We start from the raw sequence: 43,202 nt of genomic DNA, 5'->3' as shown, positions 1-43,202 counted from the left end.
TCCATCTCTTGGTCAATGGGAAAGGCGGGGCGTTGCCCGGTGAGGATCTCTTCAATGCGATTTGCTAATCCTTTTAATTGTTTGGGCTCGAGGTCCAGCTTTCCCAAATTGAGAAGAGTCCTCTGCCTAGGCCCCTTGGGAGTCCTGTAGGACTCAACCAACTGGTGGTAGAAGTAGGTGGTTCCCGTTTGGTGATCTTTTTTTCTGACTCGTCGAATGAACATAGTAGCAGGACAGTAGCATGAGGAGGGAAGGCGAGTCAATTCTGGCCCCTTATTTTCTACCACTACACCCACTTTTCGAGGCCCCTTCAACGGCCTTTCAGATAGTTAGATGAGCAAAATCGGTACACTGTCGCACTATGCAGCATATAGATGACAAACTTGGGTTACGATGCTCCGTTGCCTTCGGATTCGGCTCATTCCCATGATTCCTCCTCCCCGGTTGGTTTTTCGATCCATTCGTTGAAGCTCTCCCAGCCACCTCCACCGCCGCCGGCCCGAAACAGCCGGATGACGCCCCTCAACGCCATTTCTCTTTCACTTATCGTCCCTTCGGAATTTCAAGAAAAACCGATCTGCCCCCCTTGGGTTCATCAAGGAACAAGAACCGCCTTGATGACGGCCCCAGTCTTCATATCCTCCAAGGCCAGAGCGATGTCATCCAAGGGATAGAGAGAGATCATCTTGTCGAACGGAAATCGTCCCGCTTCGTGCCAGGCGAGAATCCGAGGGATGAAGAGATCGGGCACCGCGTCCCCTTCCACGATCCCGCGCACGGTTCGTCCGTTAAGGAGGGTGTTCATGTCGAGCGGAGCCCGGGTGCCGGGGGAGGCCATGCCCACCAGCCCGCATATTCCCAGCGGTCGGATCGCTTCCACCGCCTGGCGGAGCACTTCCGGGTGGCCCGCGCATTCCAGGCTGTGGTCCACCCCGCCCCGGCAGATGGAACGAATGGTTCGAACGGGATCTTCTTTTCCGGCCTGTACCGTGTGGGTCGCTCCCAGTTCCCGGGCCATCTCCAGCCGTTCCGGGGCCAGATCCACGGCAATGATCGGTTCGCACCCCGAAAGGGCCGCCGCCATGACGGCGCTCAATCCCACGGCGCCCGCTCCGAAAACAGCCAGGGAATTTCCAGGTTCTGCGCGCAAGGCATTCACCACGGCGCCCGCTCCGGTCATGACGCCGCAGCCCAGAGGTCCCAGATTTTCCAAGGGAAGGTCCGGCGGCACGGGCACCACATTCCTTTCGTCGGCCACCACATGGGACGCCCAGGAGGATTGACCGAAAAAGGCCCCGGAGACATCCCCGCTTTCGCCGCGAAGCGGCGTGGTGCCGTCCGGTCGGCGCCCTGTGAAATTGTACTTAAAAAAGTGGTGGCAATAAGCGGGGCGCCCCGTTCGGCAGGGACCGCACGATCCGCAGGCCCCCCAGGTGAGGATCACGGAATCTCCGGGCCGGACCCGGGTAACCCGTGAGCCCGTGCGCTCCACCACGCCCGCCCCCTCGTGGCCCAGTACGGCGGGAAAGACCACGGGAAGCAGTCCTTTGGAAGCCGCCAGGTCCGTATGGCACACGCCCGTTCCCGCCACGCGGACCCAAACCTCCGTTTCCCGGGGTTCTTCCAATTCCAGGTCCCGCACATGGAAATCCCCGCCAGCCTTGTCGATCACAGCCGCCCGAATCTTCATGGCCATCCCTTCCCTGCTTCAGGGTCCGTCATCTTTTCCCGACTCGGGTTGAAGAGCGAAAACCGGCCCGGAGTAGCCGGTGAGTTCCACGTATCCCAGACCGGAGACCTCCTCGGCGCTCGCCCCGGCCCGGCCCCGAACGGCCACGCTCCCTTCCCAGTAATCGATTCCATCGGCACCCTCTCCGACCATCTCCTGATCCTCCAGGCGCGGGGTCACCGTCAGGTCCAGACCCAGCCTTGGCACCCGGATCCGCCACCTGGAAGGATAAACGGCCCCGCTGTGCGGGCTGGTCCAGGATCCCAGGACTTGAACGTCGAAATCACCCCGTTCCAAATCTTCCTTGCTTCCGTCGGAACGAACGAAGGTACCCTGGGATACCGGATGCACGGATCCGTCCGCTTTTCTCAGTTCGTAGAGCATGAGTTCCGTTCCATCGGAAAGCTGAAGACTGAACCAATCCCAGCCTACCACGCCCGCTTCCAGCGGGGCGGTGGAGTATTCGTGATCCATCCAGGCGGAACCCCGGACCGTCACCCACTGTTCGCCCACTCTCAGCCTTCCGCGGACGGCCATGCGCGGAAAGGAATAGTAGCAGCTGGCCCGTTCCGGCGCCTGCCCCTTCCTGCTGTAGCCTTCCCGGCCGTGAAAGACCGCTTCCTTTTCGGGAACCAGCCTGAGATCCAGGCTCAACGCGTCCCCGAACCCGACCAGCCGGTGCCGGGCATCCTGGATGATGAGCTCGCTCTTTTTGAGAAAGAGGCGCACCCGCCCGTCGTCAAAGCCGGCTCCGGCGATCCCCGGCACCGCCCGGGCGGCATCACGATGATGGACAAAGCGTTTTCGCGCGACGTCCGATACGGCCATGTGCAGGAGGATGAGCGTATCGCTTCGCCACCGGGACCAGCGCACCGGCCACCGGCCCCGGGTCGCATCGGAGATCAGCCGGTTTCGAAAGAAGGTGAACTGGAATCCGTAGGCCCGACCGCGCTCATCGGTCACGTTTCCCGTGTAGTACCACCATTCGGTCCGGTAGTCGGGATGCGGCCCGTGGTCCCGGGGAAAGCGGAAATGGCAGGGGCCCGTGACGGCTCGGTATTCGCCCGTTCCGGCGGATTCCGCCTTCGCCGGCGTGAGCCCGCAAAACACGGTCACCCATGTCAATGCGCAAACGGCGATCCACTTCATACCGTCACCACCTGGCAGCACCCTACCCTTTGCCGCATCCCCCTCAACGGTCATGGCTCCCCTTGCGCCCCTCCCTCACACCGGTCATTTCCATTTGCGTCCATACGCGTTCATTCGCGGTTCTTTTCCGCATTAAGCGTTGACGCAGAGGCTCGTCCGTCCGGTCGCCGGGCGGAGCCCCTCTGCAGGTTCTTTCATTCATGCGCAGTCTCGTAAGGACGGCCACGATGCTTCCTCCGGTTGAACTAGGAGGCTGCCCGAGAACTCCTCAAACGGTCACTCCCGCGCAAGCGGGAGTCCAGAAGTTGGCGGAAGTCCTGGATCCCCGCTTTCGCGGGGATGACGGATGGCCGTTGGAAGGGGCAAATGAGCCATTGTCAGACATGCTCCTGGCTGAGAGATTCTTTATTCGGATGTCTCTTACACCGCGTGATGAGCGGTCGGGGATAAACCCCGCCTCTACCCGAGGAGTCCGTGCCGCTTTGTAGGGGCGGGCTTTACGCCCGCCCTTCAGGACCTGCCCATGAGAAAGAATCGACCCAATTTATATAAAAACGCGACCTTGTTCTGTTCGTGCGCGCGGCCAGTAGGGGCGAATCATCATTCGCCCCTACAGGGACCTGCTTTCCAAAGGTGCGCCTCATCCTCCGTTGTCACGGGCTGCCCGTGACGGGGGTTTGGGTTGAAAATGCCGGTCTATCGCGGTCTGCCTCAGAGTTCCCTGAGGAGCGCGGCGGGGGATTGGCGGAGCGCCAGCCGCACCACGGGAAAAGACGCCGCGAGAGCGGCTCCGAAGATGAGCGGCAAGGCCCACAGGAACGTGGCGCCGTTCACTTCGTAAATGAACGTCCAGCCGAAGCTCTGCCGGTTGATCCCGTAAACGAGCAGCACCGACAAGGCCAGGCCGCACAGCAGACCTAGGACCTCGCCGGCCGCCACCAGCAGAGCCGCTTCCCACCCGATCATGGACCGGATCTGGGCGGCACTTCCCCCCAGAGCGGAAAGGGTATTGAGCTCCACGGAGCGCTCCAGGACCGACACGGCCAGGGTGGTGGCGATTCCCAGGGCGGCCACCACCAGGGCGATGAAAAGCAGCACGAAGGTGATGGCGAAGGTTTCGTCGAAGATCCGGAGGATTCTGTCCCGAAGCTCGTTCCCCTCGATAAAGGAAACCCGGTCTCCGAACTTTTCCACCAGGGTTCGCTTGATTCGGTTCAGCACCCCGGCCCGGTCCGCTCGGTCCTCCCGCACGAAGAATCGGACTCCGCTCCACTCCTCATCCTGGGTGAGAAGTCCGGCGGCAAGGCGCATCTCTCGAAACCTCGGCAGGGAAAAGAAAACCACCCCTCCCTGGGACCGATAGTCCCGGATGACGCCCACGATGGGAAGATCCAGCTCCACGCCAGCAATCCGGTCCCGAAACCGTTCCCCCACGGAGAGCCCGATCTTGTTGGCAAAGACCTCGGAGACGACGCACCCCGTGCCTTCCAGCAGACTGCGCCGGGCCGATGCCGGATCGCCCTCCACCCACAGGTAGCCGGAATGGGGAAACCACGCCGCAAAATCGGTCACTTCGAACTGATAGGGCAGATTCCGGTACTGAAGATAGAACCGGCGGAAGGGGACCAGGTCCGCTCGGGATGCCAGCGCCTTGAGCAGGGCCACCTGATCGGATGAAAAGATGTTCCGATGCCGGTTCATTTCGTTCAGGCGCGGCGACGCGAAGAGATCCCCGCTCACCGTCTGGTGCACCCAGGCATTCACGGTGTTTCGAAAGCTGTGGACCATGATGGTCAAGGCCACGAAAAGGGCCACAGCCGTAAGCAGGGATCCCACGGACACCGCCACCCGCGTGCCGCTCCTTGCCACGGAGCGCCCCGCCAAATAGGCTGCTGGCCCGAAGACGCGCTTCAGCGCGGGAGCCGAAGACCGGCCCAGCCGGCGCAGAACGTAAGGCGAAAGCAGGGAAAATCCCACGAACAGGGCGAAGGTGGCGGCGTAACCTCCGTAGGCCGTTCCTCCGGCCGGAGGCAGGCGCGAAAGCCCCCACACCGAGGCAATCAGCGCCAGGGCCGGAACCACCGGGCCCCTGCCGGCGTCCCCATGGCGCTCCCGCCCGGCCGAGAGGGCCATGGCCTCCTTGGGGGAAACCTTCATGGCTTCGGCCGCCGGCTGGACCGCCGCCAAGGCGCTCACCACCAGCGTTCCCACCAAGGAAACGGCCAACTCCCAGGGACTCAACACCAGATCCTCCGGAGCCACCCGCACGAAAAGAACCGACACCGTCCGGCCCACCCCCTCCACCATCCACCTCACCAAGGGAAGCCCCAGCGGGAGGGCCAGGAACCAGCCGAGGAGGCCGTAAAACAATCCCTCCGTCACGAAGAGGAGAAAGACGGAGCGGGAGGTGGCGCCCAAGGAGAGCAGAACGGCCGTTTCCCGGCGGCGCGAGGCGGCATTGAGGGCCACCAGGCTGTAGATGAGAAACATGCCCACAAAAAGGGACACGAAGCTGAGCACCGAAAGATTGGCCGCGTAGGCCCTGAGAAGCCCTTGACCCGCCGCCTTTCCGCTCCCGGGCCGTTCCAGGACCAGATCACGGGGCAGCAGTCGGCGAAGGGCTTCAATGTCCCTGGAGGACCCGGGATGTCTCAGTTTGAGATCGATGCGGTCCACCCACCCCGAAAGCCCGGTGAATTCCTGGAAGGTGGCGATGTCCGCGACGGCCGCCAGGCCCCCTTCCAACGCCCCCGTCCCTTCCTTGTCGAGGATTCCGGCAATACGGAACGCGGCGGTCCCTCGCGGATGGCGCAGCCGGATCTCGTCCCCGACCGAGCGGTCCAGCAACCGGGCAAGCTTTTCCGTCATCAGAAGGGTGAAGGGGCGGGTCACCAGGTCCCAGCCCGCCCGGGAATCGCCCGCCCTGGACCATGTCCGAAACGAGGCGTCCAGAAAGGGATCGATTCCGATGAGCAGGAAGGGCGAAGACCTTTGGTCCTCGTCCTGAACGTAAGCGCTCAGGAAAGGGGCTGCCGACGCCACTTCGTCCCGGGCCAGCAGCCGCGCCACCCATTCTTCCGGGACGAAATCCCCGGGGCGGATCACCACCCGATCCGCCGCGCCCGTCACGGCGTCCATGCTCCGGGAAAAGGAATCCAGGGAAGCGCGCATGGCAAGCCGCACGCTGGTGAAGACGGCCGCCCCGATGGCCACCCCCAGGACCACGGCCACGGCCCGGCCCGGGTGGCGGCGCACATGGCGCACGTGTAACCAAAAGAAAAGCTTCGGGAAGAAGGCACGCTTCATACCATTCTGCCGTCTCGGAGACGAACGATGCGGGTGGCGAAGGCGTCGGCCAGATCCCCGTGGGTGGCCATGACCACGGTGCGTCCGTGAGAACGGTTCAGGTCGGCCAAGAGGCGGACCACGATTCCGCCGTTGTCGCTGTCCAGGTTTCCCGTGGGTTCATCGGCCAGGAGGATGGGAGGGTCGTTGATGAGAGCCCGGGCGATGGCGGTTCGCTGCATCTCGCCTCCGGAAAGCTCCCCCGGGAGGTGATGCATTCTGCTTCCCAGTCCCATCCTTTCGATCCAGGCCCGAGCCCTCCGGCGCACTTCCGATTCCGAATCTCCCGCCAGCAAGCCAGGCAGACACACGTTTTCGAGAACGGTCAGGGTGGGAAGGAGGTTGAAGGATTGAAAGACCATGCCCACCTTGCGACGTCGAAAATGGGTAAGGGCCGTCGAAGAGGCCTTCAGGAGGTCCAGTCCGGCCACGTGGAGCATGCCCGACGTGGGGCGATCCAACCCGGCCAGGAGGGCAAGGAGCGTGCTCTTTCCGGACCCGCTCACCCCCTTGAGCACGACCATCTCGCCCGCACCCACCTCCAAGTCCACGTGATCCAGCCCCACCACACGGGTCTTTCCCGCGTGGTAGATGCGGCTGAGATCCCGGGCCACGATCAGGGGCTTGGAAGCCGGAGACGGGCGAGACGTCATGAGATCTTCCGCTATTCGTCGTCCACGATGCTTTCTCTCAAGGCCTTCAGGCTCGGCACCGGCACCGGCATGAGAGCATCCCGATCGGGGTTATACATCAGGCGATAGGAAAAGCCCCGGTTTCCCTGGGTCTCCATCACCTCCCAGCCTCGAACCAGGTAGGGACACGCATCGTTGAAGCAGATGTACATGAACTCGTTGTCCCATTCGGTGAAGGGCGTCTGCGGCACCTTCCACTTCTTGAGCCCCTGACCGCAGTAGGGGCACTGTAGGGTCCGACCCACCTGTTCCTTTCGACGGAGCAATTCGTCGCGGCTGAGCGGCGTGCCCGCATCCAGGCGGGGTCTCGGGCGCGGCCGACGCTCGAGTGCGCCGCCCTTCTTTTCGGCCCACACGGCATAGACGGGATCGCTGGGAAGGCCCAAATGGGCGTACTTGTCGTCCTTCGGGCGCGGTAAACCTTTCGATATGGCCACCTGAGGCGACTCGAAGAGTTCGGCGCTCCGGAAGTAGTCCTCCACGATGATCACCCGCTCCTCCTCGCCGGCTTCCCTCCACACCTTCACCGCCTTCTGGGGAAACATGCGGTTGGAAAAGATGACGAGAAAAAGACCGCCGGGTTTCAGGATCCGTCCCACTTCCCGAAAGACTTCGAAGGGGCGCGTGAGGTAATCCACCGAAACGGTGTTCAGAACTACGTCGAAGGTGGCATCCCCAAAGGGCAACCGGGGATCCGCATTGAGGTCGTGCAGCACGTACTCGGTCAAGGCTTCGTTGGCGCGAAGCTCGTTTTCGTTGAGCCCCAGGCCCACCACCCTCGCAGGTTGGATCCCGTGAGGGAGGTGTGAATCCCAGCCCGCCATGAGATCGAGAATGACCGGCGCCTCCTCCACCGCCAGGGACCCGATGATCTTTTCCACCGTGTCCAGAGCGGTGCGATCCAGGTGAGACACGAATCGGTCCGTTTCATAAAAGACGGAGTCCTCCGATTCGTCCCGCCTGGTGAAGGCATCGGGCCCGTACACCCAACTGAAAATCTTTCGTTCCACTGCTTCCATCCGCTTTCTCCTTTCGCTGACCACTGCGCACATGTCGGGGTACGAACGTAAGGAAAGCAGTGGAGCCCCTGCACACAATGCCAAAAGATCGGGAGCGGAATACCAGGTCGCACCTGGTATCAATCCAGCACCTCGTAATGGGCCGCTTCCACCCCTTCCAGCAGCAGAAAGGCAACAATGCGGATGGGCACGATGACGGACTTGGGGTGGCGCACCAGGGAGGCCAGATGAGGGTGGCGTTCCGCCAGGCGCTCCCGGATGAGCTGCTCCCTTTCCGGATCGCTCATGGGCTGATAGGCCCCGTAGACGGTGAGGGCCCGAATGCTCGCCGGGTCTTGAGTTCCGTCCTCCGCGCGCGTGTCCACCAGCAGGCTTACCTCTCGATTCTCCAGGAGGTTCAAGTACTTGGTGGTGTCCTGTCGCGTGGCCACATAGACGGTCCGGGCTTCCGAATCGGTCACGTACGCCATGAGAGAGCAGTGGGGCTTGTTGTCGTGGCACGTGGCCAGTACGCAAAGGTTCTGGCTTCGCAGGATGGCCTTCATGCGTTCCACCATGGGGGTCCTCCTTGGGGGGATTCATTCAGCTTGTTCCAGGGCGAGCAATCGGACTCTCAGGCTCTCGCGCCGGTGCCTGAGGCCCAGTTTCCTTCGCAGGTTGCCTCGATGAAAGGCCACGGCCTTTTCGGAGATGTGAAGCCGTTCGGCGATTTCCTTGCTGGAACAACCGTTTCGGACCATTTCGGCCACCTCGAGCTCCCTTGGAGTCAGCCCCAGGGCCGATTGCCCCAGCCGTCGCAGAAAGGGCGAGGCCACGTCTCGGAGGCCTCTTTCCAAGCGGTCCAGGAGATCGCGGCCGTCTTTGGTCCTGAGTCGGCCTCGGAGCAGATCCACCAGGGGAAGGAGCCGCCGGTGCACATTTTCCGCCACGGCCTCTTCCAGGGCCGCCCGATCCCTTTGGCGGCGGTCCAGAAGTTCCGTGAGCACCAGGTTCATGCGCTCCAGTCGAGCTCGCTGCGCCTCCAGTTCTTCCCGAGCCAGCATCAGCTCCGTCACGTCTTCGTGGCTCACCACGGCGCGAGCCGGCGGGTATCCTTCGAGAGGAAAGGCCCGGAGGAGAAACCAACGTTTCTTTTCCGGAGAGTGGCAATCATAGGGAAGGCGAAATTCGTCGGTACCCGAGGCAAGAAGGCCTTGGAGGGCCTCCCCGACCGCCTTGGCGGCGGGAGCTCCCCGCAGGACCGCCCGGGAACACTCTTCCAGGTAGTTGAGCCCCACGGCGCCTTCCGGACCGCGATACCCGTTGTCCCGCCCGTATTCTTTCCAAGCCCTGTTGACCCAAAGGATTGTTCCGGAACCGTCCAGAACGGCCACGTGAGCGGACAGACAGTCGAGAAACGGAGTGGGAAGCATCTCGGGCGGTCGATCCATGGGTTCCCGTCCGGAACAAGGAGGCAATGCATCGTCTCGGGAACCTATTGAATCAGCCCGCTTTCGTTTCGTCAACCTCTGAGGACAGGGTCCCGTCTCCCGAGGACTGACAACACCTCAGCCTCGAACGGACCTTGGCTGGGAGGGCCAATGGAAGGAGAGCACGAGGCGCCTGCGGGGGTGCGTGCGGGAGCCGAGGCGGAACCTCAGCCGGGTGGGTCGCGGGGCGGAGCCCCGCGACCCAATGGAAGGATGAAACGCACCTATTGCGAATTTCCGGTATAGGCGCGGATGAGACGGTAATTCACCTTATATTCCACGGGCTCCACGCCATCCGCTTTCATCTCGCGAGTCAGCTTCTCCTTGTTGGCCTTCAAAAAGGCCGCTTCTTTCCCGGCATTTTCCGCACACTCCCGCATGTGGTCTCCGGAACAGCCGGAATAGGCGGCTTTCCTTTCGCAATTTTCGATGCGCTTGTCCACGCAGTTGCGGTAATAGGCGTCCCGAGAGGGATCCCCACTGGCCGAAGCGGCGGGGATCACCGTCAGGCCCAAGGCCAATAGGATGATGAGAAAGTCTGTCCTTTTCATGGCGTCCTCCTTGGTAAGGCTTTTGGGGGGGAATGCTTGTCTGCCTCTGCCTGCCACCAAGGGGAAGATCAAGATTCGTACCACAACTTTATCCACTGGATATACCACGCCTTATCCGCCCAGGCCTGCATCCGGTGCTCCCCGCCCCATACGCCACGGGCAACCAGGTTGACGTATCGGCTCTCCCACTTGAGCTCCCGCATCCCGGATGCCTGTCCCAATGGGCGTTTCCTGTGGATTGTCTTTTGTTTCGGCGGCTTCAGGGAGGGTGCGACAACGAGGTTGTCGCACGTCAATCAGGTTGGCATGCAAGGACCGCATCGGACAGCCCGTAGCGTTTGATCTTTTTGGCCAGGCCGTAGCGGCTGAGCCCCAGAAGATCGGCGGCCTTCGTCTGGTTCCCCCCGCAGGCCTTGAGGGCATCCACAATAAGGGTTCTTTCCAGGGCCTCCACCCGGTCCTTGAGATTGCCCGGATGACTCCGGCACGAGGGGGAAGCATTTCCCACAAGCCTGGGGCTTAGGTGCTCCAAGCCGATCGGGCGGCCATCCTCGGCAACGGCCACGGCTCGTTCGATCTCGTTTCGCAACTCCCGAACGTTGCCCAGGAAGGGCCAGGATTCGAGGCATTGCAGAGCCGCAGGATCGATGGCCGGAAGGTTCTTTTGGTATTTTTCATTGAATTTCCTGAGAAAAAAAGAAGCCAAGAGAGGAATGTCTCCATGCCGCTCCCTGAGAGGCGGCAAGTGGATTCGAAAGACGCCGATCCGGTAATAGAGGTCTTCACGGAAGCGCCCCGCCTCCACCTCCCGTTGAAGATCCTTGTGAGTGGCGGTGATCAGCCGAAAATCAGAACGGCGAATCTCGTTGGACCCCACCGGCCGAAAACAGCCGTCTTCCAGCGCCCGGAGCAACCCCTTTTGGATTTCCATGGGAAGATCGCCTATCTCGTCAAGAAAAAGCGTTCCTCCGTCGGCCCTTTCGATCAGTCCCTTCCGGTCCTTGTCGGCTCCCGAAAAGGCTCCCTTCACATGGCCGAAAAGCTCCGAAGCGAACAACCCGGGGGCGATGGTGGCGCAATTTTCCGCCACGAAGGGCCCGGCTTTCCTGGATCCCCCAAAATGGAGGCAACGGGCGATCAGCTCCTTGCCCGTACCCGTCTCGCCCTGGATCAGGACCGTGATGTCGGAATCCACGGCATGTCGGGCATGGTGAAAAACCCGGAGCATGGCGTTGCTGGATCCGACGATCTGCTCAAAATGGTACCGGCCTTCCACTTCCCGGAGCAATCGTTGCTTTTCCCGCTCGATCTGCTCCAACTGCCGTGAACGCAAATCCACCAGGGCTCGCAGTTCGGCATTGGCTCTTTCCAATCGGCCGATGAGCTCGGCCTTCTCGATGGCCAGGCAGAGGATTCCCGCCAGGGCCTCGCCCAGTTCCACATCTTCCCGCTCGAACCGTCCGCGCCGTTTGTTGATGCACTCCAGAACCCCCACCGTTCGATTCCCGGACATGAGCGGAATCGCCAGGATGGAACGGCTCTCGAAGCCCGCCGCCCGGTCCACCCCCGGAAAATGGCGCGGGTCCTCACGGACATCCGAAATCACCTGGGTCTTGCGGCTCTTGAAGAGCGATCCCGCGATGCTCTGTCCCATGGGAATACGAGACCTTCGCACCGCTTCATCGGAGACGCCGCCGGTGTTTTCCGTCCACACCATCCGCAGGGCCTCCCCCTCGCTTTCCGGCAGCATAATGGAGACGGCCTCCACGTCCATGATCCGGCGCAGTTCCGGCAGGGTGTGGCGCATGAGGGAATTGAGATCAACGAACCGGTGAAGCCGGAGACTGAGACCCAGCAGGACGCCCATCCGGCCCGCCGCTCCGTTGGTACCGCTGGCGGAATGGGAAACCTCCGCAGCCATGGGAATTCCCTCTTGGGCCCTCGGCTCACTGTGAAGGTAGGAAAGAGGCTGTGCGCTCGGGCCGGCCGCCCAGCCGACTCACGGAAAATCCCCATGCATCACTGCGCGTGTCCGGGCTTGAAGCTAAGAGGAGGCACAACCCACCCCATGTTGGCTTTTCGCACATTCTATCAGGCAGTTCTCCTGCCGGCAAAGATTACCAGAATGTCTGGCAGCAGCAATTCGAATGTTTGACCTATTAACGGTCATGACGAAGTTAGCCGCCCCGCATGGATGAAAGAGCGGGCCGGAGCAAGGGCATTTGTCGGAACGCCGCAATATGCCATTCTCTATGAGTCACTGCCCGCCCATTGCATTGCCGGGCACCCTCATTGCGGCCTTCGCAGTTCCTACAACTAAAAAGATTTGCGTCTATTCGCGTTCATTCGCGGTTCTCTTTCATATTAACACAGAATCGGTCCTGTTCCCGTTGGTGGCTGACGGAGGGTGCGGTGGGACGGAGTTACCTCAGGGATTGCTCGAAATGCAGGTCTAAGGATCTTGTGGAAATTGGAGGAGCAGGTGGTTGCGCAATGATGAAGCTGCTCGCATACTGACGATGAACAGAAGGACCGCCGCTGTTCTATGACATTGGCGATTTTCCGAGCCGGCTCGCAGGTGAGGTTGAGTCCCCCACCAAGATCCGGTACTTCGACAACGCTTGTGCGGGAAGCGAGACATCACAGGGCTTATCCCACCCCTTGGTTCTCCAGGCCCGTAGGTGCATAAAGGGGAAGGATTCTATCTTGAATCCGGTGGCCGCCCCTCTTCGGCGAACCGATCGTCAATCAATGCGAATGATTTTCACCCTGTGGCCGACCCAGTCCGGAGGCAGATAGATCCTCCCGCTGTTACCACTCTGCTTCACTACCTTTTCCAACATTTCCTCACCATAGACCTCGAACTTGACCTTCGACATCCGGTGCTTGGCAGTGTTGGCCTCTTGGCGTTCAGCAGCGTGACCGACTTCTCCGAAGTTCTTCTTCTCGCCTACCACGGTTGCCAACCTTCCCTTCTGTATTTCGCACTGAACGCGCCGCCCTCTATCGGAAGCATGGCCACAACTGCCGGAACAGGCGGATGCTTCCCCTAATGTATCGAGTCTCGGGCAGATTCTTCCATGCCAGGGTTCCAGAACCACCCTGCGGTATCGTTATCGTCTAGCGCCCCCCCGAGGATCACTTTCCATAACGCAGGCAGTGGGCTTCGCTAGAGATGGAAGAAGGGACACTGGCACCACGAATGGCGGTTTCTTCCGCGCCGCGTCCCGTAAAGCACCGGTAGGTAGCACCCCGGCTCGTTCCTGAGAGACGGAGTGGAAACCTTCCTGCGGTCCGTACGGACGAGCCTCGAGGGGCTTGTCCGAGGATGTTTCTCCGCCTCAGAAGGCCGCCCCCCCTTCTCAACGTAACCGCGGGGCTTCAGCCCCGCGGAAAAGGGCTATCGTAACCCCTTGACGTGACAGGCAATACGCGATGGCCTATCCAACGGCCGGGGATTCCTCCGCAGCCCTAAAGGGCTGCGCTACGAGAAGAGAGGTCGTCCGCGGCGTTCTCGGACGAGCCTCGAGGCGTGCATCCTCCCCCTCCACCGAAGATGCCCTCAGGCCAGCTCCTTCTTGAGATTCAAATAATCGCTTTTCTCAAAGCCTAAGCCCTTTAGAAAAGAGAGAAGGTCTGTGGAATCCCATCGGACCGTTGCATAAACCGTCTTAATTCCTTCCCGTTGGAAGTACTCGAACGCCTCCCTAGCCATATGGGCGCCAATGCCTTGGCCCATGAATTTCGGATTCACCCCCATGACCGCTATCCATGCATGCTTTTCGGCTCCAAATCCCAGGGTGAGAATGTAATTGATCATAAAGGCGACCACACGCCCCCCCAAAAGGGCCACAAAATGGCAACCCTTCTTATCTTGAGCATGATCATAAACCAGCTGTTTGAAGTTCTCATCGGGAGATCTTTTCGTGATCATTCTGAATATCTCGCATACCGACTCGGCATCCTCTTCCCTCAGTCTTCGAATCACGATATCCGGCTGGCGGGGGGTCATCCCTCTTTCTCCTATCTTGATCTCATACGGGAGGGACAAAAGGTGGAAGATCTCGCGCTCGAAAAGCCTCTTAAGTCATCCTTCAAGCTATGCAGGTGGACACTCAGAAACTCGGAAATGGAACCGCGATCCTCTCGTTCCGGTTCCCGATCCCCCGGAACACGTAGATCCAGAGGGGGCGAGCGGTCAAAGCATGAAAACAAGCGCCAGTTCCTGGGCAGATTACCTAGGATCACAGCCGAGGCTAGTGGAAACCTCCAGAGCAGATTTGTAAGCGGGGCCGGGGTTTCTGTCAAGCTTGCTTTCACGAGAATCCCGGTCTATTCCCCCTTCAACTCAGCATCCTTTGCCTTGCCCTGTCCCTAGAAAAATCAATGCCTGCACTGCGGTTGCCAAGTCCGCATGAAAACAATTCCCGCTCCAGCCGGAGTTGGCAGCGCGAACCTGCAGAAGGCGTCAGGTCCCGGGTTCGGGAGAGCCACGGAACTGCGATGTAGAGCGCAGTGTTCCTCTTCTTCCACAAGCTCCCGGCACCATGGAAGCCCCTTGATGCTTGGAATGATAGCTGCGGGCGGCCCAATGCGCCACCCGCAGCAAATGGGCCCCGTTGGTCATTGGAGGGATTCAAGAGACGTACTGGTCAACTCGCTGGGATAGATGAGCACCTGCTTGCCGTCCCGCCACTGGAAGTCCGCCATGGGAAAGAAGGCTACCCCCCGTTCATCGTAATCCACGGGTCCATTGACGGTCTGGAAAGTGTTGTCCAAGACCGCTTGGCGCACTTTTGCCCCGTCAAGAGTTCCGGCCTTTTCAATGGCCTGCCAGAGTGTTTGGCATAGCGCATAGTACATTCCAACTCCCACCGAGTAGTAACCATGGTCCTCGAAGTACCTCTGGCCCAGTTCCTTCGCCCCCGGATAGGGATAGTCCATGGACCAAAATCCATCGCACAGGACACCTTCGCCCTGCTCCCCCACAGCCTTCCAGAACTCGTACGACCAGGCCCCTTTGATTCCCTGGAAATATTTGAGCCCCAAGTTCATCTCCCTGATCTGTTTTAGCAAAACGGCTGTCTCTGGCACGTTCGCGAAACAGATGGCCGCGTCCACCCCCTTGGACTTGCTGGCGTGGATCTGGGGTCGAAAGTCCTTGGCGCCCACCTTCAGCAACTGGGTATCCACAACGGTATATCCGTGTGCCGATGCCGCCGCAGTCAAGCCTTCGGCCGTCCTTCTTCCGTCCACGCTATCTTCCACGAAAAGCCCTATCCTTTGGGGACGTCGGGATTCAGGAAGGGTGTTCCAGGCCTTGAAGGGCATGGATGTGATATCGGGAATCTCCACAAAGTACATGGTGGACCACTGAAAGTTTTGAGAAAGAAACATGGGAGCCCAGATCACCGTACCGTGGTAATATTTCTGGTATTTCTCGGCGGTCACCATTCCCGGCAACACGCCCAGCGCGCCCACCTGACCGCTCAGTAGCAGATCCACCTTGTGGCCCTTGATCAGCTTCTCCACAGCCGCCGCAGCCTTGGCGGGGTTGCTTTGATCATCCTCAACGATCAGCTTGACCGGAAGCTTCGTGCCAAGCTCCTTGACGAAAATCCCGCCGGAGGCATTTACGTCCTCCACCGCCCGCTCATATGCCCATTTCTGATCCCGTCCCACACTGGCCGAGACCCCGGACAACGGAAGATGGGCCCCCACCAGGATCACGTCCTTTGCCGTTGCATGGGGTGCACCCATGCAGACAAGACAACACAACATGGCCAAACCCGTCACAAATGCGCAGACCTTTTTCATAGAGTCCTCCTTATGCAGCATGTTTTCCTTCTCCCACTCCCCTTTTCCGTGCTTATTGCCCCGAGAGGCGTCATCGATCGGTGGACCCGCCCTTATTCAGGCCCCTGTGCCTTGCCATTGCCCCCCGGAGATCCTCGACCAGATCTTTCACACCTCCTTGCCATTCCCCTTCCGGCAACCGAGCCACCCCGCGCCCTTCATCATGGCCCCGGCGCCACAGCGGCGTCGCCCCGGAGACCTTTCCCTTCTTTCCTCCGCCGACAATGCCGAGAAGAGTCGTGACCACCCGCTGGAGCTGCACCGCCCCCTCTTTCAGTTCCCGTGCAGCTGACGCCGATTCTTCAGCCGCCTCCGCATTGCTTTGGATGACGCGATCCATCTCCGTCACCGCCTTATTGATCTGAGTGATTCCCAAGGCCTGTTCTTCAGACGACGTGGCGATCTCCCTGTTCAGCTCCCTCACCTTTCGAAAAGTGCCCAGCAACGCTTCAAATACTTTCGCGGTCTCGTCCACGAGGTTGCCTCCCGCACGCACTTTTCCCAACGTGTCCTCAATGAGACGCGTGGTTTCCCGTGCCGCGTCCGCCGCGCGCATGGCCAGGTTTCGGACCTCGTCGGCCACCACGGCAAAACCTGCGCCCGCCTCTCCGGCCCGTGCCGCCTCCACCGCGGCGTTCAGCGCCAGGAGGTTGGTCTGAAACGCAATCTCGTCAATCGTCTTGACGATTTTCCACGTGTCCTCGCTGGCCTGGGATATTTGGCCCATGGACTCGGTCAATTCCTTCATATAGTGATCCGCTTCTTCCACCTGCCCGAAGGCCACTTGAGCGATCCCATCCGCCTCCTTTGCCGCCTCCGCGTTGTTTTGCGTGGTAGCCGACATCTCCTCCAGCGAGGCCGATGTCTCTTCAAGCGCAGCCGCCTGCTGCGTTGCGCCCTCCGCCAGCCTGGCGCTCGACTCCGAGACGTGGGCCGACGCTGAAGCAACTTTCTCCGCCTCCGTTTCCAGCACGTCGATAGCCTTCGAGATTGGCCTCGTCAGCGAAGAGGCGAGCACGAGCACACCCGGTACCGTGACGGCCAAGCAAACCAAGTAGACAATCCCCAGCATCCCAATCACCTGCAGGACATTTGCCCTGACCGCGCCGGTGGATTGCAGCACCGCCAGAGCCCCCACCAATCCCGCGTCGTTGTAAACGGGAAAAATCCCTTGGTAATAAACTCCCTCGCTCAGTTTCACCGTGTTGAGGGTCACCGGGGCGTCTTCAATCCCCCACCCATCACGATGGGACTCCAGGCCATCCGTCTTCAGCCTCCCATAGGCAGATAGATCCCCCGCACTCCACCTGTCTCCGGCGAACACGTTGGTGGAAAAGCCACTGAACTCCCGGATTCGCTCAGCCAGCTCGTCACCCAGCAGGTATACCCCGACGACGACCGCCACCTGCGCCCGTATCATGCCATCGGACTCGGACGAATATTCCTCCACGGTGACCGGTTGCACACCGACCAAACAAAGCTTCCCGCCCACCGTATCGAACCAGATCCCGGCCTTTTGGGGGATCGGGCCTTGATATCGGATCCTCAAAAACTCGTCCCGCAGCTCGTTCGCCTCTTCCCAGGGAGACCCTTGCCCGTGATTGCCGGCCTCCGCGGACTTTGTCATCAGCCCTCCTCCATCGGGCTCCGCCACATAACCGGAAAGATATCGACCATCCTCGCCCACGGCATAGAAGGCCAGCAGCCTCCCATCAGCGGCGTAAACGGCCCCTTTCCAGAGGCCAGCCGATCGGGCCAGTCGTTCAACGCCTTGCGCCATGGCGGACAGAGGCTCTGCGACCAGCGCGGCGCTACTCCAGAACTGGCCGATATATTTGACACTATTGCCAAGATCCCCCGCAGTGGCCATTTGACGGACCACGGCGTCCAGGTCCCTTTGCCTTTCCAGGAGTTCCACCTCTACGATATGCAAGGCTTGCCGCAGCCGCTCCTGGGTTCCGGCGTCGTACTGTTTCCAAATCACGGTCAAAACCACCGCCGCCGAGGTTGTCATAACGAGAAACACCATGGCCAAAGGCCCAAGGATCAGTTTTTTTTTCAGTGACGTGCTCCTCATACGGGCATCCTCCCCTCCTTATTGCATGCATTCAGTCCATTCAGCCATTTTCCCTCATACCAAACCGGCATTGGACGGCGCGCGATACGCGGCCCGGGGGTTAAGCTACATATTAGCTACCATGCAGCTTACACAAGGGATCGGCACGCCGGTTTCATGTCTTGAGCATTTTTTCCCGGGCCACATTCGAGGCCCGGCGCACAACGATCATCCTCAAGGTTCTCTCATGGCAGAGTGGGACTCGGGGGCTTTGTCCCGGAAGGGAAAGAGCTTGCGGCAGGTGCGGCGGATCTGGGCAGTTGTCAGAGCGGGCGCGGGGCCCGACACATTCCATGCGTTTGGGCCCCGTTCCCATTTCAAAACGGGGGAGCTTCTCCCCGGCCTGAGGCCCGCTACCGGGAGGTTCCGCGGAAGGGCCCCACGGGGAGCCCATCAACACCGCGATTCAACCGATTCGCGGAATCTACTTCGTCGGAGGGCCGATGCGGCCGGCCCGGTATGCCCCCAGAAAACCCCGGCAGTACGCATCCCGCCCCAGAAGCATCTCCGCGGCGAGAAGAACCCCCATCAGCTCCCTGTCGTTGGGATCGATGATGGCGCTATCCAACCCGCACATCATGCACATGGCCAGGAAGGTGCGGTTGATCAAAGACCTTAACGGCAAGCCGAAGGAGATGTTGCTCAGACCGCACGTGATATGTGCAGCCGGGTAGCGTTGCCGAATTCCCTTGATGGTCTCGAAAGTCACCATGCCACTGTCGACCCCCGTTGAGATGGCGGTCACCAACGGGTCAATGAACAGCTGCTCGTGCGACAGGCCCTGTTCTTCCGCAAGGCCCACCAACTTGGAGACGATCTCCAGCCGCTCCTCGCTCCTTTTGGGAATGCCCGTAAGATCGTCCAACGCCAAGACCACCAAGCCCGTCTGATACTTCCCCGCCAAAGGCAAAACGCCTTCGATACGGGCCTTCTCTCCGGAAAGGGAATTAATCAAAGCGGGTCGCTTCACAACCTGCAGCCCACTTTCGAGCGCCGCCGGGTTCGCACTATCCAGACACAGGGGCAGGTCCACCACCTCCTGAATGTTTTCGATAAGCCAGACCATGTCTTCCGGTTCCCGATCCGGGGAGGTTCCCGCATTCACATCCAGATAGTGCGCCCCACCTTCGGCTTGTTTCCTGGCGAGGTCCTTGATGAACTCATGGTCCCGTTCAACAATCGCCTGGGCCACCCTTCGACGTGTTCCGTTGATTTTTTCTCCAATAATGATCATCTTTGCTCCTAACGTACCAACTCCCTTTGCCAATTCGTTTCCTAGGATTCTGCCTCTACACCTGCTTCTCCACACGAGGATCATGCCCTCTCATTGAGCCCCAAATGCTTGGCCAAAGCAAGAACTGGGGTGCCGCGCTCGGACACAGCCGGGCGGCTGCGGTCGGTTTTCTGCTCCTCCGTCCGCAGCCGCCCAATCCTGATGGACCCAAACCTCGGGAAGGCGCCCCAACGCTGACATCCTTGGGGCCCGGGTCCTCAGAGATCTCCTAACTCCTTGGAAGTGAGGGCCGTCGCCAAATTAATGCTAGAACGGCAGGGACAACCTCAAGACAACCCGTTCCCCCTCCGCCTTGTTCTCTGCAGCGCTCTCGAAGTAGGTCTTGAGGCTGAGCACCCAGCCCTTGCCTACGTATTGGATTCCCGGACCAATACCAAAAATTTGTTCTTTGGAATCTTTCATGTCACGGCCGTCCAGCTCATCATCCGTCAATTGTTTGCCATAGTAGCCCATGGCGCCGAGACGCAGGTTGGGGCTGATGAAATCCAACGTCTTAGCGAAACAGTAGTTGAAGTGATACATGATGCCGGGCTTCAGGTCATGTGTCTGACCATCGTCGCCCAAGTACTCGTCGTTCTCTGTATTGAAGGCCAGATGGTGACGCATGCTGAAGGAAAAGCCGTGTGGCATGGTCACGGTAAACTTGACGAAGGGCTCAATGGTAAAGAAGTTGTTGCCGGGGTTGATGGTGAATTTTTTATCGTACTGCCCCGTGGGCATGTACACATCCACCTCGGCGGCCAAGTACAGGTCGAATCCGTTACCCAAGTTCGCAAAGGGCTTCCCTGCATGGCTGGCCACGAACACTCCCAGCATCAAGTCGCCGAGGTTGTCGTTGGACGCCACCATCCCGAGGTCCGAGTCCAAATTGGCATTGACGACCGGCAAGAGGCCTGTGACACCGAAGATCATTCCCCGCGGCAGCCCCAGGTCCGCGATCCAAGTCAGCTGCGGGACGTAAACCAGCAGACTGAGCTCGTTGTCCAAGGGCAGTTTGTTTCCGTCCGCGTCCTTGAACTCGTCGCTGTGGTAATAGGCCACGTAGTTGTCGAGGTAAACTCCCGGTGGCGGAAGTATGGCGTCCAAAAAGTTGGTGTTTCCATAATTCAAACCACTGTTCTGGTTCCAGGCCGCAGCGGGCATGGCCAGCCCGACAGCCACGACGATGCACAAAACCGTTCCCAGTGCTCTTCGCATGTTTGCCATCCTTTCATTTAAGGCAGCGGAATTTTCCGATGTTGGATCCTCATTTCTTGCTTGTACGGCCGCACCGCTCCTGCCCCGAGCAAGGCCGCACAACACCTGTCGGGTCGAGACTTCGGTCTTCCCTCGCACAGACCCACGGCCTCAGGCCGTTGTCCTGGAACGATGATGAGTGATCCGCAGCGTTAAGCGGAAGGATCTACCTTTGACCGGATCCACACATTGGAGCGGTGCGCGTCAGGCAGCCTCATTTCTCCTCTTCGCAGCGGGCTGAGCGCCTCGGGAGTGTGCCGGCGCGCCCGAGCCCGCCGGCCCGGCCTTCCGGCCACAGCCCCCCTCCTGCCCCTGAATCGCCCAGCCAGCGCCTTCGTCCGCAGCCTCCCATGGAGGCATGCCATTCCCCTCCCCTTGCGCCAATTATCCTTCTCCCACCTCCCTTCCCCTCAGCAGCGGCCGCGGGTATGCAGGACAGCCCTAGCTAGCCCGCGCATGCCTCGCGACGGCCTGTTTCTAGTACTTTCCGAACTTCCGTCCCGCTTCCATGAAGGCCTTCAGGTTCTCGGGCTTCGGATCATCCAATGCCGTCCCCACGCCTAGGATGTAACCTCCGTTGGGAGCCACCTGATTCAGAAGCTTCTTCACCTCCGCCTCGACCTGCTCCGGCTTGCCGGTCATGATCAACGACACGGGAAATCCGCCGGCGATACACGACTTGCCGGCCAACACCTCTTTGGCGCGAGCCATGTCGGTCCGGTCGAAATAAAAGACGCACTTGCCCGGAGGCAGTTCCGTCAGGTACTCGAGTCTCTGGTTGTATGCGCCTTCCACAAAGCAAACCGGCACGCAGCCGTTTTCTATCAATCCCAGCATGACGTTCTTCAGACTCGGCCAGTAGAACTTTTCGAAGTGCGCATTGGACATGAACCCGTCCGCGCCTTTGTGCAATGGAATGAAGACCAGCGGGTTCCTGTTCACCTTCGCCAGGCTCACACCCAGGTTGATCATGAGCGGCGTAAGCACCTCCACCGCCTTGAGGACCTTATCCGGCTGCCGGAAAAGGTCCATCATGATACCGGTGGTGCCTCGAAATGAATCGGCTAATACATCGAAAGGAGCCTTCGTGAATCCTCCTGCCGACTCGGGAAATCCCTTCGCCACCTTCTGCCCCACATAGGGCATCATCTTCTGAAACCATTCGAAGGTCAGTCGACCCGCTTCCAGCAGGGCCTTGAAGGCGTCCTGAACCTCCGGAATGCCCAACGTCATCAGCCAGGGGCTGCTCATGGGCAGCTCCATGCTCCCATAAACCGGGAACGTCCCTGCCAAGGGCCCCAGGGCTCCGTGGGTCCTAGGCAACCACACCCGAATCCAATAGTCGGTTACGTCCTGGATGAAGTGGTCATACTCATCGGCCTTCATGTACTCCTGTTCATTGAACTGGTAGTACAAATGCTCAGGAACCCCATGACCCGGCCACTTGTAGAGTTTATAGTCGAGCGCTTCGAGGACCGGCGCGTACATGACCATGAGCATCCCACCAAGGGCATCGGGCTCATAGTCATCGACAAACTTAAGCCAAGCCTTCCCCAATCCATCGGGATCGTTCATTGCCTGCTTGCCGCTCATCCCGGCCAGGGTGGTGGGGGCGAAGGTGGCCAATGGTAGGATCGGCACCCTATCCGGCGTCTTCTTAAGAAGTATCGCATCCTTCAGCAGGCCGGCCCTATACCGGTACGCTTCCCGAGCCTCTTCACTGGCAAACTCCAGACCTTCGCCCGAAACCCAGATATCCAGGAAAGCTTCTACTCTATCCTCCGGGGAGATCCCTCTAAGTTCCTCTAGCATTTCAACACCTCCGCCGTGTCGGGACCTTTCTCAGTTGACCCACTCTTTACACAGGTTGACACCCACCACCGCGTCCGTGGCGAAGGCGTCGGCACCGACGTAGGTTCTGACGCTTTCGTCCATCTGAGCTCCGCCGATGATGACCTTCAGGTTCTGCCGCAAACCGGCGGCTTCCAGCTTTTCCACCACTTCCTTCATGGGGTCGTAGGCAAGAGTGAGCAGCCCGCTCAGTCCTACGACGTCCGGACCGAAGGCTTTGGCCTCTTCCACGATACGGTCCGCAGGCACGTCCACTCCCAGATCCCTGACTTCGAACCCGTTGATGTCCATGAGCATGGTGACGATGTTCTTGCCGATGTCATGGATGTCGCCCGCCACCGTGGCAATAAGAAACTTACCGATTTTCGCCCCCCCGCCCTGATCGCCTTCCACAAGGTGCGGGCGAATGACCTCCAGGGCCTTCTGCATCATATCTCCCGCCATAATCAACTCGGGCAGGAAGTAGACCTGCTGCTCGAAGCGCTTGCCGATCTCGCTCATGGCGTCCTGATATGCCCGGAAAACATCTCTCGCGGCGACTCCGGACTCCAAGAGCTTGACGGTCAACTCCAAGGCTTCGGTCTCCTTCATCTCCACAACCGTGTCAGTCAGTGCCTTTAAATCCGACATGTCTTCCTCCTCATTCGTTTGTCCTCATCAAACCCTTTGGCGATTGGTTCTCAGCAACGGGGGTCATGCCCGGTGCCCCCGGAACCCTGAAATCACAGCTTCCCGGCAGGCGCCACCACACGCTTAGCCTTTTTCCCGTCTAGCACAAGGAGAACGGCGCAAACCGAAGTCACTAACATGATCGCCAACATGGGATAGTTGCCGGCGGCCCAATTACCGCCCGAAACCACCCTTCCGATCAACGGCGGGCCGATCAGCGTCCCCACATTCTGCCCGATGGTAAGAATACCCATGGCCAGCCCGCCCAATTCCGGGGACGGCATGACCTCCGGAGCCAGCGTGAAACTAGCCGTGGCGATAAACACCGGCACGAGTCCGATGGCACACACATAAGGTACGATCATCGACGCAGAACTAAGGGCAAAACCCAACGGGTACAAGAGCGTCGAGATGAAAATGGCTGCCGCCAGCAGCGCTCTTTGGTTGTTCACCTTTGTCAGCAGCCAGCCACACAGCAAGGCGCCCGGAATGTTCATGATGAAGACCAAGCTCGTGTAGAAGTTCGCCTTGCCGGGCTCCAGTTGGAAAACCTCGCGGTAGAAGATAGGCGACCAGGTGGTGTAGCCTATGGCGCAGAACATGAGAGCCACAAAGCCCATGGCCAGGTACCAGATGGCGGGCGTCCTGAAACCGTCCGCGTAAGAGCACTTGGCACCTGTGTGGGATTCCGGGACCGAACCATCGGACTTCGCTCCCGGTTTCGTCACAACGAGTCCATAAATCACGGCTGTCACGACCGCCACACCGGCTCCTGCCCACCAGATGCCCTGCCAGCCCATGGATTCCTGGATCGGCCCCGCCAGGTTGTAGGCCAGAGTGCTTCCGACCGGAACCCAAGTGGACCAGATGCCCATGGGCAGGCCCATTTCCTCCGGTCTGAACCACATGGCGATAACCGCGGGCGCCACCACCGAAATGAGCCCCAGCCCAACTCCCTCAATCAGCCGGCCGGCCAAGAGCATCGTGGAGGTACTTGCCAGCGCCCCCACAACGGATCCGAGCACCGTGAAGCCGAGCCCCATGAGTCCGCTCAACCGCGGACCAAACCTGCCGAGAATCACGGCGGCAGGCAAGGCCAGCACGATACCGGCAAAGGCAAAGATGGACATCAGCCATCCGGCAGCCCCCATGCTGACCTGCAAGTCTTTCATCAAAGTGGCCATCACCGGGGGCACCTTGAATTGGTTGATCACGACAACGACACTAGCCAGGTATACCGTCCACATTACGGCCCACTTCTTACCCATGTTCCCACACCCTTTCGCATAAGAGTTCTGTTGCGAGATATTGACTCGAACCGCAGCCCCCGAGTCCATCACGCGCCCAGGCTGTCCAGGATCAATTCTGCGGCGATCCTTGCCCCCACACCGGGAGGAGCGCCGCACTTTTCAAAGCCCTTTGCGGATGCAAAGGCTCGCATTCTTTCCTCCCCCGCTCCCGGGTCCATGTTCACACCGAAGATCACCTCCTGGATATCCGCACAGTACAGAAACCCAACCTCGTCTTCGAAGGCGGCGATGAATTTTTGCGCTGTGGGCATCGTTGCCCCATTGGTTTCCACGTCCAGCAGGTTGTCATTGGCCAGGAAAAGGCCTAGTGCAACCAGCCCCCCGGTCACCCCGCCGCACATGTTTCCGGTTCCTCCAATGCCCGGGAAATGGGTGAGAGCCTTGATGACCTCCATGTTCCCCACCCCGAATTCTTCCAGAAGGGCTAATGCGGTCCCTTGGGCACAGTTTTTGAGAATCAGGTTGTACTCTTGCGCCCGCGTCACGACCCTCTCCAGGATGTCTTCCCTGCGGCCGGATATCCTCAGCTTCCCCTGAATCGTCCTGGGTATTCCCTCGCGCATCAGTTTTTGTACGCGCTTGGCGATGACCTCTTTGTCCCACTGCCTTTCCGCGAGTTCATCCGCCACCCGCCTCAGTTCCGATTTGCTCATGCATGATCCTCCCTAACGCCCGCGATCCTTTCGACCTCTACGCCCGAAGCCCGGCCTCAACCGCCATGCAGAGGTTGAAAAACCCTCAGGACGCTCCCGCTACAGACCGGAGTCTCCGCCCCCGCCACTTCACCGTCGATCACCACAACCACGCTCTCCTCAGAGCCGATTCCGATGCCGCCAATCACCTCTCCGACGGTCGCCCCCTCGGATACGCTGATCTCGAGACCTCGATCGGGCTCATAGCCCGCGACCTTTCGACTCAACATCCCGTACAGCTTCACAATCACGATCATGGGTGCCCCGCAGTCCTCATTCAGGCCCGGTCCCGGCAGCCGCACGACACCACGGCCCAATCATCACCCTAGGCAGGGCCCTCCAAGCCGACGGCCTCCCCTTTTTTTTGAGCCGCCGTGCAAACCGGGGTACGACAGCCCAAGCGCACCGTGGGCTCCCACCCAAAAGGCGGGAGCCTATTGTTGGGACGTCAGCTCTCGTTGAGCTCTTCGAAGACGCTGTCCAGCTCTTGGTCGCTGAGAGTGAACACCGCGTTCGTTGGAGGCAGCGGCTCTTCGTAAAAAAACTTGGGCAAGCGGTCATCCCTGCTCAGCAAGCCGGCCCGGCGGTTGAATTCCCGCTCCGCGCGCAGAACGCTCATCCCCATTTGCCTGAAGTCCTCGACCCCAAACTCGCATCCCATCTTGGCGCCCACAGCCTTGGCGAAACTTGCACACGAATCGGGTTTCAAGAACGAGACGGCGGCGATAAAGCACAATCCCAGGGTATCGAAGGCTGCAAAAGCGATCTGCAACTCCCGAGAAACCTCCACCTGGCCGGCCTTGTCCCTGGGGTTGAGCTGGTTGGTCAGGTAGGCACCCACCATGTTTCCTGCCGTATGGTCCGCCCCCATGGGGGAAGTCGCATAGGTGACCCCCTGTCCCAACATCGCCCGCGGGTCGTAGGCAGCAATGCTCTGCCCCTTTACCGCGGGGACCCGTGGGTTGTTGAAATGGCGTCCCACCGCCACGGGCCCAGCCCCCAGAACGGGTCCCAACCCCGTGCCGCGAGCCATGTCTTCCATCATCCGAAAGACGGCTTCACGATCGCCGAAGGGCGCATGGCCGGAGTCCATGGCCACGGCCATACCTACCCCCGCGTTCATGGTGTCCACGCCCAAGTCGTCGCACATGAAATCCAGACGGGCGATAGTGTCCAGATCATCAACGCCTAACATGCCCCCCATGGCCCAAATGGTCTCGTACTCCAGAGAGCTCGTGACATACGCGCCCGATTCGTCCACAAACTCGTTGGAGCAGTGGATGATGCATCGGGAGCACCCTGTGTGGCGCGGCTTACCTCCGCGCTTCTTAAGCAACTCCGCAAGGGCCTCCCCGCTGATCTTTTCCCAACCCTCAAAGACCCCTTTGCGTGCGTTGTAACAGGGGAACGCCCCCATGGCATTCACGGGCGCCACCAGCGCGGCGGTGCCCAACTCCGGCATCACCTCGGAGTTCATCGGGTCGCTCTTGATGATCCGAACCACTTCCGCCACCGCCTTCCGGAAGCCTCCCGGGTCGGCGATCTGGACCCGATCCTCATCCGGAGGCTCAATGACAACAGCTTTCAGCCCTTTCGATCCCATCACCGCCCCCATGCCGCCGCGGCCTGCCGCCCGACAAGGCCGCCCATCGGTATCCGTAGCCTGTACAGAAGCTATGGCGTACAACCGCTCGCCGGCGGGACCGATGCAAAGGACCGTGCAATCCTCCCCATATTCGGATTTCAATGTGGATGCCGTCTCGTAAGTTCCCATACCCGCAAGATGGTCGCACTCTCTCAGGGCGACCTGCCCGGATCTGTCGATGTGTAGCAACATCCAGGATCCACTCTCCGGCCTGCCCTCCACGACCAGCGCTTGGACCCCATGACGTCCCAGAAGGTCCGCCGGCGTCCCTCCCACGTTGCTTTCCTTGATCCCTCCGGTAAGAGGACTCTTGGCACCCAACGACAGTCGGCTCGTGTTCACGAATGGAGTTCCGCTGAGGATTCCCGGACTGATGACCAGCTTGTTTTCGCTCCCTAAAGCGTGGCACCGGGGAGGCACTTCACGGTTGAGGCAGGCCGCTATCAAACCTCGCCCACCGAGACCTTGGTACTCAGGGGGAACGGCGTCCTCACGGATTGACCGCTCTTTCATGTCGATGCGTATGAATCTCATTGAGCTTCTCCTTTGACAGGGTCGGCAGCCTAGGAAGCTGTCTAAAAATGGCTCATTTGCCCCTTCCATCGCCCATCCGCCATCCCCGCGAAAGCGGGAATCCAGGTTTTTCGGCAACTTATGGACTCCCGCTTGCGCGGGAGTGACAGTTGGGGGGGTTCCCGGACAAGCTCCTAGTCCGAAAACTCCAGGGGAACCCGCTATTCTCGTAGCTGCGAAAGAATCCCCGAACCTCGAGGAAGCCTTCGGGGATTGCCTGCTCCCTCATGGGATTACGAGCATCCCTTTCCGCGGGGCTGAAGCCCCGCGCCGGCGAGCAGACTGGAAATCCCTCGGCTCTGGCAGCGAAAATCCCTTCTCGGACAACTCTTAGGGCGTGAGTACCGGTTTGACCACCGCCCCACTCTCCATGTCGTGCACGGCACGGTTGATTTCCTCGAACGGGTACTTCGTGATCAACTGATCGAAGGGGAAGCGACCCTGTTTGTAGAGTTCGATGAGTTGCGGGATGAACAGTTCGGGGATGGCATCGCCTTCGATGATTCCCTGGACAGCGCGCCCGTTCATGATCCGATCCATGTCGAGCACCACCTCGGTACCGGGCGCCGTAACTCCAACCAGTCCGCACACACCTGGCATGGCCAGACAGTCCGTGGCCTGGCGAAGTACCGCGGGGTTTCCGACGCATTCCAGGCTGTACTGGACGCCCCCACCGGTGATATCCAAAACGGCTTGGACCGGATCCGCGTGCCCCGCATGGACCACGTGCGTCGCACCCAACTCCATGGCCTTTTTCAGTCGTCCTTCCTGCACATCCACGGCGATGATCGTGGTGCAGCCAACCAGTTTTGCCGCGGCTACAGCACTCATTCCCACCGTTCCAATCCCGAAAACGGCTATGGTCGAGCCTGGTCGCACCTTGAGGGAATTGATCACGGCACCGGCACCGGTCATGACCCCGCAACCCAAGGGAGCCAGGACATCGAGAGGCACATCCTTGGGAACCTTAACCACGTTGCGCTGGTCCGCCAGCGCGTGGCTGGCAAAGCTCGATTGACCGAAGAAGGACCCGTGCACGACTCCGTGCTCGTCCTTTAGAGTCACTGTTCCATCCGGCCGAGCACCATGAAAGTTGTAAAGAAAGAAATTGTGGCAGTATGGATCGCGCCCGGACAGGCACGATGGACACTGGCCGCAGGCCCCCCAGGCCAGAACCACGTGATCCCCGGGTTCCACCTTGGTGACTTTGGATCCGACCTTTTCCACAACGCCGGCACCCTCATGACCGAATACGGCCGGCAACGGAATGGGTAGATGCTGGTCCCTGGCCACCAGATCCGTGTGGCAGATACCCGCGCCAACGATGCGAACCACCACTTCCGACTCGCGCGGCTCTTCCATCTCCAGTTCGCGAATGATGAAATCTCCCCCGGCTTCGTTGACCGTTGCAGCTCGAATCTTCATCGGTTTCCTCCTGATCGCTTGCTATGGCCGGCACCCTACTTGGGGACCCGCCGATCTGTGTAGCGCACGCCCCGAATCAATCGCCCGCTCTTTCGCGGACTCACGGGATCGACACCTGGGGCTCGAAACAGCAACAACGGTTCCATCTCAGCTTCCGCACGAGGCCAGGCTCAGCATTGAGAACACGATAATGAACGGGACATGGACCCACTTGTTCCCGAGAACTGCCTGCGGGCCCTCTTTCCGACCCCGCTTCAGGCCGTCTCCACTCAAAACCCTTGGTGGCTCAAGCGGCAGTGTCCACTTTCAGGACCAGCGCCGCTCCCGTGTCACCCGCCGCACACCCTGCCACGAGAACATGGCCTCCTCCTCTCAACACCGCCTCCTCGATTCCCTCGATGAGCAGCCGGGCCACGGTGGGAGCCTGGGGATGGCCGAAGATCATCGATGAACCGAAATTGTTGAATTCGGCCCACCCGACTCCCAGCTCCTTGGCAAAATACAGATCGTTTGCAGCAAAGGGGTTGTGCGTCTTGATGACCGTCACGTCCTTGATCCCAATTCCCGCCCGCTCCAAGGCCATACGGGCTGCGGGCACCGGTGCGGCCGGCATGAACGCGGGCCGCGTGCGGGCGAAACCGTAGGAGACCACGCGGATGGACACCGAAGGATCAGCACTCAGCTCGGCCGCCCGTTCTTTCGTCGTCACCAGCAACGCGGCATTACCGTCCGCCGGGTGCGTCTGGGATCCGAAGGTGTGAATGCCTTCCGCGACAACAGGCTTCAGCCTCTGCAGCCCCTCGGCGGTGCAGGGAGTCACACCCTCGTCCGCTTCCACACGGACCATCTGCTTCCGACCAACTCTGGCCTCCACGGGGACCATGTAACGTTTCTGAAAAGCCCGATCGTCCTTGAGAGCCGCCACATACTGCTCATAGCGGAGAATCGCCAGTTCGTCCGCCTCTTCCCTTGTGAAGCCCGCCTCCCTGGCAACATTCTCGGCGGTGACGACCATGGGATGGCCTGTGGCCGGATCCCCGTTCATATTGTCCATGTTCCAGTTCTCCGAGATCACCTCCCCGCCCGGCCCCAGCGGGTTCGGCCAGATGGTGTGCGGCCCGTTGGAACACCGGTCGACCAGAAGGCAAAGGGGGCTTAAAAGCAGGCCCTGCTCGATGCTCATGGCCGCATTAAAGACACAAGTGGTGGCCGTGGAGCACGCCTGCATGACGGTCATCCCAGGGACCCTCACGCCCATCATGGCCGCGGCCCATGTGCTCCCGTAAAAGACCCTCTGCTGCCCGACCGTGATCCCCAGATAGAGGTAGTCAAAGGGCGCACCCTCCCAGCCCTTCCGTTCCAACCATTGACGGGCCGTTCGCGCCCCCAGCTCAATGGCATTCTCGTTGGCCAGACTTCCCTGCCATTTGCAAAACGGTGAGGAGTAATATCCCCCGTATGGTATGTACGCCTTGGTCAACATCGCTGCCTTCCCCTTCTTTCAAAGGTAATGACCCTGTTCCTGGTTCCTGTCCCCGTCTCCGCTCACTCGCCCAGGAAGCGCGGAGGCGCAGCCCCCACGGACGACAACCCGATGAGAGCATCCTTGGTCCCAAACATGTACGGCAGCGCCTCAAGCTCCATCTCGATCGCTTTCGGGATCTCGACCCCCATCTGGGCATCCATCAGTTCATTGGCCTTTTGGACAGCCAGGGGCGCCTTCCTGGCGATTCGGCCCATGAAGCGCTCCGCCAGCTCAGCGCTTACGCCCTCCGGCCGATCCCCCTGCAGGATCCGCTGCACGTTCTCCGCTGAACACAACCGTGCACGCTCCTGGAAACGCTTCGGAAGGTCTCTCTTTGCATACTTGTCCTTCGGCCTTCCGGCCGAAATGAGTTCACGGATACTCTCGTTCACCTGGTGCGGCGGCACCAGCTTGGACACCAGGCCCAGATCGAGCGCATCCTGAGCCGAGATCGTCTCCCCCGTGAAGACGTAGTACTTGGCAAGCTCCAAACCAATCCGTCTGGCAGTCCGAATCATTCCTCCAAGCCCCGGGTAGATCCCGATTCCCGTCTCGGGAAAGGACATGGACGCGGCAGGCGTGGCCACGACCGCCTGGCACGCCAAGGCCAGCTCACTGCCTCCCCCCATGGAAAGACCATCCAGTTGCGCAATGGTCAGCTTGGGGCTGTTCTCCAACCGCAGCAACAAATCGTGGCCGGCACGCGTGAAGCTCACTATGTCCTCGATACGACCTTCCTGAATCTTGCGGATAAAGAAGCGGATATCCGCGCCCGCCACAAAGGCCTTGCCCGCCCCCCGGATGACCACCGCGTTAACACCAGGGTCCTTTTCCGCCTGATCGAAAGATTCCGCCAGTTGAGAAACGGTGGCTTCGTTCAACGCGTTCAGGGCTTCCGGACGGTTGATGGTGATGTAGGCCACCTCGCCTTCCACCTCGTAATCCACGTATCTGAACCGGAATGGCTCTCCGTTCGCCCTTTGCCTCACGAGGATCTCGGGCATGGCGAAGTCCCGATACCGTTCGGTCATGGCATGTACCAACCGGTAGGCCCTGTCGATGCCGATATCGTTCATGATCTCGAACGGCCCGCGGCTCCACCTCAACCCGACCTTGGCCCCTCGATCCGTGTCCTCGATGGACGCCACCCCTTCGCTGACCAAAGCCGCAGCGGCCCCGAGGCACGCTCCATACAAACGGTCTTGGACGGCTTCGATCTTCGTGTCGTCGACATCGCCTTCCAGATCCCAGAGCTCGCCGCTCTCAAACTGATCCCTCAGCAGCTTGGGTGTTCCATAAAGCGAGCCCAACTCTCTTCCAAATGTGGTGGATGCGTGGACGGCGATGGGAATGCCGGTGACGTTCATCAGCTCGAAAGGCCCCATTCCGATTCCAAAGGCCTCCTTCGCCGCCTTCTCGATGGTGGGAATGTTCGCCCACCCCTCGCTCAGCACCTGGACCGCCTCGGTCAGCAGCGGAGAGAAGAAGCGATTGACGGCGAAGCCCGACACATCTTTCACCACGATCACCACCTTCCCGTGCAACCGCCCGATTTCCACAGCTTTCTGCAACGTCTCCCGACTCGTCCCCTCGTGCGGAATCACTTCCAGCAGTCGGTTCTTGGCAGGGTGATAAAAGTAGTGCATTCCCACGAACCGGTCGGGCCGCGAGGTCACTGCGGCCATATCCTTCACATAGAAACTGGATGTATTGGTGGCGAAGATCGTTTGCGGGGCGCATATGGCATCGAGCTCCCGAAAGAGATCCTTCTTCACCTGTTCGTCCTCGAACACCGCTTCAATCACCAGATCCGCATTCTTCAGCGCCGACTTGTCAACGGTGCCGTGAATGCGACCCAGAATCTCCGCTACCCGCCCTTCGTCAAAAATCTTTCTCTTCACCGCCTCACGAAGGGTCGATTGGATCAACCCGATCCCGCGTTCCACAAATCGGCTTTCGACGTCCACCAACACCACCCTGAAACCTTCCTGGGCAAGCTTCTGGGCGATTCCGGATCCCATCGTCCCGGCGCCCACCACTCCGATTGTCATCGCCCCATGCATTGGCATCCTCCGTCTCCGTATTTTCCTTCCCTATCGATCCCGTCCACACCCATCATCCAGGCGGGCTTCCGTCTTGGCTGCCACCAAGTATCGGCGCACCTTCCGCCAGCCAGGAGGCTATCCGGCAACGTCGCGGGCGACCTCTTTTCTCGTAGCGCAGCCCTTTAGGGCTGAGGAGGAATACCCGGTCGTCGCATAGGCCACCGCATCCGGCCTGCGGCTTCAAAGGGTTACGATGGCCCTTTCCGCGGGGGCAGAAGCCCTGCGGCTACGAAGTGATTGGAAATTGCCGGCCTCTCGAACCGGAAAAACATTCTCGGACAGGCTCTTAATCGATAATTCCCCTGCCCTTCAGCGCCTCTATCTCCGCGTCCCCATACCCAAGGATCTTCCTGAGAACCCGCTCCGTATCCTGGCCGAGTCGAGGGGCCCCACGCCATACCTGCGGTCTCGTCTTGCTCATCTTGGGCGCGAATCCATAGGCCTTCACCTTGCGCCCGAGGGTCTGGTCTTCGTATTCCACGAAGTTCCCTCGCTTCCGGTAGTGTTCGCTTGAGGCCAGATCGGCCACACTCCTAGGAATCCCACACGGTACCTTGTATTTTCTGAACTGGGCCATGGCCTCCTCACTGGTTCTTTCCGCCAGCCAAGCCCTTATCAAGCCATCCAACTCGCGGCCGAGTGGCGAGTTCACAGCCTCGCTGGAGGCTCCCGCTTCTGCATGGGAGTATTTCTGATAATCGATACCCATGGCCTGGAGGGCTCTGTTGTAGACGACGGGACCAAAGGCCATGAGATATATATAGCCATCCTTGGTTTTGTAAACGTCCCCGGGCTGGGATATGGGCAATTTGGTCCCGTACCTTTCCTTGACGGCACCGAGAGTCAAGTAATTGACAAAAGTATCGTTTAAACATTTGCTCATGCACTCGACCTGGGACACATCGACAACTTGTCCCTCTCCGGTCTTTTGGGCATGAATATATGCCATAAGAATTCCGCTCACACAAAACATCGCGGTCATATAGTCGTTGATAAAGGAAGCGCCTGGCATGGGAGGCATGGGTTCAGGATATCCATTCAGGAACATATACCCTCCCTCAGCCTGACCGATGGGATCATAGGAAGGACGATCGCACTCCTCCGGAACACCTCCGAACTGCGGGCGCCCGAACCCGCTAATATGGGCGATGACAAGGCGGGGATTGGCCTCCAGGGCCATTTCGTCGCTGAGCCCCAGCTTTTCGAGCCAGACCAAATTCTCTATCCATACGTCGCAGTTTTTGATGAGCGACAGAAAGATGTCCTTAGCCTCCGGCACGCGCATGTTGAGTTCCAAGGTGAAACTCAATTTATTGCGAGCCTCCTGGATCCAGCCCGTGCTGACTTTCCGGTCTCGGGGCGTGTCCGGGGAGGCCAGAACGAACCTCTGCTCCTTTTCGTCGAAAGTCACCATTGGGTCCTGGCCGCGGTAACGGTCACCCACACCCGGCCTCTCCACATGGATGACCTCCGCGCCATATTCTGCCAAGACACCGGCAGCAAATGGGGCCGCCACCACGTTACCGGTCATCAACACCCTCATTCCAGCAAGGGGGCCGTAGGGGGGGATAAGGGCCGGAGTCGGGACCCTTTGGACCTTCTTCCATCTTTCCATTGCGCTCTCCTGCCGCCTGTCTTAGGTTGGGCACCTGAAATATCACATCGTCTACAAGCTATTCTGTAGCTACTCTGCAGCCCCCCCTCCTGTCAAGAAAGAATTCACATACCCCTTCCCTTATTGGAAACCATGCACACGCCGATCCTGGCTGCCGCACGCCCACCCATCTCTTTTCGCCCCTCCGTGGGTCATGAAACCTCCTGCGAAGGCCCTGCCACTGCGAGTTCCGGCAGCCTCCTTCATGAATCTCCGATCCCGTTTCGATCCGATGCCGCCTGCCCCGCAGTGCCACCGGACCGCATCAGGTCCCCACCGGTGGGCCCACAGCCTCCGGGCCCCTCCTCGCCTCGGGCGGAAGGCATGCCGACAGAGCCCATTCCCTCCCGGTCTTTCCCCTTTCCGGGAGCCGCCAGGTCCCGGCCCCGGCCGCACGACCCTCCCGGCTGCAGCCCCCTCAAAAGGACGCAACGATGGTCAGACACACGGAATCCCCCTCCGTGTTGTTCCTCACTTCGTACTCGCGGGTGTATCTGAGCGATACGTTCAGAAAGAATGGTTCAAAGACGGATAACTGGAGTTCCGGCCCCAACGCATGCCCTTCCGCCTTCAGCCCGCTGGCGCCGGGGCCGCTATCCTTCGTCAGTTGAATGTACGAATATCCGATCAGCCCGGCGGTTAATACGGCCCCACCCCCCAGAGGCACGTCCTTGCCAAGCCCATATTCAAATATGGCCTCGTTTCCGGGCCTGATGTCGGTATCCGGATCTTCCGTACTGTGAAGGAAGCGCCCCCTGGCCGACACGGACCAGGCTTTCCGCTCGTCAAAGTAGAAGGTGGCTCCAGCCTGATGCATAAAGGTCCAATACCCCTTGCCGGGCGAGGCGGCCTTGTCGTGTTGGGCCGTGGGAAGGTAGGCACCGGAAGCGAGGAAGGCGTCCCATCGGGCACCGTGCCAGCACAAGACGAGCGGATCGATAAAGAGGTCGCCCAGCCCGAATCGGCGATCCTCCGTAACTGTGACCCCCATGAAATCGACCTCGAGGTCGGTGTAGATAAGGGGGACAAAAAGGTCTACTCCATAGTTGGCACCGAATATTTTTTTATCCGTAATCCAGGCAAACTGATTCACATTAGCAAATACGGTGATATCCATATCCGTCGTGGTCGAATTGCGACCACCATCATCCCTATAGGTTTTTGCCCTGTATAACTGGTTGTAGCCGGCATACCAGAACCCGGGCGGGGGCATCGTTGCATTCTTGATACCCAGTCCGCCGGGCACATAATGCGATAGTCCGGCAAGGGCCGAACCGCAGGCAAAAATGCAGATCAGACCAGAAAACAAGACGATCCGTAGGGCTCTGGAAATGACATGGTCCACCATCCCGCATACTCCTGACTGGAAGTCAGTATGCACCATCGGCCCCGTCCGAAATCTCGAAAACGGTAGCCGCCTGCCTCCGATACGCTTGGTTTGACTTTCACCGCGAGAGATACAGAAGTCAGGAAGGCGAATTGATCTCGACGGCCGAATGGTCGCCGCACCCCCGCCAACACCCATTCCAGGTTCTTGATTAAGTCGAGAACGCCCCCCTGGCGTCCCGACCGAGCGCAGATCTTGCCACTCGATGAGGCTACACCCCCCCTTGCCCGAAGGCGGCGCTTGAAGGTCCCTGCTCCTCCTGAGCCAAGAGGTTACGTGGAGCAGCGCTTGGCCCTATGGCTTTGCCATCGTCCCTCCACAACTTCCGTTCCAGGATCGAGTAAGGAAGACAGCCCCGCGCGTAAGCTGTTATATAGCTATAATGCAGCCTCTCTCCTGTCAAGAAACTTTTCACACACCAGCGACTTTTTTGTGACAATGCACATCCAACGCGATCCCGGCGAGGCCCGCCAACCCGCATGAAGGAAAGAACCAGCGCCCGGTAAGCCATCGCTGGTCTTCCGCGGAATCCTCAGGCGCACGGACAGACCGCGCGCAAGGACTCATCGGGCATGCGGAGCGAGGAGGTTGACGGGAAATGTTACTGGGCAACTAACATGACCCACCTTCGGCCTGCAAAAGGGACCCACGTGGAGGATGCATGGGCCATCACTTGGCCGTGCGACCCCATCTCTGAGAAATCAAAAGGGAAGTGGGAGGAAGCGCCTTTGAAGGAGCGGGTCATGATTCACAAGATCAAGGCGCATTACGATGAGGGCAACGGCCTGAAGATCCGCGCCATCGAGAGGCAGCTGTGCATATCCCGCAACACAGTCAGGAAATACCTGGGCATGGATGAGGCAGCCGTTGAGGTGAGGAAAAGCCATTGAGGGAGGCGGATTGTCTGTTTTCAGGAAAACTCCTAAGCACTTTCCAGCGCAGCAGGCAGGTCGCAGGCCACCTGCCCCGGGTTGTCCAGAGGCCCATAGCGTTCCGGAAGGTTCGTTTCGCAACCAAGGAAAGGATGCCACGAAGCAAGAGGCGGCGCCACCACTCGGGATCTCGGCTCAGGCCCTTGTCAGGCCCATCGCGTATCCTGCGAGCGCACCTCCGCCCTCCCCCCGAAACGGAGGGCTACGAGGTGCTGGATCTCTCGAACACAGGCTTCCTCTCAGATAAATTCGCCAGGCCGGCGAAATCGAACGCAGTCCACCTTCGGCAATGCCGGAGTTCCAGAAAAGATGTGAGCGGTTGACTCATCAGGTCGACCATTTGAATCGCGTCGGCTCTTGAGGTTTCTCACGAAGGATTCGTTGAACTTCATCGACGCTCATCGTTTTGCCGTCCACCACCATCCGTCCGAAACCTCGGCCCCCTTGCTGACTCAAGGAGGCAACGACGCCCCGGGCCCTCTCGCTGTCAAGAATAACCCCCGTTTGGAGAAGCCGGGGGCCCATATCGCCGATCAGGCTGTTGAAGAGCTTGACGTGGATTCGGATCTGATCCTTCCGGTTCCCGGAATCACCCGAGCGGGTTTCGGGGCGGCCTCCCCGCCGCAACCCGGCAAACGGGCTTCCCTTTCGCAGAATGGCTCCGGCCAGTCCCGGCATGGGTCCGGAAAGCGCCACCACATCCCCGTCTCCCACCCGAGTGGATTCCATGTCGTCCACGGGAGTCCCGTTAAGAAAGACCGTCCCGATCTTGGTCGCCGCAAAGTTTTTGTCGAAGCCCCATACATTCGTGATGATCGACTCCAGGGACTGGGAACCCGGCACCTCCACGTCCACCCCCTGTTGCAGTACGGGAAAGAACGCCGGCATGGGATTTTCCGCCTTCAAACAGATCTCCATCATGAGAGTCACTCCCCTTGTTAACGCACCTGGGTTTCTGGACGGCCCAACCGCAAAAAAAAATCGCGCGTCTTGTCCGCCGCCCTTCCTTATGCCACAATCGGCCGAGGATTGACACGCCTGAGCCTCGGTCGCAAGGAGATTTCCATGACACAGGTCTTTGGATACCACACCCCGGAGGGAGCTGTCCTGGCCACCGACAGTCTGGCTCTCCACTTCGACCCACAGAGGGACGAACCGAGACGAGACGTGGTCCGAAAGGTTGTGCACTTGTCGTCCCACTGCGTACTCATCGCCGCAGGCGCCGGCCACGGACTGGCCTTGGCACAGGCCTTTGCCGAGTATGTCCGGGAAAGGGGCGTCCGCGATACGGACGCGATTCTCGACCAGGCCATTGCCTTTTGCTCGGCACATTGGCTGAAAGTCCGCAACCGCTTGGCAGCCATCCCACCGTCCCGTGAGGACCTGGAGCGTTTCTATCTCTTGTTTGCGGGAATGACCGACCGAGGGGGGCATCCCGCATGCCGTGTGCTCCTGCTGGGATGCGACGAACCCGGGGAGCCCCTGGCTCCCTTGCCTGTGGGCACTGCGGTGGCCATCCCCCGCCACATGGGATTCGAGATGCGCATGGCCCGGCTGAGCGAAACGGAAAGGGATCTGGAAAGCGTGGAGAAGATCATGGAGGGCTTTCTGGTTCGGCTGGCCGAACGATCCGAGGACGTGGCCCCTCCGCTGACTTTCCTGCGCATCGGCCCGGACGGTGTGCGGGAAAGGACACTGGACGACACGTGGTTTGAGCCTCCATCGCGGTGAGTCGTGACAACCCACAAGGAAGAGGTCCTTTCAGAGGCCGTACCCTGTAGGGGCGAACGATCATTCGCTCTACAGGGCGCGTGCCTACCGGCTGCTGCGTCCTGCAGCCTAGCAACACATCCGCTGGCGGACCGGTTCGAAGGCGGGCGTCTTCAGTCGATTCGCTCCACGACCGAGCGAAAAACTTCGATTCCCCGACGGCCCATCCGATCCTTGAGTTCCCTCAGGGCCCGAAGAAGCTCGGACGCGACGGGATCCTCGGCGATGACCACCACCGCGCAATTGAAGCCGGGCCAGACGGAGGTGTCCATCTTGGGGTCCGCATGGGGCCCCTTGCCCAGCACCCGATCCCACTTGGTAAACCCCGTAACGCAACAGTGTTCCAGCATTTCCATCACGTCTTCGTCGTAGGCCACATCGTAGAAGATCCAGTACATGTACATGGGGCCGCGTCCCTCCTCTCGGATTCTCTCACCTTCACGGCTGCCTGCTTCGGCGCCTGTTTTCCAGATGGTAGTAGAGCGTGGGGACCAGCACCAGGGTCACCAGACTGGACACCGAAAGCCCCCCCAGCATGGTGATGCCCAGGGGATTCCAGGTTTCGGCTCCCACACTGCGGGAGACCGCCATGGGAAGCATCCCGAAAAAGGTGGTGAGCGTGGTCATGAGCACGGGACGAAGCCGGCTTCTCCCAGTCCGGGTCACCGCATCGAAGAGATCCAACCCTCTCTTTTCCAACAAGTGCGTGTAGTCCAGCAGGACGATGGCGTTGTTGACCACGATCCCCACCAGCATGACCACTCCCATGAAGGAGACGATGCCCAGGGTGGTGTCGGTCAAGTAGAACGCGTACAACACCCCCGTCACGGCGAAGGGAACGGAAAACATGATGATGAGAGGATCCCTGAGATTGCCGAAAAGTGAGGCCATGACCATGTAAACCAGCACGATTCCGAGAACGAAAAGGGTGGTGAGTTCCCGGAAGGCCTTCTGCTGCTCCTCCACATCGCCGCCGAATCCCACACTGACGCCTTCCGGAAGATCCAGCCCTTTAAGCTTTTCCCGGATCTCGGAGCTGGCCGATCCCAGGGATCTTTGCCACAGGTCCGCTTCCACCTTCACGATCTTTTGGCGGTTTTTGCGCTCGATTTCGATGGGCCCCTGACCTTCACGAACCCGAACCAGGTTTTTGAGCGGAACCTGGCGCCCGTCGGGAAGGGTTACGGGCACGCGAAGCAGGTTTTCCAGGCGGTTCTTGTCCTTCTCCGAAAGGCGCGTGAAGATCTCGAAGCTGTCGCCGGCATCCCGGTACAGGCTGGCTTCCTTGCCATAAAAGTAGTTTCTCAGGACCGCCGCCACCTGGGCCGCGCGCAGCCCCATGGACGCCGCCTTTTCCCGGTCCACTTCCACCCACAGCTCAGGGCGCGGGGGTTTCTGGCTGATCTCCACGTCCACAAGTCCCGGAATCGTGAGAAAGACGGCCTCCACGCGGCGCGCCACCTCCATGAGCACGTCCATGTCCGATCCCTGAATCTCCAGGGAAACCGCCTTCCCCCGCCCTTTGAGGATGGACGAGATGGGATCCACGGCGCTCACCATGATGCGGCTGATCCCCGGGATCTTCTGGACCTCCTCGCGCAGCAGGGCCGCGATCTCCTTGGCGCTCCGATCCCGCTTATCGCGGTCCACCAGTTTGAAACCGATCTCCCCCACGTTGGCCCCTTCCTCGAAACCGAGAGCCACGCCGATGCCCTCCTCCGACTGTCCGTCGAAGGCGTAGGAGTGGCGAAACTCCTCGGGACGCACTACCTTCTCGATGTTTTTCTGGATGGCCTCCACCACCCGGTTGGTCTCTTCGATCCGGGTACCTTCGGGGAGGCGGAAATCCACGCTCACGTCCCCCGAGTCTACCTCGGGCATAAAGGACGTGGAAAGGAACGGAACCAGGGAAAGCCCGCTCACAAAGACCGCCACCGCCAGAAAGAAGACGGTCTTGCGGTGCGAAAGGCTCCATGCCAGGATCGCCTGATAGCGTCCTTCCAGGATCTCGAAGGCCCTTTCGCTCCACCGGTAGGCCGCCCCGGCCGGGCCGCGGTGCCTGGACCGGTCGAACTGTTCCCGATGCAGCCACTTGGAAGAGAGCATGGGCGTCAATGTCAGGGCCGTCACCAGGGAGGCGACCAGAGTGACCACCACCACGAATCCCAGCTGTTTGAACATGATGCCGGCCAATCCGGTGAGGAACATGAGCGGGACGAAGACCACCACTGTGGTCAGGGTGGATGCCGTGATGGCCAGGCCCATCTCGCTCGCCCCGAACATGGCCGCCGTGGTCTGGCGCCCCCCTTTTTCCAGGTAGCGCACGATGTTTTCCAAGACCACAATGCCGTTGTCCACCACCATGCCTGAAGCGATGGCCAGGGACATCAGCGAGACCAGGTTGATGGTGTAGCCGGAAAAGTAGAGAAAGATGAAGGAAAGGACCAAGGAAAAGGGAATGCTCAGGGCGATGATGAGAGCCGAGCGCACTTGTCGAAGGAAGGCCACCGTGACCAGCACCACCAGCACGATGCCGTAAAGGAGCGTGTTCCTCAGGTTGTAGATGGACGTGAGGATGTTCTCTGAAGTGTCCATCACGATGTGGATCTTCACATCGCTGGGGAGCCTCTCTTGAATCTCGGCCACCTTTCGGCGCACACGCCGGGAGACCTCCACCGTGTTTTCGCCCGTCTGTTTTTGCAGGATGAGCACGATGGCGGGCTTACCGTCCCCCCAGCCGTTCAATTCCATGGGCTTGAAGCCGTCTTCCACCTGCGCCACGTCTCTCAGATAGACAGGTCTGCCCTGGAAAAACCCCACCACGGTGTCGGCCATCTGGGCGGCGTTTTCGTAGCGGGCCGGCACGCGCACGAAGTATTCCCTCCGGCCCGCCTTGATGTTGCCGGCCGGCACGCTCACATTCTCCGCCGCCAAGACCCGGTTGATCTGTTCCAGGTTCAATCCGTAGCCTTCCACCTTGTCCAGGTCGAAATAGACGTTGATGCGGCGCCGGAGCCCCCCGTAGAGCTGAATGGCCCCCACGCCCGGAACCCGCTTCAGTTCATCGGAAATGGTCTTGTCCACCAGGTGATAGAGTCGCGGCCAGCTGGCGTCGGCCGTGATGGTCATGAAGAAGATGGGCGCCGTGGCGCTGCTGAACTTGTAGAGCATGGGGGTTTCCACGTCGGGAGGCAAATCCCTCTTGGCACGCTCCAGCCAGTCCCGGATATCGTTGGTGGCCTCGGAAAGGTCCGTCCCCCAGTCGAAGCGACAGACCACCACGGACAGGTTGTCCAGGGACTTGGAGGTGAGGGTGTCCAGGTTGCTCACCGTGTTCACCTGGTCCTCGATCACCTTGGTCACCTCCGTTTCCACGTCAGAGGCGCTGGCTCCGGGCCAGGTGGTGAGAATGGAAACCACCGGCGGGCTGATATCGGGAAACATGTCGATGCTGATTCGAAAAAGAGAGAGCATCCCGAGCAGCAGGCCGGCCAGAAGGAACATGAGCGTGGCCACGGGTTGTCGAACGGCAAATTCGGGCAGTCGCATGGACTCAGCTCCCCTCCCCCTGCACAACCTCCACCGGAACCCCCTCGCTCAGCCGGTTCTGGCCCCGGACCACCACCCGGTCTCCTTCTTGAAGCCCTTCCACGACTTCCACCAGGGTCTCCCGTTCCGCACCCAACCGCACATTGCGTAAAACCGCCTTGCCATCCCGAACCACGAAGACATACGGGGTGCCCGTCCCGGGAACCCGCAGCACCGCATCCCTTTCGATGACCAGCGCCCGGCGGCTGCCCAGGAAGAGACGGACATGGGCGAACATGCCCGAGCGGAGCGCCAGGTCCGGGTTGGGCACGTGGAGTTCGGCCTGTGCCGTTCGCGTCACCGGATCCAGCACCGGGGTAAGCACCTGAACCCGGCCGCGGAAGACCCGCGCCGGGTAGGCCGCCACCCGGCATTCCGCCGTCATTCCTTCCCGGATCAGAGGAAAATCCGGTTCGGACACCTGGAAGACCACCTTGAGGCGGTCTTCGGTGGTGATCCGCACCACCGGTTTCTTGGTATCGGTCATGTTGCCGGGATCCAGGTAGCGGTCCGCGAGCAGGCCGTCCATGGGAGCCTTCAGTGTGAAGTCCCCGTGGAGAACCTGCAGAGCCTCCAGCGCCGACCGGGCTTCTTTCAGACGGGCCAGGGCAGCTTCGTGCTCGCTGCGGATTCGATCCAGCCGCTGCCGGGCCACCGCTTTTTCTTTGTAGAGGGCCTCGAAGCGGGCCCGATCCCTTTCCAGAAGCCCCACCTGGGTCGCCGCCGCTTCCACCGCAGCCCGCGCCTGGTCCAACCGGGCCCGGATCTCCGCATCGTCCAGCCGCACCAGGACCTGCCCCGCCCGAACGCGCTCGCCTCGTTCCGCCGTGATCTCCACCACCTTCTTGCCGCTGACGGTGGGATACAGGAAAACATCCTGCAGCGGCCGCAGATCGCCCGTGGTTTCGAGCCACCGTTCCACATCCCCCATCCGAGCCTCGATCACCGAGACAGGAACTCGCACGAGAGCCTCCTCCCGTGACTCTTCCCGGCTGTGAAGCCGCCAGAAATTGAAGCCCGCCACAGCCAGAAAAGCAACGGCCACCGCGACCACCCCAATGGCGCCCCATCTCTTGGATTTTCTGGAAGACTCGTCCGTCATGCGCATCTCCGGATCTTTAGGCAGTTTTATTTTCACATCACGCTAGAAATCCCGCATACCCACCGATCGTGGCTTGCCTTGCACCGTTCCCAGAAGCCTGCCCGAAAACGTCGCGGATGATCTCTTTTCTCGGAGCGCAGCCCTTCAGGGCTGCGGATGACCCCCCGAACGTTGGATGGGCCATCGCGTATTTTCTGTCACTTCATGAAGTTGCGATGGCCCTTTCCGCGGGGCTGAAGCCCCGCGGCCACGAAAAGAGCGGCCATAGCCCGGGCTCTTGTCTCGACAAGCCATTGTCGGACAGCTTCTCAGAACGGAAAAGAGTCCCTAACGTTCATGGCCCACTTAGCTCCACCCCGCATGGATGAAAGGGTGGGCCGGAGCAAGGGCATTTGTCGGAACGCCGCAATATGCCCTTCTCTATGAGTCACTGCGCGCCCATTGCATTGCCGGGCACCCTCATTGCGGCCTTCGCAGTTCCTACAACTAAAAAGATTTGCGTCTATTCGCGTTCATTC

General features: G+C 60.1%; 33 protein-coding genes. 2 read left to right on the top strand and 31 right to left on the bottom strand.

Annotation, left to right across the window (positions count from 1 at the left end):
- The 27 genes from BUB04_RS20460 to BUB04_RS15105 form a co-directional block, all read right to left on the bottom strand.
- The coding region (locus BUB04_RS20460) for an IS1634 family transposase N-terminal domain-related protein (RefSeq protein ID WP_492215222.1) at nucleotides 1-224 on the bottom strand (224 nt) is incomplete at its 3' end.
- 371 nt (nucleotides 225-595) lie between these two features.
- Nucleotides 596-1,690: an NAD(P)-dependent alcohol dehydrogenase gene (locus BUB04_RS15230; RefSeq protein ID WP_073041030.1), complete on the bottom strand. Its 1,095-nt coding sequence runs from the start codon at nucleotides 1,688-1,690 to the stop codon at nucleotides 596-598.
- Nucleotides 1,691-1,708: 18 nt separating this feature from the next.
- Nucleotides 1,709-2,878 carry a lipocalin-like domain-containing protein gene (locus tag BUB04_RS15225; RefSeq protein ID WP_073041027.1) on the bottom strand — a complete coding sequence of 390 codons (1,170 nt, stop codon included), beginning with the start codon at nucleotides 2,876-2,878 and terminating at the stop codon, nucleotides 1,709-1,711.
- A gap of 711 nt (nucleotides 2,879-3,589) precedes the next feature.
- Nucleotides 3,590-6,184 (bottom strand): FtsX-like permease family protein, encoded by a 2,595-nt coding sequence (locus tag BUB04_RS15220; RefSeq protein ID WP_073041025.1) that lies wholly within the window; start codon nucleotides 6,182-6,184, stop codon nucleotides 3,590-3,592.
- Nucleotides 6,181-6,876, bottom strand: a complete 696-nt coding sequence (locus BUB04_RS15215; protein ID WP_073041022.1) for an ABC transporter ATP-binding protein — start codon at nucleotides 6,874-6,876, stop codon at nucleotides 6,181-6,183. The genes BUB04_RS15220 and BUB04_RS15215 overlap by 4 nt, the downstream gene beginning before the upstream one ends.
- 11 nt (nucleotides 6,877-6,887) lie before the next feature.
- Nucleotides 6,888-7,934, bottom strand: a complete 1,047-nt coding sequence (locus BUB04_RS15210) for a class I SAM-dependent methyltransferase (RefSeq protein WP_073041020.1) — start codon at nucleotides 7,932-7,934, stop codon at nucleotides 6,888-6,890.
- A 119-nt stretch (nucleotides 7,935-8,053) separates the two neighbouring features.
- Nucleotides 8,054-8,491: a pyridoxamine 5'-phosphate oxidase family protein gene (locus tag BUB04_RS15205; protein ID WP_073041013.1), complete on the bottom strand. Its 438-nt coding sequence runs from the start codon at nucleotides 8,489-8,491 to the stop codon at nucleotides 8,054-8,056.
- A 21-nt stretch (nucleotides 8,492-8,512) separates the two neighbouring features.
- Nucleotides 8,513-9,364, bottom strand: a complete 852-nt coding sequence (locus tag BUB04_RS15200; protein ID WP_084076543.1) for a helix-turn-helix domain-containing protein — start codon at nucleotides 9,362-9,364, stop codon at nucleotides 8,513-8,515.
- A 263-nt stretch (nucleotides 9,365-9,627) separates the two neighbouring features.
- A complete protein-coding gene (locus BUB04_RS15195) occupies nucleotides 9,628-9,954 on the bottom strand; it encodes a hypothetical protein (protein ID WP_073041010.1) in 327 nt (108 codons plus the stop codon).
- A 292-nt stretch (nucleotides 9,955-10,246) separates the two neighbouring features.
- On the bottom strand, nucleotides 10,247-11,875 hold the full coding sequence (locus tag BUB04_RS15190) for a sigma-54-dependent Fis family transcriptional regulator (protein ID WP_073041009.1): 1,629 nt from the start codon (nucleotides 11,873-11,875) through the stop codon (nucleotides 10,247-10,249).
- Nucleotides 11,876-12,698: 823 nt separating this feature from the next.
- The gene (locus BUB04_RS19935) at nucleotides 12,699-12,911 is read right to left on the bottom strand and encodes a DUF2080 family transposase-associated protein (protein WP_245795214.1); all 213 of its coding nucleotides are present in this window, start codon (nucleotides 12,909-12,911) and stop codon (nucleotides 12,699-12,701) included.
- 605 nt (nucleotides 12,912-13,516) lie between these two features.
- On the bottom strand, nucleotides 13,517-13,966 hold the full coding sequence (locus BUB04_RS15180; protein ID WP_073041008.1) for a GNAT family N-acetyltransferase: 450 nt from the start codon (nucleotides 13,964-13,966) through the stop codon (nucleotides 13,517-13,519).
- Nucleotides 13,967-14,577: 611 nt separating this feature from the next.
- Entirely contained in the window at nucleotides 14,578-15,771 is a 1,194-nt protein-coding gene (locus tag BUB04_RS15175) for an amino acid ABC transporter substrate-binding protein (protein ID WP_073041007.1), read from the bottom strand.
- A 70-nt stretch (nucleotides 15,772-15,841) separates the two neighbouring features.
- On the bottom strand, nucleotides 15,842-17,887 hold the full coding sequence (locus BUB04_RS15170) for a methyl-accepting chemotaxis protein (protein WP_073041005.1): 2,046 nt from the start codon (nucleotides 17,885-17,887) through the stop codon (nucleotides 15,842-15,844).
- A 463-nt stretch (nucleotides 17,888-18,350) separates the two neighbouring features.
- A complete protein-coding gene (locus BUB04_RS15165) occupies nucleotides 18,351-19,160 on the bottom strand; it encodes a methyltetrahydrofolate cobalamin methyltransferase (protein ID WP_073041003.1) in 810 nt (269 codons plus the stop codon).
- A 306-nt stretch (nucleotides 19,161-19,466) separates the two neighbouring features.
- The gene (locus tag BUB04_RS15160) at nucleotides 19,467-20,417 is read right to left on the bottom strand and encodes a SphA family protein (RefSeq protein WP_073041001.1); all 951 of its coding nucleotides are present in this window, start codon (nucleotides 20,415-20,417) and stop codon (nucleotides 19,467-19,469) included.
- 516 nt (nucleotides 20,418-20,933) lie between these two features.
- Nucleotides 20,934-22,268, bottom strand: a complete 1,335-nt coding sequence (locus tag BUB04_RS15155) for a uroporphyrinogen decarboxylase family protein (protein ID WP_073040999.1) — start codon at nucleotides 22,266-22,268, stop codon at nucleotides 20,934-20,936.
- A gap of 30 nt (nucleotides 22,269-22,298) precedes the next feature.
- Nucleotides 22,299-22,937 (bottom strand): cobalamin B12-binding domain-containing protein, encoded by a 639-nt coding sequence (locus BUB04_RS15150; protein WP_073040997.1) that lies wholly within the window; start codon nucleotides 22,935-22,937, stop codon nucleotides 22,299-22,301.
- 92 nt (nucleotides 22,938-23,029) lie between these two features.
- The gene (locus tag BUB04_RS15145) at nucleotides 23,030-24,244 is read right to left on the bottom strand and encodes an MFS transporter (protein ID WP_178372015.1); all 1,215 of its coding nucleotides are present in this window, start codon (nucleotides 24,242-24,244) and stop codon (nucleotides 23,030-23,032) included.
- A gap of 68 nt (nucleotides 24,245-24,312) precedes the next feature.
- A complete protein-coding gene (locus tag BUB04_RS15140; RefSeq protein ID WP_073040994.1) occupies nucleotides 24,313-24,939 on the bottom strand; it encodes a C-GCAxxG-C-C family protein in 627 nt (208 codons plus the stop codon).
- A 56-nt stretch (nucleotides 24,940-24,995) separates the two neighbouring features.
- Complete coding sequence (locus BUB04_RS15135) at nucleotides 24,996-25,235, bottom strand: MoaD/ThiS family protein (RefSeq protein WP_073040993.1); 240 nt, start codon at nucleotides 25,233-25,235, stop codon at nucleotides 24,996-24,998.
- A gap of 191 nt (nucleotides 25,236-25,426) precedes the next feature.
- Nucleotides 25,427-27,136 carry an aldehyde ferredoxin oxidoreductase C-terminal domain-containing protein gene (locus tag BUB04_RS15130; protein WP_245795213.1) on the bottom strand — a complete coding sequence of 570 codons (1,710 nt, stop codon included), beginning with the start codon at nucleotides 27,134-27,136 and terminating at the stop codon, nucleotides 25,427-25,429.
- 390 nt (nucleotides 27,137-27,526) lie between these two features.
- A complete protein-coding gene (locus BUB04_RS15125) occupies nucleotides 27,527-28,621 on the bottom strand; it encodes an NAD(P)-dependent alcohol dehydrogenase (RefSeq protein ID WP_073040991.1) in 1,095 nt (364 codons plus the stop codon).
- 286 nt (nucleotides 28,622-28,907) lie between these two features.
- The gene (locus BUB04_RS15120) at nucleotides 28,908-30,104 is read right to left on the bottom strand and encodes a thiolase family protein (RefSeq protein WP_073040988.1); all 1,197 of its coding nucleotides are present in this window, start codon (nucleotides 30,102-30,104) and stop codon (nucleotides 28,908-28,910) included.
- A 62-nt stretch (nucleotides 30,105-30,166) separates the two neighbouring features.
- A complete protein-coding gene (locus BUB04_RS15115; RefSeq protein ID WP_073040986.1) occupies nucleotides 30,167-32,209 on the bottom strand; it encodes a 3-hydroxyacyl-CoA dehydrogenase/enoyl-CoA hydratase family protein in 2,043 nt (680 codons plus the stop codon).
- Between the two features lie 328 nt (nucleotides 32,210-32,537).
- On the bottom strand, nucleotides 32,538-33,866 hold the full coding sequence (locus tag BUB04_RS15110) for a CaiB/BaiF CoA transferase family protein (RefSeq protein ID WP_073040984.1): 1,329 nt from the start codon (nucleotides 33,864-33,866) through the stop codon (nucleotides 32,538-32,540).
- A 457-nt stretch (nucleotides 33,867-34,323) separates the two neighbouring features.
- The gene (locus tag BUB04_RS15105; protein WP_073040982.1) at nucleotides 34,324-35,253 is read right to left on the bottom strand and encodes a SphA family protein; all 930 of its coding nucleotides are present in this window, start codon (nucleotides 35,251-35,253) and stop codon (nucleotides 34,324-34,326) included.
- 782 nt (nucleotides 35,254-36,035) lie between these two features.
- On the opposite strand from BUB04_RS15105, the gene BUB04_RS19450 reads away from it, so the two are divergent.
- Entirely contained in the window at nucleotides 36,036-36,182 is a 147-nt protein-coding gene (locus BUB04_RS19450) for a hypothetical protein (protein ID WP_178372013.1), read from the top strand.
- Between the two features lie 369 nt (nucleotides 36,183-36,551).
- On the opposite strand, the gene BUB04_RS15095 is transcribed toward BUB04_RS19450, so the two are convergent.
- Nucleotides 36,552-37,145: a hypothetical protein gene (locus tag BUB04_RS15095; RefSeq protein ID WP_073040978.1), complete on the bottom strand. Its 594-nt coding sequence runs from the start codon at nucleotides 37,143-37,145 to the stop codon at nucleotides 36,552-36,554.
- Nucleotides 37,146-37,289: 144 nt separating this feature from the next.
- Here BUB04_RS15095 and BUB04_RS15090 point away from each other — a divergent pair, with 144 nt between their 5' ends.
- Nucleotides 37,290-37,955 (top strand): hypothetical protein, encoded by a 666-nt coding sequence (locus BUB04_RS15090; protein ID WP_073040977.1) that lies wholly within the window; start codon nucleotides 37,290-37,292, stop codon nucleotides 37,953-37,955.
- Between the two features lie 152 nt (nucleotides 37,956-38,107).
- Here the strand turns inward: BUB04_RS15090 and BUB04_RS15085 are convergent, their stop codons facing one another.
- The 3 genes from BUB04_RS15085 to BUB04_RS15075 are packed head-to-tail and all read right to left on the bottom strand — an operon-like array spanning nucleotide 38,108 to nucleotide 42,684.
- Nucleotides 38,108-38,398 (bottom strand): PG0541 family transporter-associated protein, encoded by a 291-nt coding sequence (locus BUB04_RS15085; protein WP_073040976.1) that lies wholly within the window; start codon nucleotides 38,396-38,398, stop codon nucleotides 38,108-38,110.
- Nucleotides 38,399-38,432: 34 nt separating this feature from the next.
- Complete coding sequence (locus tag BUB04_RS15080; protein ID WP_073040974.1) at nucleotides 38,433-41,543, bottom strand: efflux RND transporter permease subunit; 3,111 nt, start codon at nucleotides 41,541-41,543, stop codon at nucleotides 38,433-38,435.
- 4 nt (nucleotides 41,544-41,547) lie between these two features.
- Complete coding sequence (locus BUB04_RS15075; protein WP_178372014.1) at nucleotides 41,548-42,684, bottom strand: efflux RND transporter periplasmic adaptor subunit; 1,137 nt, start codon at nucleotides 42,682-42,684, stop codon at nucleotides 41,548-41,550.
- Nucleotides 42,685-43,202 lie beyond the last annotated feature (518 nt).

This window comes from Desulfacinum infernum DSM 9756 (assembly GCF_900129305.1).
Taxonomy (GTDB): domain Bacteria; phylum Desulfobacterota; class Syntrophobacteria; order Syntrophobacterales; family DSM-9756; genus Desulfacinum; species Desulfacinum infernum.
This window is presented reverse-complemented; position numbering and strand designations above follow the sequence as displayed.

What these genes read in the sequence shown, in the direction of transcription:
- BUB04_RS15210 (WP_073041020.1), bottom strand. Translation starts at nt 7,934, where the DNA reads ATGGAAGCAGTGGAACGAAAGATTTTCAGTTGGGTGTACGGGCCCGAT.
- BUB04_RS15175 (WP_073041007.1), bottom strand. Translation starts at nt 15,771, where the DNA reads ATGAAAAAGGTCTGCGCATTTGTGACGGGTTTGGCCATGTTGTGTTGT.
- BUB04_RS15135 (WP_073040993.1), bottom strand. Translation starts at nt 25,235, where the DNA reads ATGATCGTGATTGTGAAGCTGTACGGGATGTTGAGTCGAAAGGTCGCG.
- BUB04_RS15195 (WP_073041010.1), bottom strand. Translation starts at nt 9,954, where the DNA reads ATGAAAAGGACAGACTTTCTCATCATCCTATTGGCCTTGGGCCTGACG.
- BUB04_RS15190 (WP_073041009.1), bottom strand. Translation starts at nt 11,875, where the DNA reads ATGGCTGCGGAGGTTTCCCATTCCGCCAGCGGTACCAACGGAGCGGCG.
- BUB04_RS15130 (WP_245795213.1), bottom strand. Translation starts at nt 27,136, where the DNA reads ATGAAAGAGCGGTCAATCCGTGAGGACGCCGTTCCCCCTGAGTACCAA.
- BUB04_RS15140 (WP_073040994.1), bottom strand. Translation starts at nt 24,939, where the DNA reads ATGAGCAAATCGGAACTGAGGCGGGTGGCGGATGAACTCGCGGAAAGG.
- BUB04_RS15080 (WP_073040974.1), bottom strand. Translation starts at nt 41,543, where the DNA reads ATGCGACTGCCCGAATTTGCCGTTCGACAACCCGTGGCCACGCTCATG.
- BUB04_RS15170 (WP_073041005.1), bottom strand. Translation starts at nt 17,887, where the DNA reads ATGAGGAGCACGTCACTGAAAAAAAAACTGATCCTTGGGCCTTTGGCC.
- BUB04_RS15150 (WP_073040997.1), bottom strand. Translation starts at nt 22,937, where the DNA reads ATGTCGGATTTAAAGGCACTGACTGACACGGTTGTGGAGATGAAGGAG.
- BUB04_RS15105 (WP_073040982.1), bottom strand. Translation starts at nt 35,253, where the DNA reads ATGGTGGACCATGTCATTTCCAGAGCCCTACGGATCGTCTTGTTTTCT.
- BUB04_RS15115 (WP_073040986.1), bottom strand. Translation starts at nt 32,209, where the DNA reads ATGCATGGGGCGATGACAATCGGAGTGGTGGGCGCCGGGACGATGGGA.
- BUB04_RS15215 (WP_073041022.1), bottom strand. Translation starts at nt 6,876, where the DNA reads ATGACGTCTCGCCCGTCTCCGGCTTCCAAGCCCCTGATCGTGGCCCGG.
- BUB04_RS15180 (WP_073041008.1), bottom strand. Translation starts at nt 13,966, where the DNA reads ATGACCCCCCGCCAGCCGGATATCGTGATTCGAAGACTGAGGGAAGAG.
- BUB04_RS15090 (WP_073040977.1), top strand. Translation starts at nt 37,290, where the DNA reads ATGACACAGGTCTTTGGATACCACACCCCGGAGGGAGCTGTCCTGGCC.
- BUB04_RS15165 (WP_073041003.1), bottom strand. Translation starts at nt 19,160, where the DNA reads ATGATCATTATTGGAGAAAAAATCAACGGAACACGTCGAAGGGTGGCC.
- BUB04_RS15225 (WP_073041027.1), bottom strand. Translation starts at nt 2,878, where the DNA reads ATGAAGTGGATCGCCGTTTGCGCATTGACATGGGTGACCGTGTTTTGC.
- BUB04_RS15145 (WP_178372015.1), bottom strand. Translation starts at nt 24,244, where the DNA reads ATGGGTAAGAAGTGGGCCGTAATGTGGACGGTATACCTGGCTAGTGTC.
- BUB04_RS15200 (WP_084076543.1), bottom strand. Translation starts at nt 9,364, where the DNA reads ATGGATCGACCGCCCGAGATGCTTCCCACTCCGTTTCTCGACTGTCTG.
- BUB04_RS15220 (WP_073041025.1), bottom strand. Translation starts at nt 6,184, where the DNA reads ATGAAGCGTGCCTTCTTCCCGAAGCTTTTCTTTTGGTTACACGTGCGC.
- BUB04_RS19450 (WP_178372013.1), top strand. Translation starts at nt 36,036, where the DNA reads ATGATTCACAAGATCAAGGCGCATTACGATGAGGGCAACGGCCTGAAG.
- BUB04_RS15125 (WP_073040991.1), bottom strand. Translation starts at nt 28,621, where the DNA reads ATGAAGATTCGAGCTGCAACGGTCAACGAAGCCGGGGGAGATTTCATC.
- BUB04_RS15160 (WP_073041001.1), bottom strand. Translation starts at nt 20,417, where the DNA reads ATGCGAAGAGCACTGGGAACGGTTTTGTGCATCGTCGTGGCTGTCGGG.
- BUB04_RS15155 (WP_073040999.1), bottom strand. Translation starts at nt 22,268, where the DNA reads ATGCTAGAGGAACTTAGAGGGATCTCCCCGGAGGATAGAGTAGAAGCT.
- BUB04_RS15085 (WP_073040976.1), bottom strand. Translation starts at nt 38,398, where the DNA reads ATGTACATGTACTGGATCTTCTACGATGTGGCCTACGACGAAGACGTG.
- BUB04_RS15075 (WP_178372014.1), bottom strand. Translation starts at nt 42,684, where the DNA reads ATGACGGACGAGTCTTCCAGAAAATCCAAGAGATGGGGCGCCATTGGG.
- BUB04_RS15205 (WP_073041013.1), bottom strand. Translation starts at nt 8,491, where the DNA reads ATGGTGGAACGCATGAAGGCCATCCTGCGAAGCCAGAACCTTTGCGTA.
- BUB04_RS15230 (WP_073041030.1), bottom strand. Translation starts at nt 1,690, where the DNA reads ATGAAGATTCGGGCGGCTGTGATCGACAAGGCTGGCGGGGATTTCCAT.
- BUB04_RS15110 (WP_073040984.1), bottom strand. Translation starts at nt 33,866, where the DNA reads ATGGAAAGATGGAAGAAGGTCCAAAGGGTCCCGACTCCGGCCCTTATC.
- BUB04_RS15095 (WP_073040978.1), bottom strand. Translation starts at nt 37,145, where the DNA reads ATGATGGAGATCTGTTTGAAGGCGGAAAATCCCATGCCGGCGTTCTTT.
- BUB04_RS15120 (WP_073040988.1), bottom strand. Translation starts at nt 30,104, where the DNA reads ATGTTGACCAAGGCGTACATACCATACGGGGGATATTACTCCTCACCG.